Origin of the sequence: Sphingobacterium deserti, from assembly GCF_000757725.1 — a bacterium.
GTDB lineage: Bacteria > Bacteroidota > Bacteroidia > Sphingobacteriales > Sphingobacteriaceae > Sphingobacterium > Sphingobacterium deserti.
The window spans coordinates 1-45663 of record NZ_JJMU01000035.1 but is presented as its reverse complement, the minus strand read 5'-3'; the positions used below and the strand labels follow the sequence as shown (position 1 = coordinate 45663).

The 45663-nt window shown below is 42.7% G+C and carries 40 protein-coding genes; 21 read left to right on the top strand and 19 right to left on the bottom strand.

The window, feature by feature from the left end; translation table 11 throughout:
- Positions 1–888 precede the first annotated feature (888 nt).
- The 9 genes from DI53_RS11705 to DI53_RS11665 all read left to right on the top strand — a co-directional run bounded on the left by DI53_RS11705 (position 889) and on the right by DI53_RS11665 (position 10128).
- The gene (locus DI53_RS11705; protein ID WP_037499514.1) at positions 889–1737 is read left to right on the top strand and encodes a transketolase; all 849 of its coding nucleotides are present in this window, start codon (positions 889–891) and stop codon (positions 1735–1737) included.
- A 93-nt stretch (positions 1738–1830) separates the two neighbouring features.
- Positions 1831–2784, top strand: a complete 954-nt coding sequence (locus DI53_RS11700) for a transketolase family protein (RefSeq protein WP_037499511.1) — start codon at positions 1831–1833, stop codon at positions 2782–2784.
- Positions 2785–2799: 15 nt separating this feature from the next.
- The gene (locus DI53_RS11695; protein ID WP_037499508.1) at positions 2800–3345 is read left to right on the top strand and encodes an RNA polymerase sigma factor; all 546 of its coding nucleotides are present in this window, start codon (positions 2800–2802) and stop codon (positions 3343–3345) included.
- A gap of 34 nt (positions 3346–3379) precedes the next feature.
- Entirely contained in the window at positions 3380–4219 is an 840-nt protein-coding gene (locus DI53_RS11690) for a hypothetical protein (protein WP_037499505.1), read from the top strand.
- Positions 4219–4659: a hypothetical protein gene (locus DI53_RS11685; RefSeq protein WP_131555244.1), complete on the top strand. Its 441-nt coding sequence runs from the start codon at positions 4219–4221 to the stop codon at positions 4657–4659. Before DI53_RS11690 ends, DI53_RS11685 begins: the two co-directional genes overlap by 1 nt.
- 127 nt (positions 4660–4786) lie before the next feature.
- On the top strand, positions 4787–5974 hold the full coding sequence (locus DI53_RS11680) for an aspartate aminotransferase family protein (protein ID WP_037499499.1): 1188 nt from the start codon (positions 4787–4789) through the stop codon (positions 5972–5974).
- 39 nt (positions 5975–6013) lie between these two features.
- Positions 6014–6769, top strand: coding sequence for an SGNH/GDSL hydrolase family protein (locus tag DI53_RS11675; RefSeq protein WP_037499496.1), 756 nt, complete (start codon positions 6014–6016; stop codon positions 6767–6769).
- Positions 6770–6878: 109 nt separating this feature from the next.
- On the top strand, positions 6879–7874 hold the full coding sequence (locus tag DI53_RS11670; RefSeq protein WP_037499494.1) for a hypothetical protein: 996 nt from the start codon (positions 6879–6881) through the stop codon (positions 7872–7874).
- The gene (locus DI53_RS11665) at positions 7831–10128 is read left to right on the top strand and encodes a hypothetical protein (protein ID WP_037499491.1); all 2298 of its coding nucleotides are present in this window, start codon (positions 7831–7833) and stop codon (positions 10126–10128) included. The genes DI53_RS11670 and DI53_RS11665 overlap by 44 nt, the downstream gene beginning before the upstream one ends.
- Here the strand turns inward: DI53_RS11665 and DI53_RS11660 are convergent.
- The 4 genes from DI53_RS11660 to thrA are packed head-to-tail and all read right to left on the bottom strand — an operon-like array spanning position 10125 to position 16157.
- Positions 10125–11309 (bottom strand): class I SAM-dependent rRNA methyltransferase, encoded by a 1185-nt coding sequence (locus DI53_RS11660; protein WP_037499488.1) that lies wholly within the window; start codon positions 11307–11309, stop codon positions 10125–10127. The genes DI53_RS11665 and DI53_RS11660 overlap by 4 nt on opposite strands.
- A 56-nt stretch (positions 11310–11365) precedes the next feature.
- Positions 11366–12673, bottom strand: coding sequence for a threonine synthase (gene thrC, locus DI53_RS11655; protein WP_037499485.1), 1308 nt, complete (start codon positions 12671–12673; stop codon positions 11366–11368).
- A gap of 41 nt (positions 12674–12714) precedes the next feature.
- A complete protein-coding gene (locus DI53_RS11650; protein ID WP_052072356.1) occupies positions 12715–13698 on the bottom strand; it encodes a homoserine kinase in 984 nt (327 codons plus the stop codon).
- 11 nt (positions 13699–13709) lie between these two features.
- Positions 13710–16157, bottom strand: coding sequence for a bifunctional aspartate kinase/homoserine dehydrogenase I (thrA, locus tag DI53_RS11645; RefSeq protein WP_037499482.1), 2448 nt, complete (start codon positions 16155–16157; stop codon positions 13710–13712).
- Between the two features lie 454 nt (positions 16158–16611).
- On the opposite strand from thrA, the gene DI53_RS11640 reads away from it, so the two are divergent.
- Complete coding sequence (locus tag DI53_RS11640) at positions 16612–17193, top strand: C40 family peptidase (RefSeq protein WP_037499479.1); 582 nt, start codon at positions 16612–16614, stop codon at positions 17191–17193.
- A 300-nt stretch (positions 17194–17493) separates the two neighbouring features.
- Positions 17494–18009, top strand: a complete 516-nt coding sequence (locus DI53_RS11635) for a phosphoribosyltransferase family protein (RefSeq protein WP_037499476.1) — start codon at positions 17494–17496, stop codon at positions 18007–18009.
- Positions 18010–18022: 13 nt separating this feature from the next.
- On the opposite strand, the gene DI53_RS11630 is transcribed toward DI53_RS11635, so the two are convergent.
- The 5 genes from DI53_RS11630 to DI53_RS11610 form a co-directional block, all read right to left on the bottom strand.
- Positions 18023–19459, bottom strand: a complete 1437-nt coding sequence (locus DI53_RS11630) for a lytic transglycosylase domain-containing protein (protein WP_037499473.1) — start codon at positions 19457–19459, stop codon at positions 18023–18025.
- A gap of 161 nt (positions 19460–19620) precedes the next feature.
- Positions 19621–19845: a twin-arginine translocase TatA/TatE family subunit gene (locus DI53_RS11625; RefSeq protein WP_037499471.1), complete on the bottom strand. Its 225-nt coding sequence runs from the start codon at positions 19843–19845 to the stop codon at positions 19621–19623.
- Positions 19846–19920: 75 nt separating this feature from the next.
- Positions 19921–21192, bottom strand: a complete 1272-nt coding sequence (locus tag DI53_RS20690; RefSeq protein ID WP_037499468.1) for a murein hydrolase activator EnvC family protein — start codon at positions 21190–21192, stop codon at positions 19921–19923.
- Positions 21193–21290: 98 nt separating this feature from the next.
- On the bottom strand, positions 21291–22073 hold the full coding sequence (gene lolB1, locus DI53_RS11615; RefSeq protein WP_037499465.1) for a lipoprotein insertase outer membrane protein LolB1: 783 nt from the start codon (positions 22071–22073) through the stop codon (positions 21291–21293).
- Positions 22063–23781 (bottom strand): tetratricopeptide repeat protein, encoded by a 1719-nt coding sequence (locus DI53_RS11610; RefSeq protein ID WP_052072355.1) that lies wholly within the window; start codon positions 23779–23781, stop codon positions 22063–22065. Before DI53_RS11610 ends, lolB1 begins: the two co-directional genes overlap by 11 nt.
- Positions 23782–24036: 255 nt before the next feature.
- Between DI53_RS11610 and rplM the strand changes: the two genes are divergently transcribed.
- The 4 genes from rplM (at position 24037) to tsf (ending at position 26720) form a co-directional block, all read left to right on the top strand.
- Entirely contained in the window at positions 24037–24480 is a 444-nt protein-coding gene (rplM, locus tag DI53_RS11605; protein WP_037499462.1) for a 50S ribosomal protein L13, read from the top strand.
- 11 nt (positions 24481–24491) lie between these two features.
- Complete coding sequence (gene rpsI / locus DI53_RS11600) at positions 24492–24878, top strand: 30S ribosomal protein S9 (RefSeq protein ID WP_037499459.1); 387 nt, start codon at positions 24492–24494, stop codon at positions 24876–24878.
- An 18-nt stretch (positions 24879–24896) separates the two neighbouring features.
- Complete coding sequence (gene rpsB / locus DI53_RS11595; RefSeq protein ID WP_037499456.1) at positions 24897–25709, top strand: 30S ribosomal protein S2; 813 nt, start codon at positions 24897–24899, stop codon at positions 25707–25709.
- Positions 25710–25883: 174 nt separating this feature from the next.
- Entirely contained in the window at positions 25884–26720 is an 837-nt protein-coding gene (tsf, locus tag DI53_RS11590; RefSeq protein WP_037499453.1) for a translation elongation factor Ts, read from the top strand.
- Between the two features lie 135 nt (positions 26721–26855).
- Here the strand turns inward: tsf and DI53_RS11585 are convergent, their stop codons facing one another.
- Positions 26856–28691 carry a YfbK domain-containing protein gene (locus DI53_RS11585; RefSeq protein ID WP_037499451.1) on the bottom strand — a complete coding sequence of 612 codons (1836 nt, stop codon included), beginning with the start codon at positions 28689–28691 and terminating at the stop codon, positions 26856–26858.
- 82 nt (positions 28692–28773) lie between these two features.
- On the opposite strand from DI53_RS11585, the gene DI53_RS11580 reads away from it, so the two are divergent.
- The 6 genes from DI53_RS11580 to DI53_RS11555 all read left to right on the top strand — a co-directional run bounded on the left by DI53_RS11580 (position 28774) and on the right by DI53_RS11555 (position 34073).
- Positions 28774–29343 (top strand): RNA polymerase sigma factor, encoded by a 570-nt coding sequence (locus DI53_RS11580; RefSeq protein WP_052072358.1) that lies wholly within the window; start codon positions 28774–28776, stop codon positions 29341–29343.
- Positions 29333–30571 carry a carboxypeptidase-like regulatory domain-containing protein gene (locus tag DI53_RS11575; protein ID WP_037499448.1) on the top strand — a complete coding sequence of 413 codons (1239 nt, stop codon included), beginning with the start codon at positions 29333–29335 and terminating at the stop codon, positions 30569–30571. Before DI53_RS11580 ends, DI53_RS11575 begins: the two co-directional genes overlap by 11 nt.
- 25 nt (positions 30572–30596) lie before the next feature.
- The gene (locus DI53_RS11570; protein ID WP_081939440.1) at positions 30597–31691 is read left to right on the top strand and encodes an AI-2E family transporter; all 1095 of its coding nucleotides are present in this window, start codon (positions 30597–30599) and stop codon (positions 31689–31691) included.
- Between the two features lie 54 nt (positions 31692–31745).
- Positions 31746–32609 (top strand): methylated-DNA--[protein]-cysteine S-methyltransferase, encoded by an 864-nt coding sequence (locus tag DI53_RS11565; protein ID WP_037499445.1) that lies wholly within the window; start codon positions 31746–31748, stop codon positions 32607–32609.
- Positions 32590–33207 (top strand): alpha-ketoglutarate-dependent dioxygenase AlkB family protein, encoded by a 618-nt coding sequence (locus DI53_RS11560; RefSeq protein ID WP_338056442.1) that lies wholly within the window; start codon positions 32590–32592, stop codon positions 33205–33207. Before DI53_RS11565 ends, DI53_RS11560 begins: the two co-directional genes overlap by 20 nt.
- 122 nt (positions 33208–33329) lie before the next feature.
- Positions 33330–34073 carry an SDR family NAD(P)-dependent oxidoreductase gene (locus tag DI53_RS11555; RefSeq protein WP_037499440.1) on the top strand — a complete coding sequence of 248 codons (744 nt, stop codon included), beginning with the start codon at positions 33330–33332 and terminating at the stop codon, positions 34071–34073.
- Between the two features lie 49 nt (positions 34074–34122).
- Here DI53_RS11555 and DI53_RS11550 read toward each other — a convergent pair whose 3' ends face one another.
- From DI53_RS11550 to pyrR, 9 genes are all read right to left on the bottom strand, one after another.
- Positions 34123–35427 (bottom strand): bifunctional folylpolyglutamate synthase/dihydrofolate synthase, encoded by a 1305-nt coding sequence (locus DI53_RS11550; protein WP_338056441.1) that lies wholly within the window; start codon positions 35425–35427, stop codon positions 34123–34125.
- Between the two features lie 10 nt (positions 35428–35437).
- Complete coding sequence (locus DI53_RS11545; RefSeq protein WP_037499435.1) at positions 35438–36259, bottom strand: energy transducer TonB; 822 nt, start codon at positions 36257–36259, stop codon at positions 35438–35440.
- Between the two features lie 119 nt (positions 36260–36378).
- Positions 36379–36786: an ExbD/TolR family protein gene (locus DI53_RS11540; protein ID WP_037499432.1), complete on the bottom strand. Its 408-nt coding sequence runs from the start codon at positions 36784–36786 to the stop codon at positions 36379–36381.
- A gap of 111 nt (positions 36787–36897) precedes the next feature.
- The gene (locus DI53_RS11535; protein ID WP_037499428.1) at positions 36898–37599 is read right to left on the bottom strand and encodes a MotA/TolQ/ExbB proton channel family protein; all 702 of its coding nucleotides are present in this window, start codon (positions 37597–37599) and stop codon (positions 36898–36900) included.
- Between the two features lie 48 nt (positions 37600–37647).
- Entirely contained in the window at positions 37648–38694 is a 1047-nt protein-coding gene (locus DI53_RS11530; RefSeq protein ID WP_037499426.1) for an HU domain-containing protein, read from the bottom strand.
- A 40-nt stretch (positions 38695–38734) separates the two neighbouring features.
- On the bottom strand, positions 38735–40468 hold the full coding sequence (locus tag DI53_RS11525; RefSeq protein ID WP_037499423.1) for a porin family protein: 1734 nt from the start codon (positions 40466–40468) through the stop codon (positions 38735–38737).
- Positions 40469–40483: 15 nt separating this feature from the next.
- Positions 40484–43513, bottom strand: a complete 3030-nt coding sequence (locus DI53_RS11520) for a tetratricopeptide repeat protein (protein WP_037499421.1) — start codon at positions 43511–43513, stop codon at positions 40484–40486.
- 225 nt (positions 43514–43738) lie between these two features.
- Positions 43739–44677 carry an aspartate carbamoyltransferase catalytic subunit gene (locus DI53_RS11515; protein ID WP_037499420.1) on the bottom strand — a complete coding sequence of 313 codons (939 nt, stop codon included), beginning with the start codon at positions 44675–44677 and terminating at the stop codon, positions 43739–43741.
- 98 nt (positions 44678–44775) lie between these two features.
- Positions 44776–45327: a bifunctional pyr operon transcriptional regulator/uracil phosphoribosyltransferase PyrR gene (pyrR, locus tag DI53_RS11510; RefSeq protein ID WP_037499418.1), complete on the bottom strand. Its 552-nt coding sequence runs from the start codon at positions 45325–45327 to the stop codon at positions 44776–44778.
- Between the last annotated feature and the right edge of the window lie 336 nt (positions 45328–45663).

Genomic DNA, 45663 nt, shown 5'->3' with positions numbered 1-45663 from the left:
GCTTGATGAAACGTAGAATGCCGTTATCTGGTTTCGAAAAGATACGGCTGGTCTTCCGATTGATTGGTAGTGAGTAATGAGTAGTGCGAATTGAGATAGTAAGTTCGACAAAAGTGAACGTCCTTGCGAGCCAGAGGAACAATGGCGCGGCAATCTTTCGGCTAACGAAGTGATAGCGAGCTAAAATAGATTGTAGTATATAATACTCAGTATATAGAAAAGTTTTGGTTGATAAGTGATTGCAGGGGTCATTATTAAACGAAATGTCGCCTCGAAAGCGATTAGTACAGTGTATTGCGTAGAGCGTAGTGAGAAATTAGAAGAAGATACTACAATGCACCGTCCTTAATTAAACGAAATGTCGCATTTGAAGGAGTATTACGTAATGCGTATCAAGTAGTGCGAGAAGTTCAGATATTCTTTATTTTATCGCTTCTAACCATTATTAAACGAAATGTCGCCTCGAAAGCTTTGCAATATGTAATCATTTGCCCTTGCACAAACCCTCCCTGCAAAGGTTTCAAGCGACGGGGTTTTGAATACTTTTGCCCTTCAAAAGTATTTGCCTTGCCGCGGCATGCGGCGGAAAGGTTTGAGCGAAGGACAATCCGTTTGGAAACTACAATACCCTACAAAAGTATTGCCCTGTCCTGGCGAAGGACGGAAAGGTTATGGAATGGAATTGGTAGTGGGTAATCCGTAGTGCCCCATTTTTTAACTTCTCACTTTTAACTTTTCACTTCTCACTTCTGACTTTTAACTTTTCACTTTTGAATTTTGACTTCTCACTTCTCACTTTTGACTTCTCACTTTTGACTTTTTAACGCCCACTCCATTAAAAATCATTAACTTTACCAGCAAAATAAATCGAAATATCATATTTTTAAAATGAGTGCAGATATCAACAAACTTGAACAGGTCGCTTCACAGGTAAGACGCGACATCGTTCGTATGGTGCATGCTTGTCAATCTGGTCACCCCGGAGGCTCGCTCGGTTGTACAGACTACTTCGTAGCTCTTTACTTCCATGCTATGAAACACGATCCAAGCTTTAACATGAATGGTGTCAATGAAGATCTATTCTTCTTGTCTAACGGTCACATTTCGCCGGTTTTCTACAGTACTTTAGCGCGTGCCGGTTATTTCCCGGTTAGCGAACTAAGCACATTTAGAAAAATTGATTCGCGCCTTCAAGGACATCCTACTACGCACGAGCACCTACCTGGCATCCGCATTGCTTCAGGATCATTGGGTCAAGGTTTGTCTGTTGCCATTGGTGCTGCACAAGCCAAAAAATTAAACAAAGATGATAGTTTAATTTACGTGCTTATGGGTGATGGTGAATTGCAGGAAGGTCAAGTTTGGGAAGCAGCTATGTATGCACCACACAATAAGATCGACAACCTGATTGCCGCGGTTGATTACAATGGTGCACAAATCGACGGATCAACAGAGCAAGTACTATCACTAGGAAACCTTCGTGCAAAATGGGAAGCTTTCGGTTGGGATGTATTGGAAGTTGAAAAAGGAAACGACATGGCATCTGTCATTCAAGGAATCGATGAAGCAAAATCGCGCACCGGACAAGGCAAGCCTATTGTTATTTTGTTGCATACCGAAATGGGTAATGGCGTTGATTACATGATGGGATCTCACAAATGGCATGGTGTAGCGCCAAATGATGAGCAGCTTGAACTAGCGCTCAATCAATTGACAAGAACCATCGGAGATTATTAATCAGATATAAGATTTCTGCATATCGGAAGTACGCATTCCTTTTCAAAGCAAATGCGATTGATCGATCGATGTGCGCCACAATGCTAAAAAATAATGAAAAAATACACATACACAGAATCAAAAGATACACGTTCAGGCTTCGGCGCAGGATTACTGGAAGCCGGAAAGCAGAACGAAAACGTGGTAGCTTTATGTGCTGACCTCATCGGGTCACTAAAAATGAACGACTTCATCAAAGCGTTTCCTGAGCGTTTTTTCCAGATCGGTATCGCTGAGGCAAACATGATGGGTATCGCAGCAGGCCTAACTATTGGTGGTAAAATTCCATTCACAGGCACCTTTGCGAATTTCTCTACAGGCCGCGTTTACGATCAGATTCGCCAATCTATCGCATATTCGGATAAGAATGTAAAAATTTGTGCATCCCATGCCGGTCTAACGTTGGGCGAAGACGGCGCTACGCACCAAATATTGGAAGACATCGGATTAATGAAAATGCTTCCGGGCATGACAGTGATCAATCCTTGTGACTTCAACCAAACTAAAGCAGCGACAATGGCCATTGCAAACTATGAAGGCCCAGTTTATCTACGCTTTGGGCGCCCCGTGGTTCCTAACTTTACTCCTGCTGACCAGACTTTCGAAATTGGCAAAGCCGTAATGCTCAACGAAGGTACTGATGTGACAATCATCGCCACCGGCCACCTTGTATGGGAAGCCATCCAAGCAGGCGAAGAGCTGGAAAAACTAGGTATCAATGCGGAGATTATCAATATCCATACGATCAAACCTTTGGACGAAGACGCTGTTCTTAAATCAGTGACGAAGACAGGCTGTGTCGTAACTGCAGAAGAGCACAACCGTTTAGGTGGTTTGGGAGATAGCGTGGCACAGTTATTGGCTACAAAGAAACCTAGTCCACAAGAGTTTGTCGCTGTTAATGACAGCTTTGGCGAATCTGGAACCCCTGCGCAACTTATGGAAAAATATGGCTTGAATGCCAAATCTATCGTTGCTGCTGCTCGTAAAGTAATTGCTAGAAAATAATATTTTTAACGATAAATGGAAGACGCCCTAATCATATCAAAATTTGCTGATGAACGCACACGCGAGGAGGCGTTTGGCTATTTACTTCAAAAATACCAACAAAAAATATATTGGCATGTCCGCCGAATGGTGATTGACCACGACGATGCGGATGATGTGGTACAAGATGTATTCATTAAAGTATGGCGTAATCTCGAAAAATTTAGAGAAGATTCACAACTCTACACGTGGCTATACCGTATTGCGACGAATGAATGCATCACTTTTCTAAACAAGAAAAAACAAAAGCAGAGCCTGTCGTTGGATGACGACAGCTCTGCTTATTTAGCAGATACTCTTGCCGATGGCAGCTACTTTAATGGCGACAAAGCACAGATGAAACTGCAACAGGCATTATTGACGCTACCAGAAAAGCAACGCTTGGTATTTAACATGAAATATTTCGAAGACCTGAAATATGATGAGATATCAGAAATCCTCGGAACCAGTGTGGGAGCCTTAAAAGCATCATACCATCTCGCTGTAAAAAAGATAGAGAACTTTTTTTCTTCGAACGATTAAACCTTCGGGTGGATACCAAATCTAAAAATAGACTATGAAGGAAAATAACACATATCATGATGGAATGGAAGGCTTAAATCTACCCGAATCTTTACGTGTAAGTCCTTTTTCAGTTCCTACAGGCTATTTTGACGAGCTAACTTCGAAGCTCAGCGCACAGATCGGCCTTAAAGGAAAAGTGCCTCCAGAGATACAGTCTTTTTCTGTGCCAAACAACTACTTCGACGAATTGAAGTATAGCATTACCGCTCAGGTAGCCTTAGCAAATCCGGACGAAGAAGCCCAATCTTGGAGCACTCCAAGCGGATATTTTGAGACTCTTCAAGATACCATTCAGTCGCGCATCATGATTGAATCCATAGATCACACGAATGAAAGTTTCACCGTCCCTACAGGTTACTTTGACGCTTTAGCTGATCGGATACAAGCGAATATCTTCGAAAAAGATTTACATCAGGTTGCGCAAACCGATGGCTATACGACACCTCCATTGTATTTTGAAAAACTTACAGCAACTATTGTAGCGAAAGCGAAAGATACATCGCCAGTCAGTGGCAACGAAAATAAGCCTGTACGTCGCTTGAATCCTCAACGTTGGATTCAATATGCCGCTGCAGCCTGTGTAGCTGCAGTTTTGGGAACTGCATCTTACAATGCGGTGATGGATCACGGCCAAGTTAACGCTACGGAAACGCATCTTGCATCGATTCCTGAAGATGAGATTATCAACTATCTTTCCACGTCTAACAGCAGCGATGACCTGGTCTATATCATGGAATACATATCTCAACCTGTAGAAACTATCGAATCAGAGGGTGTGTGCAGCAAGATTAAAGAAAATGATATCGAAGACTACTTAAATTACATGTTATAATGTTACGTTTCAGACATTTACTATTCACGCTAGGTTTTATGCTTTCGGGCGCTTTGTGTACCAATGCGCAGCCGAGGGATTCAAAACGCTTTGAGGCGATTGAAAATGAAAAGATCGCTTATATTACAAAGGAATTGAACCTCACGCAATCGGAAGCGCAACGTTTTTTCCCGATATATAATCAGTACAACAAGGAAATGTGGACATTGAAATCCGAAAAGACTAGCGTGGCTACCAACGCCCCACGCGGCGCTAGTGCGCTTAATGGTTCCGGAAAGCGTGACGTATTGTCTTATGATGCGAAGGAACTGGAGGTAAAAAAAGAATATCGGAAAAAGTTTTCTGAAGTAATTGGAAGCTCGAGAGCCATTGAGTTTTTCGAGATAGAGCAAAACTTCCGAGAGTTATTATATAAAGAACTCCAACGACGGAATAGATAGAGAAGCTAAGATTTAGCTTCTTTTTTATTTATGGACGGCCGTCTTTTCTGGTATAGTCATCTTCAACATATACCGAACCACGTTTCTAAAAAGATTATAGTTATTTTTGCCCCTTTCGAGATACATAATGATTAGCAATAGAGAACTTTTCCTGCAAAACACAGCGCAAACGTCTAACTCACCTCGATTGGTTGAGGTGGAGAAAGCAGAAGGCATTTATCTGTATGGTCCGCAAGGCCAGCGTTACATGGATCTGGTATCGGGATTCAACGTAAGCAACATCGGCCATAGACATCCAAAAGTATTAGCGGCAATACAAGATCAACTCGATAAATACTTACATGTCACGGTATATGGTGAATTTGTACAAGCCCCCCAAGTACAGTTTGCTACCAAATTATTGGAGGTACTACCGACGAGCTTTGCCTCGGTTTACTTCACCAATAGCGGAGCGGAAGCGGTAGAAGGATCGATGAAAATCGCCAAAAAATTCACTGGCCGACGACAGATTCTCGCTGCTGAACAAGCTTACCACGGCAGCACGCAAGGTGCACTAAGCCTTATTGGCAATGATGAATACCGCAATGCTTACGCCCCCTTACTCCCGGAAATAGATTTTATACGCTTTAACGACAGCACTTCGCTCGATAAAATAACCCAGGAAACCGCATCCGTCATCATAGAAACTATTCAGGGAGAAGCAGGCGTACGGGTGCCAGACCAAGCTTTTATGCATGCGCTGCGCGCGAAATGTGATGAGACAGGTGCCCTACTGATCTTTGATGAGATACAGACTGGCTTTGGCAGAACGGGCAAGATGTTTGCCTTCGAGCACTTTGATGTTGTGCCGGATATCCTGATGTTAGCGAAAGGCATAGGCGGCGGCATGCCGCTCGGTGCTTTTGTCGCCAGAAAAGAAATTATGGATGTCATCAAAGACAATCCTATGCTTGGGCATATCACGACATTTGGGGGCCACCCGGTAAGCTGCGCCGCTGCACGAGCGTCGCTTCAAGTTATCCAAGATGAACAACTGCTGAATACGGTAGCTACCAAAGCGGCGTTATTTCGAAGGCTCCTCAATACAGCAAAGATCAAAGAGATCAGAGGCTTGGGGCTGATGATGTGCCTGCAATTGGAAACCTTTGAACAGGTTTATGCGGTAAGTAACTATTGTGCAAGCGAAGGTCTTATGATAGACTGGTATCTGCATTGCGAAACGGCTTTGCGTATTGCCCCGCCCCTCACGATAACATCGGAAGAAATCGAAAAGGCTTGTAAAATTATTCTTGATGGCATTGAAAAGTTCTGTTAAAAGAGCTAATTTTAGAACACATATAATACCTGTAAACCTATGGAATCAAGAAGAAAATTTTTAACGAAAAGCTTGCTGTCGCTGGGGGCTGCGACAATGGGAGCGAATACCCTACTGGCGGCCGACGTTGCAATTCAAAAGCCCGCTGGCAAAATAAGCATACAACAGAACGACATCATATTATTTCAGGGCGATTCCATTACAGACGCTGGTCGCAACAAGGAAAACCTTCAACCAAATGAAACCAATGCATTTGGTTCTGGCTATGCCATGATTGCCGGAGGCACCTTACTCAACAAGTTTGCGGACAAGAATATCAAAGTATACAACCGTGGCATCAGCGGTAATAGAGTTCCAGACCTGATTAAACGTTGGGACAAAGACGCTTTGGAACTAAAACCGACGATATTAAGCATATTGATTGGTGTCAACGATTTTTGGAGAACAAAAGATAGTGGAGCAAAAAATAGCCCGGCACAATATAAAGAACAGTACCAACAGTTGTTGGAAAGCACGTTAAAAGCCTTACCCAATGTAAAACTGATTATCGGTGAACCCTTTGGTGTGAAAGGCGTAAAGCATGTGAAGGACGATTGGTATCCTGACTTTTTGGGTTATCAACAAGCAGCTAGAGAGATTGCTAAAGAGTTTAATGCTATCTATTTGCCTTACCAAACTGTATTCGATAAAGCTGCAAGCCGTGGCAGTGGCAACTACTGGACCACCGATGGCGTGCATACATCTTTAGCCGGTGCAAACCTAATGGCGCAAGCTTGGCTCGATCTGATCAAATAGCCTATCAAGAAAATTTCAGCAGCAGTTTTTCCAAAGCTGCTGCAACAAATACATTCTTGATCTTAGAAAACGCAGGCTTCCAACATAAAATAGCTAGTTTTGTCGCTATATGAAAATAGGCTGGATAATACTGGTTGTCTTTTTTTGCTGCTGCGCAAGCCCCGCCGACCCTCCTGCGGTATCGTTTTACTATTGGAAAACCACCGTTCAACTCGGGGATCGAGAGGAAAGCACGTTGCAGCTCAACAGTAGCTCGCGATTGTATGTCCGTTACTTTGATGTAGGCCTGCAGAACGGACAGCCCTTCCCTATCAGTGCCGTCCTATTTAAGACAATCCCAAAACAACATATTATACCGGTCGTCTACATCAAGAACGAAGTGGTACTGAGCAAAAGCATAGACATTCCGGCTCTGGCACAACGAATTGTCGCTTACTTGGAACAAATTAATGCGCATTATGGCATAGAAACCGAAGAGCTACAGCTGGATTGCGATTGGAGTTTAGGAAGTAAAGCTAATTTCTTTGAACTGCTGCATGCCTTGAGGCAGCAGCGCCCTTGGCGCTTGTCGTGTACGATACGTTTGCACCAAGTAAAATATTTCGAGAAAACCGGCATTCCAGATGTAGACTACGGCGTGCTCATGTATTACAATATGGGTACGATATCTGCCAACCAAACAAATTCCATCTATGATAGACAGACCGCTGCAACTTACATTAAACGCCTCGGCAAATATCCGTTAAAACTAAAAGTTGCACTGCCCATATTTTCATGGGGCATCCATCTCCGGCAAGGAAAAGTAATCAATCTTTTAAACAAATTGCAAGAGGCTGATGTATACAACCATTCCGATTTGAAACAATCGGAGAATGGAAAATTCAAAATATTACGGGAAGGTGTTTATTTTGGTCAACTATTTGCTGCTGATGATGAAATTAAACTTGAGAATGTTAGCGCCGAAACGTTACTGGAGATGGCGACAGATCTAGGGCAGCATCTAAGAGAAAAACCGGATGAAATCATTTTTTACGACTTAGACTCCACAAATGTCAACCACTATGAAAAGGAAATTTTTCAAAAGACTGCTCGTCTCTTTCGCTAGTCTATTTGCGCTTGCTACCAGCGTGTATGTCTATGGATGCGCTGATGGTTGGTGGGGTTATTCATACGTATCATCCTTTACACCAGAAGCATTTACAGACGACTCTTACAAACCCTTTTTTTATGCGCCTGAAGAGAAGTTTTACGACTATACCCAGCTGGAGTATATTGAAAAGTACAATGAAGATATTGTGACCGAGTGGCAGGCATACCTCAGGGACAAACCTAAAAAATCTGATCTTGCTTTCTACCTTTTAAACGACTCCGCTAAAAGCGATATCGAAAGCCTGTACAATCAGTTGGATAATCCAGTAGCAAAACACCCGTGGTTAGCTGATGAAAAAGGAAAAAAATTCATCACTTTCTTGCACTTCGCAAAGGCTATAGAAATCTCGTCCACCAATACATTTTCTTCTTGGGATTACGAAGATCGGATTGTCGTTCAAACTGCTGCTTCTTTGGTCGATGAGGTAGAGGACTTTTATAATAAAATAGAAAAAAAAGATACATTTTTTAAAAATAGGATGTGGTTTCAAGTGCTCAAAGCGAAGTTCTACGGCCCGGATCGTGCAAGCGTCATCCCTTTCTTCGAAGCGACATCTTCTGCGCAACCTAAAAATGGTTTGTACTACCGTGCCGTAGGTTACGTAGCAGGCGCCTACTACCAACAGGAAAGGTATGAAAAGTCTAATGCGCTTTTTGCACTACTGTTTAATAATGCATCAGACAAAAGACACGAGGCGCTTTACAATTTCCGCCCGCTTTCGGCTGATTCGCTGGAATTGACATTGCAACAGATCGAAGAGAAGCAAGTAAAAGCAAGTGTGTGGGCCATGAACGGCTACTACCACGACGCAGCGACAGCGATGGCAAAGATATATGCGCTTCAACCCAATAGTCCACATTTAGACTTTTTATTGACCCGCTGGGTAAACGAACAAGAATCGACGGTAAATGAATACTATAACCTGCAATCGTCAACTTATCCTTGGGATGGTAGCAAGATCGATCGTAAAACGCTAAGCTGGTTAGCGGAGATATTGAAACAACCAAAGAAGTTGCACAATCCAGCCCTGGTTTATCTTGCCTATGGCTATGTCAATATGTTTATTAATGAACATGAGCTTTCCAAACAAACTTTCGTGAAGGCCGAAAAATATAGCAAAGGGAAACCACTCATGATGGCACAAATCAGACTTTTCAAGATCCTGAATGAGGTTGCGCAATTAAAGACTATTCAAACAAAGGATGAGGAACAGCTATTACCAGAGCTCGTATGGTTATATCAAGAAGTACCGCAAGACTCGGCTCTCGTACTAACCTTCCGACATGATTATGCAGCCAATTGGATAAAGACTGCCCTATCATCTATCTATAACAAAGACAATAATAGCCTGATGGCTGAACTCTGGAATAGTGAACCTGGCTTTTTTGACAATAGCGAGCAAGGGGCTGCTATGGAGAAATTCCTATTGCAGGAACCTAAAAATGGCTGGAACAAATTGGCTTCAGATTTATACCCTTATAGCCTGAGTGATATCTATGAAAGCCGTTCCATCTACGCATATTATCAGCAGCACATCGAGGAGGCTATCGATCTTATGAAGCGTGCTACGCCACAGGAGGCACGTATAGATCGTGGATATGACGGCATTTACTATCAAGCAGCCGAGTTGCGCGGAAATCCGTTCAACGGAAAAATTAAGGATTGCAATGATTGTGACCATGCAGCTCCTCAAAAAGTCAAATACACAAAACTTGATTTCCTGGTAAAAGTTGGCGAGTTAAGAAAAAACATTGACCAAGGTATTGACGTGTACACCAACGCCCTACTTTTGGGAAATGCCTACTACAACAGCTCCTATTTTGGTAATGCAAGGGTGTTCTACTACAACACGATTATAGGGGAATATGGAAACTATATCGGCACTAAAAACCAGCCCTATATTCTAGGGATGAGCAATGCTAGAAAATATTACGAAATGGCACTGAAAGCAGCGCAAAACAAGGAACAGCGCGCGAAGGTAACCTATTTATTAGCTAAGGTCGATAGAAATGAATTTTATACGAGTAATTATTTATCAAGGGAAGACTACTACTGGGCGGATCCTACGCAAACCATGTTTAAAGCCTGGGCAGGATTCAAGACATTAAAGAACGAGTATTCCGATACCAAGTATTATCAAGAAGTCATACGTGAATGCGGATATTTCCGTTCCTATATAGCACAGGAGGATAGTAAGGGTCGTAACTAAACGACTCTTACTAGCAAACCTTTTAAATATTCTCCTTCTGGGAAAGAGGCACGCACCGGGTGATCTTCCGGTTGTATAAATTGCCGAATAAACTGGATTTCCTTTCCTGCATCCAGAGCAGCCCATGCAATGACCTGCTTAAAGGTGTCGATATCCATAGCACCAGAGCAGGAGAATGTAGCCAGTAACCCTCCACTTTCTAACAACATTAATCCTCTTCGATTTAAATCCTTATAAGCTCGCGAAGCTTTATCCAGCGCAGAACGAGATGGAGCATATTTAGGCGGATCCAACACAATGATATCAAACCTTTCACCATCCTCACCAAGCTTACGCAGATATTTGTTCACATCCGACTGTACCGAAATATGCTTATCGCCATCAAACCCGTTGTTTACTACGTTACGTTTCAACGTTTCCATAGCCAGCGCCGAGCTATCAACGGAAACCACCTCTGCAGCTCCTTGCTTAAAAGCATTTAATGTAAATCCGCCGGAATAGCAGAAACAATCAAGCACGCGCTTCCCCTTAGCATACTGTGCGGTGAGCCATCTATTATCGCGCTGGTCACAATAGAATCCTGACTTTTGTCCTTCAACAATATTAATCTTATACTGGATGCCGTTTTCGACCACATCGACAAATTCAGGTGGTGTTTCACCATATAGCAATCCATTAGCATCTGGAAGTCCTTCATGCTCCCGCGACTTGAGATCACTGCGTTCATAGATGCCCCGCGGATCAAGCTGAGCAACAAGTTCATCAACGATAGTTGCTTTTACGAGCTCAGCGCCAGAGGAATGCACTTGAATCGATATGAAATCCCCGTATTTATCTACGATAAGGCCCGGCAAAAAATCAGCTTCAGCAAAAACAAGTCTAACAGTGGTGTTATCTGCCGTTAATAAATGCTTGCGTAGGCCTATCGACCGTTTGAGACGGTCTCGCCACCAGTCGCCATCAACGGTTCGCTCAGGATTCCACTCCAATAAACGAACCGCAACCCGAGAAAACGCGTTGTATACGCCAAACGCAATAAATTCATCAGCGGCATTAAAAACTCGCACAACGGTTCCGTTTGCAGGTTTATTATCCATTTTTGCTATTGCTCCGGAGAACACCCAAGGATGCAGCTGCCAAGCAGCCTTATCTTTTCCCTGGTGAAGGGTGATTTTAGTCATGGCTACAAAAGTAAAGTTAAACTTCTGTAGTTACATCAAAAAAAGCACGGAAGTTCCTATTTATTCATTAGCAAATACGACTTAAAACCATCATAATCTACATCAATTTTGCTAACGAGGCGTTCCTTTTGTGCTAAAGCGATAGCCTCTGCCGGAAGCTCGATAGCTTGAAAAGCTTCAGCGGTAATAGCATCAGGAAATTTACAAGGATGTGCCGTAGACAAAAATACGGAGGCATAGTTCCCCTCATGTTCTTTACGGTATTGCTTCGCTGCTAAATAAGCAATGGCGGTGTGCGGACATGCGACGTAGTTGTAGCGTGCATACATCTCTTCCATACCAAGTTTTGTCTCTTCATCGGTGTAAGTATAGGATGATACTACCGCACGAATGGCATCAAGATCCTGACCGAATAAATCTTGTATGCGGACCCAATTACTTGGATTGCCTACATCCATGGCATTGGCTAGGGTTTGTGTGGAAGGCTTAGGAGCATATTTCCCGTTTTGCAAGAAACGTGGAACGGTATCATTGATGTTTGTCCCTGCCACGAAATGCTTCACGGGCAGCCCCATTTTATAGGCTAAAAGACCGGCGCCAATATTACCAAAATTACCGCTAGGAACAGTAAAGACCACGTCTTGTGCGCCTTGCGAACGCAACTGTGCATAGGCCCAAAAGTAGTAGAACGTCTGCGGTATCAGCCTGGCGATATTGATCGAGTTTGCCGATGTCAAGCGAAGTTCTTTATTCAAGGTTTCATCATTAAATGCAGTCTTCACTAATGTCTGGCAGTCATCAAAGGTGCCATCAACCTCCAGGGCACGAATGTTTTTACCATTGGTGGTAAGTTGATCTTCTTGCACTTTGGAAACCTTACCTTTTGGATAAAGAATAGTAACACGGGTGCCTTCTACACCTAAAAAGCCCAACGCCACCGCACCTCCAGTATCACCTGAAGTGGCCACCAAGACATCTAACAGCTGATCGCCCTGCTTTGAAAAATAGCCCATTACGCGGCTCATAAAACGCGCCCCAAAATCTTTGAAGGCGAAGGATGGACCGTGGAAGAGTTCGAGCACAGCCTGCTCGGCATCTAGAAATTTCACAGGCGCATCGAAATTGATCGCCTCAGCAATAATCGCCTTCAGATCAGCCGCCGGAATATCGTCCCCGATTAATGCGGAGGCTACATGGAACGCGATGTCTTGCAGCGAATACTGCTGTATATTTCGAATGAATGCCGGATCCAAAACGGGGATCACTTCTGGCATGTAAAGCCCTCCATCTTGTGGCAAGGAAGTAAACACCGCATCTTGAAAAGACACGCGTAAATCTTTATTGTTGGTGCTATATAATTTCATTATTGTCTATTTATTTTACTACTTAAAACGTCAGCGCTGAATTACCCAAGGATTTTTGGACCATGTACATTAACAGCCGAGACGTACTTAAAACTATCAATATCATGAGCTGTTAAATGCTGTTGAATTTCGGTTGCAGCCTGCATAGCAACGGCTTCTCCTTTTGCGATAGCCACGACGGATGGTCCTGAGCCCGAAATTCCAAAACTTAAAGCGCCAGCTGCCAATGCAATGCTTTTCATCTCATAAAACTCGGGAATTAAGATGGCACGTGTTGGTTCGATTAATACGTCGTGCATGCTCCGGCTAATGAGGTCGTAGTCACTTTCGTATAGACCAGCGACTAGCCCTGCAATATTTCCCCATTGGGTCACCGCATCTTTTAATAAGACTTTCTCTTTGATGAGCTGTCTAGCATCTCGTGTAGGTACATCGACCTGTGGAAAAACAATACCAGCATATAACTCCGTCGGTACAGGTAAACTGATTACATCCAAATGGTTATGACCGCGAATCAACGTGATACCGCCCATCAACGCAGGTGCAACGTTATCTGCATGGCCGTGCCCACAGGCTAAGCGTTCGCCTTCTACGCAGAACGGCATGAGCGCTGTCTTAGAAAGCGGGTTTCCCAACAACGTATTAATAGCAAACAGCCCAGCCACGGTACTCGCAGAACTTGACCCAAGACCACTCCCTATCGGCATATGCTTCGTCAATTCGATTTCAACACCCAGTTCATCTTGAAGACCCAAATGCGTAAGTAACATTTTAACACAAGCGCTCACCGTATTTTTGTCCGCATCCAACGGCAATCTTCCATCGTCCCCGGCGATGGAACGAATTCTGACGCCAGGTTGCGCAACGCGGTACATAGCCACCTCGTCTCCGGGATGGTCAACGGCAAAGCCCAACACGTCGAAACCGCAGATCATGTTTGCAACCGTTGCAGGTGCAAAAACACGAACATGATCTAAGATGTTATTAAAGTCTATTTGATATTGTTTTTTTTCCAATGATTCCATAACTACATGTTTTAAGCGCCCACATTTACTAGATCTGCAAACACACCGGCCGCGGTCACCTCAGCACCAGCACCAGGGCCTTTCACCACCAATGGGCGATCTTTGTACCGTTCTGTCGTAAAAGAAATAATGTTATCACTTCCAGACAAAGCATAAAAAGGATGATTTTCATCGACCATCTCTAAGGCGATAGAGACCTTTCCTTCTTCCAACTTGCCAATATAACGGATCACTTTATTTTCGCTATTTGCTTTCTCTTTCAACGCATTGAAGTATTGATCAGCCTTTAGCAATTCAGCATAAAAATCGTCTACCGATGATGCTTCCAAACAAGCCTGTGGCAAGATCGCTCCTAAATCAACATCCGCAGCTTCCAGGGCATAACCTGCATCACGTGCTAGAATTAGCATCTTTCGCATAAAATCAACACCTCCTAGGTCATCGCGCGGATCGGGCTCTGTATAACCGAGCTCTTGTGCTTGTTTGACCGTTTCGTAGAACGAAGAGTCGCCAACAAAATTATTAAATATATAGGAGATCGTTCCAGATAGTATAGCTTCAATCTTAACAATACGGTCGCCACTTAGCATCAGATCTTTCAATACACGCACAATAGGCAACCCAGCACCTACATTCGTTTCGTAAAAGAAATCCACGCCATGTTTGCGAGCTGTCTCATGCAATTTTTGATATTGGGCATATTCACCAGAGTTGGCAATCTTATTACAGGTAACGATGGAGATATTAGCCTTAAAAATTTCCTCATAGTATGTTGAAGGAAGTTTACTAGCCGTATTATCGATGAATACGCAGTTTGGCAGGTTCATGGCCCGCATGCGATCGATAAAAGAAGCTAAATCAGACAATTCTCCTTTTTCTTCCAATTCGTCAGCCCAGCTTGTTAAGTCAATACCATCGCTATTGAAAAGCATCTTCCGTGAATTAGAAACGCCCACTACATTGATCTCAATATCACTATTCTCCACCAAGAAGTTGTGCTGTTCGTGAATTTGACGGAAAAGCGTAGACCCTATATTTCCTGTACCTACGTTAAACACATGCAGTGTTTTTTTCAATTGCGCGAAGAAAGCATCGTGCACAGCATTAAGCGCTTTGGCTAGGTTTTCCTTGCCGATGATAACAGATATATTAAGTTCTGATGAGCCTTGTGCGATAGCCCGAACATTGATTCCGTTTCGTCCCAGTGCATAGAACAATCGGCCAGACATGCCTGGCGTCCTTTTCATATTTTCGCCTACAATGGCCAGCACAGACAGATTTTCCTCCACCACGGGAACTTGAAGCTTATTGGCTTCCAGCTCGAGTTCGAACTCCGCCTCGATCAATTTTACTGCCTTTGACGCATCATCTGGATTGACAGCGAAGGTAATGCTATGTTCTGAGGACGATTGCGTTATTAGTACCACATTAATCTGCTCACGCGCCAATAAGGTAAACAACCGACCGCTGAAGCCCGACTTGCCAATCATGCCGCTGCCCGATAGATTGATAACAGATATATCGGAGATGGAAGAAATTCCTTTTATTGGGAAACTCGACTTTCCACTTTCATATTGTATGGTAGTCCCTGGAAAACCAGGTTCAAAGGTGTTGCGGATAACAATGGGAATCTTCTTGAGAAATGCAGGAATCATCGTCGGCGGATAGATCACCTTTGCGCCGAAGTATGACAGTTCCATGGCCTCGGTATAGGAAAGAATCGGCTGCGAGAACGCCTTCTTCACAATGCGTGGGTCGGCTGTCAGCATACCATTCACATCAGTCCATATTTCTATTGCCGATGCTTCTAACACCGAGCCAAATATGGCTGCGGTATAATCCGACCCGCCACGTCCGAGCGTGGTCACGCGACCTTTGTCATTGGTACCGATGAATCCAGTTACAAACATCAGCTTTTCAGCATGTGTGTACCCTAGAGACTGGATAAGTTGATGGGTGAGTTCTTCGTTCACCTGTGCATTACCAAAGTTGGAGTTTGTTTTTACGTAGTGCGATGCATCAATGAATTCAGTTTGCGGGATCTGCTGTTCTATGATTTTGGCAACCATATAGTTTGATAAGCGTTCGCCGAACGATACAATCAGGTCTTTACTTTGTAAACTCAATTCTTTCAACGCACTGACACCCTGAAGAATTTCTTCAAGATCGTTCAACATCAATTTAAGTTTTGTGAATACCGGATTTTGAAACTTTACAGCGATCAGCTTTTTAACAACTTCAAAATGCTTTTCTTCCAAAAATTTCAGATCATCTTCAAAAGGAATGCGGTCTGCCGCATTCTCCGCCATCTTCGTCAGCAAATTAGTGACCCCAGACATAGCAGATAAAACAATCAGAGGTTTTTCGCCATTATCAAAGGAGTGTTTAACAATATCAAGTACCGCTTCTATGCTCGCTACTGAACCTACGGATGTCCCTCCGAACTTTAATACTTTCATTTTTGTCTGTTTATAAAATTAAATTCCTGTTTATCAATAAAAAAGCCTTCCCGGTGGAGGAAGGCTCTATATTTTGTGTACACTTATATATACAATAGAATTACTTCCTCCGAGGTTTGTGGCCGGTGGTAATAATAATGGATGTAATAATAGTGTGTCTGTACATAATCTTTTAAAAACTTGTTAAATATAGGAGTAAATATTTGAACATATCAAATTTATTTTAATTTTTTTTGTGAAAATCGTAACCGACCTTTCCTAGCTCCGCGACAATTTACGATTTTATGACTCGGGTATTTATACCCCAATTCGAAAAATAAAAAGTTAAAATACGTTAAAACTACGTTAAAAAAGGTGAAAAATGCTTGGATCAATACGTATTATGTATTAGTTTTGCTTCAGTCCTGTAGAAAATACAAGACAGCGTATAGAAGTTGTATATTAAAGCGAACAAATGAATACAAAGAAACTAGTAGCAGGAATGCTCTTCATAGGCTTATGTCTAGTGTCGCAGGCACAAACAACCAAATCAAAAAACACCTCCGCTGATCCGGATAACCTTGCTAAAGAATACTTTTCACAGATAATGGGTGTCGCGTCAAACGCAATGGCGAACACAAAGCTTTATCAATTTGTCTATGAATGGTTGGGTACCCCCTACAGGTTGGGAGGAGACTCCAAAAATGGTATCGATTGTTCTAAATTTTCCCTAGCGGTTTATGAAAACGTATTTAACACGACTATTGGCTACAATAGCCGGAACCAATACGCCAACGTAAAACAAATCCGTAAAAACGATTTGCAGCCAGGCGACTTGGTTTTCTTTAAAATACGTAGCAGACAAATTACCCATGTAGGTGTGTATTTAGGAGATGATAAGTTTGCTCATGCTTCTTCAAGCAGAGGCGTTATGGTCAGCAATTTGAATGAAGCTTATTGGAAGCGCTACTACTATAACGGCGGAAGACCTATCGAAGAGCCTGGAATAATGACTGCTAATTCCCACCTTGACGACGACAACAAGAATTTAAATTAATTCCCATAAAATAATAAAAAAGGCCTAGCATGTTATTTCTAGGCCTTTTTTGTACCTTCCTATTCGGGCATCTCGCCTTATTCAGCTATGCTACAAAAAGCTAAAGGATAAAAATACCCGTCCGTTGAAACAAATCTAGAAAGACTTCACTTATCAAGGCGGAAAGACCGCCCTCTACCTATAGAAGTATCAAGTTTATATCGGGAAGATGACGGCTATACGCACGCTCCTTTACCGGTTTAGTGCGATTTTATTTAAAAGATTTAGTACTTTTACCTTGTTATAAACAAAGAATAAAACATGTCTACGAAAAGAACCCTTATTTTAGATAAAGAACAAATTCGTCAAAAATCTATCCGGATTGCTTACCAGATTTTGGAAGATAATTTTGAGGAGACATCCATCGTTTTAGCAGGTATTGCCGACCGTGGCTATGTATTTGCAAAACGCCTACAACAGATATTAGCAGAGATCGCCCCCGAAAAAAAATTCGAGCTACTGAAAATCAGCATTGCAAAGACTAAACGTAGTTTAGATGCAACAGCTGATGAGCCGTTAGAAATAGCGAAAGATAAAGTTATTATACTTATTGACGATGTATTGAACAGCGGGCGTACATTGGCCTACGGATTAGGATTATTCCTTGACATTCCTCTCAAAAAGATGCGCACGGCTGTCTTGATCGATCGATCGCATCACCAGTTCCCCTTATTCAGCGACTACTACGGCCTAAAACTATCAACCATTTTGAAGGAGCACGTAGATGTTGTACTGGAAGAATCTGACGGTACAGAAGATGCGGCTTGGTTATCCTAACCGCATCCCTATTTTATTTCTTAATCTTGATTTTCTGACCTATTCGTAAGCTGCTTCCCCGCAAATTATTGTCTGATTTGATTTGCGATATGCTGCTGCCCTTGTGCTTGTTTGCGATATGCGAAAGTGTATCTCCTTTACGCACGGTATACGTGACGTACGCTGTCGTTGTGGAAGATTTAGTGGCTGTTGTATGCTTAGCTTTGGCCAAACGCGTGTTTTCTTCTTTTTCCAAAATAAGCGTGCGGCCAGCGATACGACTATTTAATGATAAGCCATTCCAAGCTTTTAGATCTTGCACGGTAACGCCAAATTTGCGCGCTACGGAAGCTAAAGACTCCCCCTGCTTGGCAGTATACTTAGCAGGTGCGGAAGGCGATGATGCAAGTATCATCGCATTCTCCTTCGTAGATCCGGGAAATGCTGTATTACTCAGCGCAGCGTATAGCAAGCTATCATTCGACGAACTGGTTTGCGGTAATATCAATCGTTTAGGCTTATCGCTACTGGCTACAACGATGGTACGTTTAAAAGACGGATTAAATTTCTTTAAGGTTTCCAATGGCAGATTAATTGCCGTTGCAACACGTGCCAGATCTACATTATTCTCCACCATAATCGGTTTTGCGGCAAACACAAAATCCGTTGCTGCATTTTCTATTCCGTATTCTTGCGCATGTTTCAACGTATAGGTCATGGCAATGAATTTAGGAATGTAATTTTGTGTTTCTTCCGGTAAAAACGGCGACAATTGCCAAAAGTCGGGATGGTCTAGGCCAGAGCGTTCTATTGCTCTCCTTACCGCGCCACGACCGCAGTTGTAGGAGGCGAGTGCCAATAACCAATCATTAAACTCATCGTAAGCATCTTTGAAATATCGGCTTGCTGCATGACAGGCCGCATAAGGATCTTTACGCTCATCGATGTAGCTATCCATCGTTAAATCGTAGCCCTTGGCAGTAGCATACATAAATTGCCATAAACCTACCGCTCCAGATCTGGACACCAGGTGAGGATCCAACGATGATTCTACGACAGAAATGTACTTTATTTCATCGGGAATGCCCGTCCCCTCAAATATCTCCTCATAAATAGGGAAATAATGTTGTGCCAGCCCCTGCAGTTTGCACATGTAGGGGTTATAATTTCGGGACACGTATTTATCGATATAAGATTTAATTTTCTCGTTATAAGCCAGCGGAACCGCCTTCTGAATTTTACGCATCCGCTGGAAGATCAAAGAATCTTCGGCATTTAGGATAGGATCGGCGTAGGAAAGCTTTTTTAGGGAATCGATGCCTGAAAAAATTGCATCGCGTTGATGACTGACTAACTCTTTTAAATGCAAAGTATATTCTTCATTCTCTATACTTGCCATGTCTTGAGCAATTGCTGGCTGTGTTATGCTTAGGGCACAAAACGGCAATACCCATAAATGGATTTTCTTCATAAGTTTTTATTTCATGAATAATTCACGGTTTAAGGCGTATGATCTTCAATAGTCTAAACTTTCATGTAAAAACGCTAAAAATACGTGGTTAGTATGATCGGTAAAAAATAAAAGAGTTTCTTGGTTTTGCCCATGAAACTCTTTTATTTTAAATCCACAGATTATGGATTCTGTGTGTTATTTGTATTTGTTGTGTTCGTGGTGTTCGTCGTGCTATTCTTATTAGCAGTATCTTCTTCACGTTGACCGTCTTTGAACTCTTTGACACCACGCCCAAGACCACGCATCAATTCTGGAATCTTTTTACCACCAAAAAGTAACAATACTAACACCACTATGATGATGATCTCCTGCGTCCCGATAAATAATAATCCCGATGTATACATAGTTTTAATTTCTTAACGTTGCTTTCATTATCAACGTCTTACAAATATATAATTTAATTTTCTAAATCCCTGTAACTATTTCGCTAACCACGAAGATGGGTTCATAGCTGTCTGCCCTTGAAAAACTCCGAAGTTGACAACCGAATATCCAGCATCGGCATCTTCGTCTGCTGATCCAATCTGCTGCCCACGACTGACCTTTTGCCCTTTCCGCACGGAAACACTTTTCAGGTTAGCATAGGAGGTGAAATATTCACCATGCTTGATCACAACAAAGCTTCCAATTACTTGAACGACCTCGCCCTCGAACACCGCTTTGACAGCTGCGTTCGTAGCTGTACGAATGGCCACATCTGAATTGTCAATACGCACATTTCGTTCCACGGTCTCAAAGCCGAAATTCCGCACGATGTTGCCTTGTGCTACTGGCCATGGCAAACGACCTCTGTTTGATTTGAAATCTGCAGAAAGCTTAGCAGCCTCTGGTGTAGACCGTAATATCTCACTGTCGGATTTCCGTGGCGTTTTCTTCTCCACTTCTTCCACCGTTTTACCAGTCCTTTTAGCTTCTGCTTCTGCTGCTTTCTTACGCGCTTCTTCTGCACGTCTACGCTCCTCTGCGATCTCCCGACGGATGGCCTGCTGGATCATAGCATCTATACGTTTCTTTTCTTGTTGTTTCTTGCTTAACTGTCCTTTGAAAGTCGACTCTTCCCGTCTTAACTGACTGAGTTCAGTAGCATGTGCAGACCTATCTTTCGCGATAATCGAACGCTCGGCTTGCTGCTCTTTTAACAATTGATTTTGCGTTTGCTTGTCGCGCTCTAACTGCGCGATCTTAAGCTCAATTTCTTTTTTTGTCGCCTCAATTTCCGCAGCCTTAATTTTGCGGGCATCATTAAATTGCTGCAAATACTTTACACGTTTGAAAGCCTGGTTAAAGTCTTTGGACGCAAAAATAAACATCAATTTATTGTAGCCATTTTTATTTCGAAAAGCAAAGAGGATCATTTTTTCGTAATCCTTTCGCATTTTTTCGAGTTCGGCTTTCAGCGCATTCACCTTCCCCGTATTTACCCGAATGTTGTTATTGATGATGCGCAGCTCCGCGTTGATGGTACTTATCTTGCTTTCTCGCAAATCAAGCTGCCTGCTAAGTGCATTTACCTCGCGCTGCGAAAGGATTTTTTCCTGTGTTTTAGCCCGCAAAATTTTCGTCAGCTCCGCAATCTCTACATCTATTTTTTCACGCTGTTTTTTTAGTTCTGCACTGCTCTGGGCAGATACAAAGCCAATAGTTAGACAACAGGAAAATATGAAACTAAATACAATCTTTTTTAAATCCATGAACCGTCTTTACCTTATATCGGTTTAAATTAAGCTTACAAAAATAAGGATATAGCACTTAAGCGCACAATTATTTTACGCTTTTATGTAATACGCCGTTAATTTATCACTTTGTATCTCCCTGAAACAGTGAAAGGCATCTCCACTTGTTCATTAAATGCTACTCTATTGTAAGAAACATTCGCTTTTAGCGATACATTATCACCTACGATATTCAACGCTAGATTGTTTGGAAAATTATATCCTGCATTCTTCGCATAGTCACTATAAAATGCTTCCAGGTTTTGATTGGCGCCAACCTCTTGCAAAAGAAAATTGAATGGCCTGTTTTCTTTATTGATACGATATTGATAAGAAAGTTGGTCTTTCAGGCCAACGACAATAAATTCGTCTGTGGCGCTTGCTACTTGCACATTGGATGTACGCAACAGGCTGGAAGAAACATTCGCTAGCAATAAATCTTGCAAAGTCGCAAAATTAACCCCATTGCTCGTGTAGTTATAGATGTAATGGAAAGGCTTGGCAATATATTCCCCTTGCAACTTGTTTAAGATTTTGACGCTATCGGGCGTGATCAGTACACGAGCCACTTCTATCCCGAGTGTCGCGGTCACCGAAAGCCAAATGGCTTTGTCACGTTCAATGCGAATATTTAACGTAACATCATGCACCTGTTTGTTCAGTTCGACCTTTGTCTTGGCACGGCCAGAGAATGTTCTGAAATCCAGATTACTCAATTCAAAGCTTTTGATACTGGCCGCATGCTCCTTGCTCACTTCCTTCGGTGCATCATGGCTCGGTAAATTCACGCGTTTACGCGTTTTACAACCGGAGAGCAATAATGAAGCAGCAATAACAATGACAATCCCTTTATTCCACATAACTTTTCTTCTCCACTTTTGATTTCAATTTTTCTAAATCTAGGCTACTGCCCGCGTCTTGCATAGACAGTGCTTTTTGCCATTGCTTTACCGCTTCCTTTGTATTGCCGTTTTTATATAAAATATCGCCATAATGATCGTACAATACTGCCGATGGCGACGATCCGCGAACGGCCTTCTCAATCCACTTCAAAGACTCCTTGTATTTCTCTTGTTTAAATAATACCCAGGCATAGGTGTCTTGAAAAGTCGCAGACGACGGCTCCAGCTCATTGGATTGCTTTGAAAATTTCTCCGCAACATCGAGCTTTTCATTTCGTTCAGAGAGGTAGTAAGCATAATTATTCATCGCTGTAGCATTGGTGCTATCCAACTTAATAGCCTCTTCATATGCTACGTCAGACACTTCCGCCATTTTTAGCTTATGGTACAGATCGCCAAGCCCCGCATAAATCAAAGACTGCAAATACGTATTCTCTTGCCCACTGTTATCTAATGCTGATTCCATCATTTTCCGGGCATTATCCGTGTCATCCTTAACCATGTAGGCCAGTCCAGTGAAATAAAGTAACATTGGATTATTCGGATTAGACTCCAACGCCTCAAAACCATGCGCTATAGCGTGGTCAGCTTCGTTAAGTGCTAACTCTACGTTCATCAACATGCGCCATGCGTCGATGTGTCCTCTATTAATACCTATTGCCGTAAGAAATAGAGATCGTGCTTCCTGCAGCTTCCCCCGCCGCCAAAGAATATCGCCCTTGGCCACATGACTGTCCGCTACACGCGGATATTTAAGAACCAGGATATTAGCGAGTTCTTGTATTTGCTCCAGCTCTAGGTTACTCTTACCGCTCAGCATAGTAAACATCGCGCGATATTTGTCGGCGTAATCCACATTCGCGGATTCAAATGCTTGTTTCAAGGCGTCAAAAGCAGGTTTGGATTTCCCTTCGCCGGTATAGGCATCGGCCAAATCAAGGTACAAGAGATCATCCTTCGAATTGTTCAGGCCTTTGTTTAAGATCTCTACAGCCTTTTTTGGCTGCTTTTTATCTAAATAAATAAACGCGAGTGTGCTATACACCTGACGAATACTTGAGCTTTTGTCTACCCAAGGGTTCAATAGCGTAACGGCTTCATCTTGCCTTTTCGTGTCAACCAAGATTTCGGCCTTAATTACATCCAGGCTGTCAGACTTTCCGAATCTCTTTACCGCTTCGTCGTAGGACGCTAAAGCACCATCGGTCTGTTTTGTTGCGTGTAACAACATGATTTTCTCTCTGTATAGCGATGCATTATCCGGATAAACCGAAATAACACGATCCACCACCGGTATAGCGGCACTGAGATTCGCACTGCTTTTGTGTAATTCGACGAGATAATTCGCAAACAAAAGATTTTTAGGCTCAATTTCAAACGCCTTTTCGGCTAAAGGAATAGCGACTTCAAGATTTCTTGCTTGACCAAACAGCAAAGCTTTGGCATAATAAACCTCGGCAGCATCCGGATAATTGGCAATGATGGTATCGAGCGTTGCTATCGCTCCCGGCAAATCACCGATGCGAAGCTTGCTTTCTACAAGTGTTAAATCATTCTTATACGGTTTATCACCAACGACGACTTGCTGGCCCTTCACTTCTACCCCTAGGCTTAAGCCTATAAAAATCGCAATACCGAAACAGACAAACCTTTTGTTGATTTTCATTAATATCTTTTTTAAATATAAAATAGTGCTCTACTTTATAAAGATGACAAAAAAAAGCAAAAGTTTACTTATGTAATCTTAAAACATGTTAAATATTGTAAAGCTGATATGTCGAGCGATCAAATACGAGGTTTGACTATGCAAACCAAAAATCAAATTCTTTTTATAATGATAAAATAATATCGTACCTTTGCAGACCTCATTGTAGGGATTACAGGAGGATTGAAGATTTATTAATTAATTAAATAGAAGCAAGTGAATACGTTAAGTTACAAAACTGTCTCTACCAACAAGAACACCGTTAACAAAGAGTGGATTGTTGTTGACGCTGAAGGAGAGATTTTGGGGCGCTTGGCAAGCGAAATTGCGAAAGTAATTCGCGGGAAGCACAAGCCTACGTTCACCCCACACGTAGACTGTGGAGATAACGTGATTGTTATCAACGCAGACAAAGTTAGATTGACAGGAAACAAATTAGGCGACAAAGTTTATGTTCGCTACACAGGCTACCCAGGTGGTCAGCGTTTTGTTTCTCCAAAAGAGTTGTTGGCAAAACACCCTGAGCGCATTATTGAGAAAGCAGTACGTGGTATGCTTCCTAAAAACCGTTTAGGCCGTGAGCTATTCAGAAACCTTTTTGTTTATGCAGGTTCAGAGCACAAACATGAGGCACAGAATCCAAAACCAGTTAAATTTTAAGGAGAGCAATTATGTCAATAACTAACACTTCAGGAAGAAGAAAAACTGCTGTTGCCCGCATCTACTTAGCTGCTGGTAGCGGAAACATTACCGTAAACGGTAAAGATTTCAAGGAATACTTTCCAACATTGCCATTGCAATATATCGTTACGCAATCTACAGAGGTAGCGGGTGTTGCTGGAAATTTTGATGTAAAAGTTAACGTTCAAGGTGGTGGTGTCAAAGGACAAGCAGAAGCAGTGCGCTTAGCGATTGCAAAAGCTTTAGTCGAGCTTGACCCAGAAGCAAAACCAGCTTTACGTGCGAAAGGTCTTGTTACTCGTGATGACCGTATGGTTGAGCGTAAGAAACCAGGACGCCGCAAAGCACGTAGAAGATTCCAATTCAGTAAACGTTAATCAAAGGAGGATCAAAAAATGGCAAGAACAACTTATCAAGAATTATTGGATGCAGGTGTGCACTTTGGTCACCTTACACGTAAATGGGATCCGAAAATGGCGAAGTACATTTTCATGGAACGCAACGGTATCCACATTATCGACTTGAACAAAACACTTACGAAATTGGAAGAAGCTGCTTCAGCGATCAAACAAATCGTAAAATCAGGTCGTAAAGTTTTATTCGTAGCTACGAAAAAACAAGCAAAAGAAATCATCGCTCAACAAGCGAAAGACGTGAATATGCCTTTCGTAACTGAAAGATGGCTAGGTGGTATGCTTACAAACTTTCAAACAGTACGTAAGTCTATCAAGAAGATGTCTAACATCGACAAAATGCAAAAAGATGGTACGTATGACGTATTATCTAAAAAAGAAAAATTGATGATTCAACGTGAACGTATTAAGTTAGAAAACCTTTTAGGTGGTATCGCTGACTTAAACCGTTTACCGGCTGCTTTATTCATCATCGATGTGAAAAAAGAGCACATCGCTGTTGCGGAAGCAATCAAGTTGAACATCCCTACTTTTGCAATGGTGGATACAAACTCTGACCCTTCAAATATCGACTTCCCTATTCCTGCTAACGATGACGCTACAAAATCTATTAGCTTAATCGCTGGAATTATTGGGAAAGCTATTCAAGAAGGCCTTGATGAGCGTAAACGCGATAAAGAAGAGGATGCAGAAAAAGAAGCTGCTGCTGCAAAAGCTGCCGTAGATAATGGCGCAGAGGCTGATGCAGATGCTAACGCTGGAAAACGCCCTCGTAAAGCAAAAGACGGGGAATAATATCCTATAATAAGCCGGATAAACAGGTGTTAGCCTTTTGAAGTATAGCTTTAAAACGTCTACATGTGTTTGTCCGGTTTTTTGTTATTTAACAAAAGTTTAATGCCCAGGTTGCATAATATCAGTATACTTGAGGGGCATTTAGATTGTAAAATTTATTAAAGAAATAAAAACATGTCAGTACAAATTTCTGCATCAGATGTAAACAAATTGCGTCAACAAACGGGCGCTGGTATGATGGATTGTAAAAAAGCATTAGTCGAGGCAAATGGCGATTTCGAAGCTGCTGTTGACTACCTTCGTAAGAAAGGTGCTAAAGTTGCTGCTAGCCGTCAAGATCGTGATTCTAACGAAGGCGTGATTATCGCGAAAGCAACTGCAGATGGAAAAGCAGGTATCGTAGTAGAAGTAAACTGTGAGACTGACTTCGTCGCTAAAAATGCTGACTTCGTTGCTTTTGCTGATAAAATTGCAGACATCGCATTGAATAACAAACCAGCTTCTTTAGACGAGTTGAAAGCGTTGGAGATCGATGGTAAGAAAATTGCAGATGCATTGATCGAGCAAACAGGTGTTATCGGTGAAAAAATCGACGTTTCTAAATTCGAGACAATCTCTGGTGACAAAGTTGTTGCTTATATCCACGGTAACTACCGCTTAGGTGTATTGGTAGGTCTTTCTGCTGATGCTGCAGGTGCTGAAGAAGCTGGTAAAGATGTGGCTATGCAAATCGCGGCAATGAATCCTGTTGCTATCGATAAAGATGGTGTTGATTCACACACGATCGAGCGTGAGCTTGAAATCGCTAAAGAGCAAATCCGCGCGGAAGGTAAACCAGAAGAAATGGTTGAAAAAATCGCAGCTGGTAAATTGAACAAATTCTACAAAGAAAACACGTTGTTGAACCAAGAATTCGTTAAAGATTCTTCGAAAAACATCGCACAATTCTTAGATTCAGTAGAAAAAGGCTTGACAGTTACTGCTTTCAAACGTGTGCAATTAGGCGCATAGTTGGAAAAGTAGCATACTATAAAAGTTAATTTTTATGCAAAGCCCATGTTCATCATGGGCTTTGCTATTTTGGGGGTGTCACATTTATCAGGTTACGTTAGTGTCACCAAAGGGTGAGGCCTACGCGTACACAAATTATTCCCCTCGCTGTGCCTTCCACAACGCTTCGGCATCTTCTGCCAAACGCACGAATTCCATCCGATATCCTTCCTTATCTTCGCCCCTAGCCGCCCGCGCACGAGCGATAAGTGACGGGAAGCTCGCTTGCTGTTTAAACGCCGAATTGCGCAACAACATCCCAAATTCGGCCACCGCGGAAGCAAATCTAAGATCAGTTGACACCTTTTCAAATTCTTTTACTTGATCATTGACCAACGCCTGTTTTAGTTTCGATTTTTCCGTGTTTGCATCCTTATAGCGAAATTTAATCGTTGCGATCTCGCCTGAAAGTTGTCCAGCTTCCGGCGTCGGCGTTTTTTGATATTTAAGTGGATCTATCGATCCGATAACTGCGGAACGTGTTCCAGTCGGTACAATCTCGTAGAGTGCGGTTACAGCATGCCCCACACCCATATCGCCCCCAACTTTTGCATCGTTATTAAAATCTTCGGCGGCGAGCAATCTGTTTTCATATCCAACCAATCGGTAAGCTTGTACATAAGCCGGATTGAACTCCACCTGTATCTTCACATCTTTGGCTACGGTGAATAAGGTTCCGCCAAACTCATTGATAATGGCTTTGCGCGCTTCCGATATATTATCGATGTAGGCATAGTTACCACGCCCTTTGTCGGCAAGGATTTCCATTTTACTATCTTTATAATTTCCCATACCATAGCCCAGCATAGAGATATTGATACCGCTCTCGCGCTGCTTCTCAATGAGGGTTTCCATATCTTCATCGCTTGATGCCCCCACATTAAAGTCACCATCTGTTGCCATGATAATCCTGTTGTTACCATTTTTTATGAAATGCTCACGTGCTATCTGATAAGCTTTTATAATACCTGCTGCTCCGGCCGTAGAGCCGCCTGCTCCCAATTCGTCAATGGCATCCTTGATCTTCATCTTTTCGTCGCCGGATGTACTTTGCAATTTCACACCTGCCGAGCCCGCGTAGGTTACAATAGCTACCCGATCATTCGGCCGGAGCTGATCGACCAACATCTTTAGTGATGATTTAACCAACGGCAGCTTATTCTCATCGGACATCGATCCTGATACATCTATTAGAAATACAAAGTTTGATGCTGGCAATTTCTCCTTTGGAATATCCTTCGCTTTTAATGCTATCCGTAAAAGGCGATGCTCGGTATTCCAGGGTGCGCGCGTATATTCCGAACTGATCGCAACGGGATCGCCGTTGGTTGGTGATTTTAAATCGTATTGGAAATAGTTAATCATTTCCTCCACACGTACTGCGTCTGGGTTTGGTATGGAGCCTGCTTTCAACATCCGACGCACATTGCTATACGAGGCTGCATCCACGTCTGCTGCAAAGGTAGACAAGGGTTCTTTCAAAGGACTTTGAAAGGTGTTTTCGCTTATTTTGGCGTAGCTTTCCTGGCTGACCTGCCGTCTGGTGCGAACCATCCCACGTACCATTATATTGCTGCTCGACATTTTCAGATGAACCGGACTTGCGTTAGCAGCAACAACGACCTCCTCTAAAAGCATCTCATCTAGCTCTAGCGATATCTTCAATAGCTTTTCCTTTTTTAATTTCACTTCTTTCGCCTTGTAGCCTATCATCGATATCAATAATATATCGCCTATTTCGCCTTCTATCGTAAACTGGCCGTTTTTGTCGGTATGCTTTGATACAGCTGTCCGCTTGTTGAGCACAGCGGCACCAACAACTGCTTGATTCGACCCGGATTCAAAGACCTGACCTTTGATCTCTCCCGCAAAGCTGCTCCCAAATCCAACCAGGATGGTACACGGCGTGATTAGTATGATTATCTTTTTCATCGTTACGTATATTTTTGGTAACGGATGCAGAAAAATTATAATTTCCATAAGCAAGAAAAAAAAATTATTTTACCTCGGAAATATGAAGCGCTACACTTTGCCAGAACGAACAATGTCCGATGACGAATTGCTATCCCGATACAAAGCGGAGAGCGAGTTGACGATATTGGGAGAGCTGTACAACAGGCATAGCGAGATGGTGTATTATGTGTGCTTGCGCTACTTCAAAGATGCGGAGCGGAGTAAGGACGCCGTCATGCAGCTCTTTGAAGAGCTAATCCAAAAAGTAAAAAAGCAGGAGATTAAGGACTTTCCTAAATGGCTGTATGTGGTCAGTAAAAACCATTGTTTAATGGCACTACGCAGCAATAAGCAGCAATTCATAGTTCCCGTCGACGATTTTGTGGAATTCGCTGCTAATCTGCATCAAGAAGAAAACTATGCGGAAAAAGAGGAACGGTTATCGCTACTAGAAAGCTGCATAGAGAAACTTCCGGCGAAGCAAAAAATTACGGTCGATCTATTTTTTCTGCAAGAGAAATGCTACAAGGAAGTTGCGGAACTGAGTGGATACAACTTAAATGAAGTAAAGAGCTTTATCCAGAATGGAAAAAGAAACTTGAAAATTTGTATGGAGAGCAATGCAGGATAAAAAATTTGATATCGCATATATACGTCGCTACGTGCGGGGGGAGTTGTCTCCTAAAGAGATGCATGAATTGGAACGTGCTGCCGAGGCGGACGAGATGCTTATGGATCTCATTCTGGGCGTCGAAACGGAACACACACAACAGCTGCCGTCTCAAAAAGAAATGATCGAACGGGAGATTGCAGCACGGGTGTCACCAAGTAGAGGAAAAACTCGGGTGTTGCCTTGGCGATCGTTAAGCGTTGCCGCTTCGCTGCTTGCGGTATTAGGTATCTCCGCTTACATCTTTTTACGGTCGCCGCAGCCGCAAGAACACAACATAGCGGTCGAGAAAGCGGATCGTCCGGCCAGTCAGGAGCACACTCCTTCTCCACCATATAAAGCCGACAGCGTCGATCCATCAAACGAGCAGCCGAAGGAAACTCCACCCCAGCAAATTGCAGCGAGGAAGCCTAGCATAAAGCGAAATATTGAACCAACATCGCCCGACATCCGGCGCGATAGCAATAGCACAGGCGACGACCTTGCCAAAGACAGCGATGCGCTGCTTGTCGCGCTGGCGCCGAGCAATGCACTCGACGCCGTAGAGGTGACAGCAATGCGACCCGCCAGAAAGCAATCGGTAGCGAGCAATGCAAAGCGTATCCCAATCCGTAAGAGCAGCGTCAGCTTCATTCCCGAAAATACAGCTCAAGCTGTCGTATCTGGAAAGGTATTGGATGCCGAGACAAGCAGCCCACTCCCTCATGTGGTTATCAAGGACCTTATATCGAACAAAACCACATCAGCAGATAGCCTCGGTAGATTTACCCTGGTATCCGACTCGAACCAAGTCAACTTGGCGCTAAACTACGTGGGTTACGAACCTAAACAACTTCTTGTCGGAACATCAGCATTGGAAATCAGACTAAACCGCGAGAACAACAGCTTGGAGGAAGTCGCTGTATTACGTATCAAAAGAAGTAGCGCTAAGGGTGACAAACCCACGCCCATCGGTGGCTGGCGTAATTTTAGAAACTATATAAAGAAGGCGGTAAACCCGATGGGCTTATCCGCGGGAACTGTTTTACTCCGATTCGAGCTGGATAGCCAAGGCAATCCTATCAACATACAGGTAGAGCAATCTGTAAGTGCTACACATGATAAAAAGGCTATCCAACTTTTAAAAGATGGGCCTAAATGGGAAAAGGCTTTAGAAAGCCAAACCGCAAAAGTAAAAATAGAATTCTGATAAAAGTGCCCTTTAGCCAAGCGCCATGAAATACAAACAAATAAACAATAACTCGATCAATCAGATCATGTTGATCATTATTATTATTCTGATCTCGATCCTGGTTTTTAAAAACCTCTCCTATTACTTGCCTGGGTTCCTCGGCGCTATCACATTGTATATACTCTTCCGTAGACCATATTTCAGACTGACGGAGCATTACCGTTGGAAAAAATCGCTAACGAGCGTACTGTTTATCTTATTATCCATCATCTTTATTATTTTACCTATCTGGGCGCTCGTCGATTATATGGTTCCGCAGGTGAACCATTTTTTCAGCAACCAACAACAGATTATAGACAAATTCAATACCCTTAAAGTATATATGAGCGATAAGCCGTTTTTGAAGGATATAGACATGTCGGACACTGCGTTGCTCAACTTTTTACAACGGTTAACGCGGTACGTTCCAAACATCTTAAATTCTGTCGCGGAAGTGGCTGTCAATATTATCGTGACTTTTTTCGTGCTGTACTTTATGCAAGTACATGCTAAGCACATGGAATCGGTTTTATATAGGGCGATCCCTTTCAGCCCGGAAAGCAAACGCGATATATGGAATGAAGTCAATGTCATGGTGCGCTCTAACGCTATAGGTATTCCGATTTTAGGATTTTGCCAGGGTGTGGTGGCCATGATTGGTTATTGGATTTTTGGGATTGATAATTTCGTCTTACTGGGACTGCTTACTGGCATTTCATCTATTGTCCCTATTCTAGGTACAATGACCATCTATATCCCTATTAGTGCCATAACGCTAGCATCAGGCGAAACGGCCAATGCAATAGGACTTTTCATTTACTGTTTTATTTTAGTTGGTGGGATCGATAATGTATTGCGATTTACCATTTTAAAAACCATTGGTGATGTGCCGCCGATGATAACGGTATTTGGGGTATTGTTAGGGCTTAATTTATTTGGTATGCTAGGCTTGATTTTCGGTCCGCTGATTTTATCCTCCATAGGTGTGTTGATCAAAGTCTACAGCCATGAATATGGAAAGGGCGCACCACACAAGCCCCCACTTCTGCAGGAACACAATGACCGATTAAATGACGAATCAGAAAATAATACCGTGTAAACAACATCGCAAGAAACGGATTTTTTTTGCTTGTAAAAAAGCTGAAATTAGGATATGGAAAAGCAACAAGACATCTTAAACTTTAACCGAATAGCGGAAGCAATCGCTTTCGTGCAGGCGAACTATAAAAGCCAACCTTCCCTATCGGCTATTGCAAACCATGTGCATGTCAGCCCAGAGCATTTTCAAAGAATATTTCAGGAATGGGCAGGTGTGAGTCCGAAAAAGTTCTTGCAATATACCAGCATACAACATGCGAAACGCCTTTTAATTCAGGAACAGAGCAATTTGTTTGAAACCGCTTATCACACGGGCCTTTCGAGCACCAGCCGACTCCATGATCTTTTCGTCAAGATAGAAGGCATGACACCTGCAGAATATCAACTGGGCGGCAAGCAACTTCTTATCCACTATGCATCTTATCCTTCACTATTTGGGAATGTACTCATTGCATCAACGCCCAAGGGCGTTTGCTATGTGGCTTTTGAAAGTTCAGATGAAGATGTAAGACAATCACTGTTCAATCTGTATCCGCTTGCGACTTTTGTAGCGGAGGCGTCGGTTATCCACGGCGGTGTTTTGGCATTCTTTAACCGAGATTGGTCCGATTTGAAGGAGGTGAAACTTCATTTGCGAGGCACGCCATTCCAACTAAATGTTTGGGAGGCTTTGCTGAAAATACCTGCCGGTCAACTTTTGAGTTACCAACAAATAGCAAAAAACATTGGTAGAGGCACGGCGTCGCGTGCCGTGGGTACCGCAATTGGTAGTAACCCGGTCGCCTACTTAATCCCCTGCCACCGCGTCATACAAACCTCGGGGTTGTTGGGAGGATACCGCTGGGGCTTAGTGCGAAAGCGAGCACTTATTGCTTGGGAAAGTGCACGAATATTAAAAAATGAAGATGAAACTGTTTGAAGACCCCATCACTCCGGAAAAGAATCTGTTGCCTTATGACGGTGAGGTAAACTATTTCGGCAAAATATTTACAGCAAAAGATGCGGACAAGCATCTGCATCAATTACTCGAGGATCTAGATTGGCAACATGATCAGGCAGTGATTTTTGGCAAAATTGTAACAACGAAACGTAAGGTTGCCTGGTATGGCGATCATGCTTTTGAATATACATATTCCGGTATCTTAAAGCGTGCCTCGCCATGGCCGGTAGCACTACTTGCGATCAAAAATAAAGTCGAAGCGCATTGCGGGGCTCATTTCAACTCCTGCCTGTGTAACCTGTATAACGATGGCTCCGAAGGGATGGCTTGGCACAGTGATGGAGAAAAGGATTTGGAAAAACATGGAGCGATAGCTTCGGTCACTTTCGGTGCAGAAAGGAAGTTTGGCTTTAAACATAAGCGGGATAAAACACCGATTTATGTCCAACTGGAGCATGGAAGCTTATTAGTCATGAAAGGTGAAACGCAAGATCACTGGCTGCACCGACTGCCGCCGACGGTAAAAGTAAAAACACCTCGTGTGAACCTTACCTTCCGAACCATAACAAACTTCTGATCATCAACGCAGTGTCACAACGCTAAACTTTTGTTGTTTTATAATCATCTTCACTATGCGCAGATAATCTGCTGACATAATCTGTTTTCATTTTATGTAAATTGTTTCATAAAAATTTTGATATGAAACAGTTAGAAAATAAAGTGGCTATCGTAACGGGTGGCGCTTCTGGAATTGGCAAAGCGATCGTAGAAACGTTTTTAAAGGCTGGTGCGAAGGTAGTTGTGTCTGATCTGAATGAAACACTCGGCCATGAGCTAGTCAATGCCGATAAAGATGGACGGATTGTTTTTATCAAAGCTGATTCCTCATCGCCGGAAGACAATGAAAAAATCGTTAACGCCGCCATAGAAAATTTTGGAGCCTTGCACATTGCTGTTAATAATGCGGGTGTTGGCGGTGCTTCGGCAATTGTAGGCGAATATCCGCTGGATTCTTGGAACAAGGTTATTGACATTAATCTAAACGGCGTGTTTTATGGCATGCACTATCAACTTCCGGAGATAGAAAAAGTGGGTGGATCTATTATTAATGTAGCATCTATATTAGGAAGCGTAGGTTTTGCACAATCCTCAGCATATGTGGCTGCGAAACATGGTGTAGTCGGTCTCACGAAATCTGCCGCCTGGGAATATGGAACACGCAACGTACGTATCAATGCAATCGGGCCTGGCTTTATTTCGACTCCTTTAATTGATGATCATCTCGACAAAGAAACGATTGATTATTTAGCCTCGCAACATGCGATGCAGCGCTTGGGTAAACCAGAAGAAGTTGCTGAATTAGCATTGTGGCTGGCATCTGATAAATCCAGCTTTGTCACAGGTAGCTATTATCCGGTGGATGGAGGGTATCTTGCTAAGTAAGGAGAAGCCTTTGCTGTTCGTTGTATAGAGTTGTAATTACAACTCTATACTATTCATTATTCGCCAGTACTTCGGCAACCACAAAATTGCTGCCGCCAATAAATATAAGATCACCTTCTTGGTAATTATCTTTAGCAGCCTGCACAGCCTGGCTCACGGAATCAAATGCGAGGCCTATAAAACTGTACTTTGCTGCAGCAGCTTTAAGCTCTCTTGCAGGAAGCGCCCTCGGCATAGCTGGGCTAGTAAAATAATAGATCGCATCAGTAGGGAGCAACGGCAGCATATGATGGAGGTCTTTATCGCGCATGGCACCGATAACGATATGGAGCCGACTATAGTCCACCTGCTTAATATTGGACACGACAGCCCGAATGCCATCTTCATTATGCCCGGTGTCACAAATAATATGCGGCTGCGACGATAACGTCTGCCAACGGCCTTGTAAACCCGTGTTTTCTTGTACATGCAAAAGGCCATTAAGGACATCGGAATCGTTGATAGCCCATCCTTGAAACCGCAATTGATCGACAGCGGTTAATACGCCTAGCAAATTCCTTTGTTGGTATAATCCGGATAATTGCATAGTCCATGATTGTTTTATACCGGTTTTATTTTCCAGTACGTCGACCAATAAGCCTTCCTTCCCTTGCTTTGTGTTGACCACATTAAGCTCTTCCGATGCGAACCTCAGGGGTGCACCTAAGGATGATGCTCGCTGCTCAAATACACGCGCAATTTCTTCGTTCCGTTCCGAAACGATCACTGGTATTGCAGGCTTTATGATACCCGCTTTTTCAAATGCAATTTCTTCTATGGTATCACCTAATAGATTCATGTGGTCTAAACCTATGTTGGTGATAATGCACAGCTCAGGCGTGATCACATTCGTACTATCTAGCCGCCCCCCTAGCCCTACCTCAATAATGGCAATATCCACCTGCTCTTTGGCAAAATAATCAAAAGCTAAAGCAACAGTGACTTCGAAAAAAGATGGTTTGATTGTCTCGATGAGGGAAAGGTTCTTGCTAACAAAGGCTAAGACTTCATCTTTGGGGATCATTTGTCCGTTGACACGTATGCGCTCGCGAAAATCTACCAAATGGGGCGATGTATATAAGCCGGTTTTATAGCCTGCACAGGCAAAAATAGAGGCGAGCATATGCGAGGTAGATCCTTTGCCGTTTGTGCCCGCGACATGAACAGATTTGAATTGCTGTTGTGGGTTACCTAGTTCCGAACAAAAACGAAGCGTATTGTCTACATCTTTCTTTATTGCGCTTGCGCCATCACGTGTAAACATGGGCAATCGAGCATATAAATACTCGATTGCCTCATCGTATGTCTTCATCATGAAATTTAAACTATCTCAACTTGAAATTGAACAAAATAACACCGGTTTGTGAATCTGGGGCATTAGGGAGTTGATTTAACCTAGCGCCCATCACGGCCCTTTCACATTTCTCAAGGAGGCTACGACTGGAGATTGTCGTACCACGTACACCAGCGCGAGCATACGTTACTGTGCCGCTTTTGTTCACTTTAAATTCTACCGCAACGCGTCCTGCTTGTTGCCCATCATCCTGAATTCTTGGTGGAACCTCAAAACGGCGATTAGCGATTGTGAGCATCATATTGCCATCGCCAGATCCTCCTTCGCCGTAATTGCTCGCCAAAGGATCGCCAAGGTTACTACCTTGGTTTCCCGCTGTCGAACCTGTACCATCGCCAGTACCCGTTGCGTTGTTCTTTTTGCCTTTATACAGTGCATTTGGATTAACCGCGGGCTTTGCATCTTTCTTCGCTACGGTCGCTACATCAGCATTTGCTTTTACGGGCTTTTCATTTTTTGGAACAGCCGGCGCATCTTCAACATCCTGCGTGGCCACCACTTTATCGGCTACCTGTTGTGAGGGTGTAGGAACCGGCGTGGCAACTGGATCGATTTTATCAGGCTTTACATTGTTCGCATTTTCGTCCATCGAAGGCTCGTCAACACTCATGTAATCATCCCCCATGCCTTCTTCTGAAGTACCGTAATTGACAACGATACCGCCCATACCATAACGCGGCACATCCCCTCCAAAGACTACAAAAAATGCAATCAACACCAATATCCCCATTACGGCCGTAGATAATCCTATGGCCTTTGGTAGATTATTTTCCTCTTGCGATTGGTAATACATGCTTTTTTAAATTAAAAAGTCAAAATTAAAAAGTCAAAAGTTAGAAGTCAAAATTAAAAAGCGAAAAGTCAATAACGTATTGCGACGCTCACTACGCATTACTCATTACTCAATACCCTCTAATCTTTCTTTGGCTCTGTCGCTAAAACCAACTTCACCTTGTTTCTATTTGCTACATCCATTACAGATATGACATTCTGAATAGGCACCGAGCTATCTGCGTAAAGCATGATAGTTAATTCTTCGCCGTTTACAATCTGGCTTTGGATTAATGGTTCCAGCTGGTCTAAACCGACGGTTTGTTTATCAACATGGTAATTTAAATCCGCTGTTATAGAGACCGTCATCGTCTTCTTTGCCACAGACTGCTCGCCAGCGCTAGACTTTGGTAAAAGAAGCTTTACCACCTGTGGGTTTGCTACTGCAGACGCTAGTAGAAAGAACAACATCAAGAAGAACATGATGTCGTTCAACGCTGCTGTGTGAACTTCCGCCGTAGGCTTATGTCTTCTATTTCTTAAATTCATCGTTCAAATTGAAAATTAAAAAGTCAAAATTAAAAAGTAAAAAAGTCAAAAGTGATAAATCACAGGCTTAAACTCAACAAGTTATAACCGACTTTGACTACTTATTTCCTGCTATACGCCTGGCTCGTCCAAAAGATCGATAAATTCTACAGAATCTGTTTCCATACGTAAGATCACGCGCTCCACCATCATGTTGAGGACGTGATAACCGATATAGGCTAAGATACCAACAGTAAGCCCGCTGGCCGAAGCAATCATCTTTACATAAAGACCTCCAGATACCGATCCAATATCAATACCGCCCGCTACTTCCACATCGCGGAAAATTTGGATTACTCCGAATATCGTTCCCACGAATCCTAGCATGGGTGCAATACCGGCAACAATACCGAGTATATTGATGTTTTTCTCTAGTTTTGACACTTCCAATTTACCCGCGTTTTCTATCGCGCCTTCGATATCTTTTATCGGGCGACCAACTCTAGCAAGCCCCTTCTGAAGCATGCGTGCTAATGCGGAGTTGCTGGAACGACAAACAGCAATAGCCGCGTCCAATCGTCCAGACATCACATTACTTTTAATTTGAGACATCAAACCCGAGTCAGTTTTTGAAGCTTTGCGAATGGTAATGTAGCGTTCAAAAAAGATAACCAAGGCTAAAAACAAAAGGAAAATAATTGGAATCATAATCCAACCTCCCTTCATCAACAACTCAATAAGGTTTAGATTTTCATCTGTTGTTGCTAATGCTACCGCCTGCTGTTGAACCGAGTTCACAGAATCCACCGTTAAATTCTCTTGTATTAATGACATAGTCTTGTTGCGTATATTTTTGTTATCAGGTTTATGTTATTTCTATTATCAATTTATTTTGTCTGGCCATGCATCTTTTTCGATGTTTTTTCGAACATACTGAAGCGCCGTCTCCATTTCTTGTTTCGTTTCATAGGAATCCCAGATCACTTTTTTCTTATTTTTCGCCATATTACTCGGTATTACCCGAACCTTATCATAGCCTTTATTGTGCATTGCCGCGGCGTGTTCCTCCGCTTGATCAATTGTGCGGTGTGTGCCGATCACAATTTGCCAATTATGCTTTTTATTTATCACTTTTTGGGGAACCTCAGCTACGGGAGTTGTATTTATTACAGTGTCCTCCAAAGTTCTAGCGAGCGAATCCTCACGCATAGTGCTATCTACATTCACCATAGCGGGAGCAGCTGACTTTACAGTATCTTCTGGCGCTTCTACGACAATAACGGCATTTTCCGAGGTTGATACCGTACGGTTAAAATAATACAATGCAGCTATGATGCCTAATGCCAAGACAGCGATCACAATATACCAAAGCGCATTGCCACCTGTCCGTTTAGCACTAAACCTGTCGTTCTCAAAAAACGGTTGCAGGATCTCTTCAGGGACAGGTTGTTGTTTTGGAACGGCAGCTTGCTCTATTGGAACTGTTGTTTCCGACAATCGCTCCGTCTCGACATCTTGCAAAAGAGGATTACCAGCGGGTTTTATCCCTTCCACAGGTTCGTAATTAAATCCTGAAAGATCAAGTGCTTTAAATACGTAGCCTCCACCATAGCTAACTAAATAACCTAAATCATCTAATTTCGCCTGCCCCTCTTCTTGGATACTATGCAATAGCGATTTAACGGCTAAGGAAACCTGATGCTCTGCCGACTGCAGGTCTATCGACTCCAATTGGGCAAAATATGCGATAAAGTCATGCCCGCGTGTACTAGCTTGGTCAAAATCTATATAACTGATTGGAGGAAGATAGATATCACGCTTTTCATCATACGCTGCGGGCGTATGGTTCCGCTTAAAAGCGCCCAAGCCTTTGATAAAGACTTCTGGCTGTCGTTTTAACAGATTATGTACGTTCTTTCCTAAATTCATCCTACGTTATACTTGACTGCAAAGTTATGATCTTCCGGCCTTAAAATGAAAAATTTAAGCCTCCAAGGATGTTAAAACCTAATCTTGGGTAGTACAAATACGTTTGATACTCGGTATTCAAGATATTATTAGCCTTTACAAACAGTCCTAATTGCTTCGTTGCTTTGTATTCAGCGCCCGCGCTTAAATCGAAAAATGACGGTACTTCCGCTCTCACGTATGGGATAGACGTAATCACATCGCCTGTTGCAGCATCATAATCATACGCTCTTGAATAGGATACACCATGAAACAGCGCTTCCGCATCGATATATAGTTTTTCAGAAATATTGAAGCGTGCATTAGCTGCCAACCGCATTTTAGGCGTGTGCCATACTTCATCCTGCTGTGCCGCGGTATATTGATCGATGTTCAATCGACCGCCTAAATTAACGAGCTTCGATAGTCGAACGTTAATTTCACCCTCTATTCCAACGTGCTTAACGGATTCATCGCCGTTTCCATCGTAAACAAGGTCAAACTGAAATGGCGTTTGCATATTGTTAACAAACAATGGTAAGCCCTCCAGCTGGCGATAAATGGCTTTAACCTTATAGCCAAATGTTGCACCAGCATTACCTTTGATCCCGCCAAAGAAATTTAAGCGCTCGACCATATTCTGAATACCCAGGTTGGGGCCGATGAAAGGATTCTGACGAGCAAAATCGCGATAGGAGGCTTTCTTAACGCCCCCGTTCACGCCCCCGAAAATATGGAAATATTCCGGAGCCAGAGCAAAGTCGATTTCCGCTGAAGGAAAAATATTGAAACTAGTACTATCCCCAAATTCAGGAACAAAGTTAGCGCCTAATGTAATAGCGTAGTTATCTCCTTTAAAACGGATATACGGGTTCAACGTCGCCAATGAGTTTTTCGTTTGTCCGTTGACACCACTATTGGGTGTCCCGTCTACATTGTTCACATCTACACTTAGATTGGCACCGATGTTGAATGTGCGGACGCGTTTGTTGAAATAAGCGGATACAGCAAAGGAGGTTTCCTTCGCATCAAACCTATCGCTGAACGAATAAGCATCTAGTTTTGCCGAATAGCTGAAAGCATCTTCATTTTCTGGATCGTAGTTGCTCGTTAGCTCGCCCGTAAAGTAGATATCATTAAAGACCTGCTTTTCTGGCGTTGGATTTAAGGAGGTAACGCGATCATTCGCAAGCGGAATACCGTAAAAGTTTGTTCCGTAGCGATTGTACCCTATCGTTCCATCAACCGTAAACATAGGAAGGATACGGCGACCGAACACACCAACTTCTTGCCGTGAGAAGCGTTGCCCTTCAAGACTACCTTTTTGGCTCAAATGTTTAACAAAACCACCTACACGTAAATCTTCATACTCATCATAAGAAAAATAGCCCTCGCCTAAGATGCTGTTAAAATTTCCTAAACCAAATTTCACATAATTGCTACTCTGGTCTTGCGCCTGCGAGAATGGCGTCTCCTGCACATCAAGCTCCTTTAACCCCGTGTTGATGTCTAATTTTTTGTCTGGAACATTCCCGTAGGTGAGTTTAGGCATATAACTACGCTTATTTGTCATATCAGGGCTCCGACGTATTTTAACAGCATCTGCAAGAATAGGTTTATAATCACGGACGACGTCAAAGGAATCGATAGTAACAGGTTTTTGAGGATCGGTTTGCGCATATCCCTCAACACCTAAACCAAGCAAAAACGCAACGACTGCGTAATTCTTAAATACTGTTTTATGCAATTTCATCATGCTATCCTATTCTTGTTATTTCAATTTTCCTAAACGAGACTTCGCCTCTTTTAATACATCATCTTTATCGTTATCGTAATTTTCGATCACGCTTTCTAATGTTGATTTTGCTTGGAACTTATCCCCTTTACCCACGTAGGCATCAGACATCAAGATAAAACCCTTCGCCACCCAATAATCATACGAAGAGAATGTGTTTGAGATATCAAACGCGGACTCGATCGCCTTATCGTATTGCTTTGCTTTCAACTGCTGCTCTCCAACTCGGTAACGTGCTTCCGCTCCTGTTACCGTTTTACTTTTAAGCGCAGCAAGATTGAATTCCTTCAAGGCATCAGCGGCCTTACTGGTAGCGGCATATGCTTTCCCGGAATACAGGTGTGCCAGCGCAATATCTTCTTCCGACGACTTTTCATAGTTCTTAACTAACTTCGCATAGTTTTGCGTTTCGACGTAATCTCCGATATTGAAGAAGCTGATCAATAGATTGTTGATAGCAAAACCGTAATTTGCTTTGTATTCCGATGTCAACTCTAATTTGCGTAGCACCTGAACCGCCTCATTGTATGCTTTATTGCGCAAATGTAATCTCGCAACACTCATTAACGTTTGCTCCGTGTAAGCGCTCGTCCAGTCATTCATGATAATATTGAAATCATGAATCGCTTCTTTATCCTTCTTAAGCTGCGCGTAGCTTTCGCCACGTATAAAACGCGCATGTTTCTCCTGTATTGGTTTCGGAAACTTATCGAAATAAGCATTGATAGCCTCCACCGCACCTTGGTAATTTCCCCGGTCGAACAACGTTTTTGCAACGCCAAAGGTGTGCGCATCTTGTTGTGCAGTACTTAAATCGCCAATATTTGTGCTTGTTGCATAACGGATGTAACCTGTTGCATCGCCTTTATCCAGGTAGATGTTTTCGATAGATAATAAAGCCTGCTTTGCTTCGTCGGTTGTAGCGTATTGATCAACGACGCGCTGAAACGTTGCTAAGGCAGCATCGTTATCGTCTTTATTGTACTGCACCAGACCGATGGTTACAAGCGCACGTGGCACATAGCTGCTTCGTGGATATTCCTCGACCATCGCTTGCAAACCGGATATAGCGGTATTGTAATCACCCATCAAGAAGTACGTATAAGGCACTTCAAAGGCCACGTCATCGGCATAGTTGGACTTTGGAAATTGCTTCACTACGGAATTTAGTGTAGCAATTTTACCATTGTTGTCACCCTGCAATCCCTGAATAATACCTCGTTGGAATAAAGCGTAATCCTGACTTGGTGCTTTCGAGCTAATCAGTCTATTGTAATACTCTAAAGCGCGTCCGTAATTTTTCATTCCAAAGTAGGAATCCGCCAAACGGGCTACAGCATCATTACGCGTATTGATTTCGATGCCATCCTTACCACCTGTAGACAGGAAGCGTTCGAAGTAATTTGCCGCGGTATTGTAGCGATCATTACGGAATGCCGCATAGGCCAAAGCGTAATTCGCATAGCTATAGACATCTGTATTCCGCGCTGCTGGCAACTGCAGGAATTTGTTAAAGTTCGTTACGGCTTCGCCATACTTACGAACCTCATACATCGCTTCTGCCTTCCAATAGGTCGATAGCGCATAAATTTCCTCGTCGTATCTATTTCCTTCCGAGCGGATGAACATGGAGATCGCATTTTCAAATGCGCGTTCATTGTAAAATTCTAAACCCCGGTAGTAAGTAACCTTTTGGTATGCAGCATTAGCGTCACGGCCACGTTTGCTGATACCTTCCAAAATATCAACGGCTGCGCGATAATTCTTGGTACTTAATAGCACCTCTGCCAATAACGTTTTTGCGTCTTCAAGACGCGCAGAGCGTGGATAGGTTTCCAGATACTCTTGGGTTGCGTCCAATGCCACTTGATGAAACTCCAGTTCGTAGGATAGTTTCGCATAATTAAATAGACCGTCCTCTTTCAACTCTGGATCAAAATCAAGTTTCGAAGCCCTGAAAAATGCATTTCTTGCGCTCTGCTTATTGCCCGTTTTCAGGAAGGAGTCACCTAGCGTAATCATTGCACTTTGGTAATACGCATCCGGCTCATTCAGCTTTTCCAGTTCCTGAATTGCCTTTTGGTAATCGCCTAATTTGTAGGCTATGTAACCTATTTGGTAACTATCTTGGTTGTTTTGCGTCTTCCCCTGATCTTGCGCCTGAAATTTGTCGTAATAATTTTTGGATTTTTTAAGATCACCTTGGATAAAGTACGTCGCTGCAACAATACGGAACATCTCCGTTTCATGTTCTTGCTTAGTGCGATCGAGTATCGGCAATGCATAACTTAATACATCATCATAGCGTTTATCTAAAAAGTAAAGCGCTGTGATATAGTAAGGATAGCTATTTTCGTAAGTCTTGGAACCTTCTAAACGTTCAAACTCGTTTAATGCGGTTTTATATTCTGCGTCTAGATAAGAAAGGTATGCGTAATAGTAGATTGATGCCTCTTGATATTGACCTTTCTCGTCTTTAAGTTTTTCAAAAACAGGTTTCGCCGATGCATAGTCATTTGTCATAAACTGCGCGTAAGCCAATTTAAAACGGTATTCGATATTTTCTGCGCCTGCAAGGTTTTTGCTATCAATTTTTTGAAACCACTCTATTGCTTTTACGTAATCTTTTTTTGCATAATATGACTTACCAATCTGAAAATAGGCGGCTTTTGAATTTGCGCTCGCGGGGTAATCTTTGATATATTTCAAAAAACGAGATTCCGCATCAGAATCGCCCAATTCTAAGGCGCAAATTGCCTGATAAAAACGGACGTTCTCTTTTAATAGCGTCAACTCTTCTGTTTCATCCAACTGAAGTGTAGACTTTGTACGGATGTCTTCAACCCGATCAAATTGCTTAGCAGCCGAGCTATACTTACCTCGCTCAAACAACTCCATTCCAGATTTGTAAGCATTGTTTACTTGTTGCCAGGCTGTCTGCTGTGCAAACGAAACCGAGCCCATTAAACTCAATGCTACACCTACACCATAAATTTTCTTATTCATACTGATGAATTATTCAACAACTTATCTTCACGTAAAAAAATGAAATAGCACACCAAAAAAGGCGGACAAATTCAGGAGACTAAATTAAAACTAATGTTTCACGTTTTCCTCAAAAGTTCTTAACACCTGTTAGTAACTGTCCTATATAACGTATATATCACCAAAAAAATATGCCCAACTTCAGAAAGTCGGGCATATTTTTTTTGCACACTGACAGTGAGTTTGTTACCCTCGTTGCCCGGCCAATAAATAGAGTACGGCCATACGAACGGCGACCCCGTTTTCCACTTGATCGAGTATGATGGAATGCTTACTATCTGCTACGTCAGAGGTGATTTCGACACCGCGGTTAATCGGGCCGGGATGCATAATGGTTATTTCTTTATCGAGCGAATCCAAAATCTCTTTATTTAATCCATACAACATAGAGTACTCTCGAAGCGATGGGAAATAAGCGATGTCTTGTCGTTCCAGCTGTATACGTAACATATTGGCCACATCGCACCAATTTAGCGCTTTGCGCAAATCATGTTCTACCTTAACACCCAAAGAACCGATGTATTTAGGAATAAGCGTGGTAGGTCCGCATACCATGACTTCTGCCCCTTGTTTTTGTAGACACAAGATATTTGACAAGGCCACACGAGAATGCAGAATATCACCGATAATAGCCACTTTCCGCCCGGCCATATCACCATGCCGCTCCCGGATAGAGAAGGAGTCTAGCAACGCTTGAGTGGGATGTTCGTGAGCGCCGTCACCCGCATTAATGATCTGTGCGTTTACGTGCTTGCTCAAAAAGACGCCTGCACCGGCGTAAGGGTGCCGCATAACGATCATATCCACTTTCATCGCTAAAATGTTGTTCACTGTATCGATCAAGGTTTCGCCCTTACTTACTGAAGACGACGATGCAGCAAAATTGACAATATCTGCAGAAAGACGCTTTTCAGCAAGCTCGAACGAAAGGCGAGTTCGCGTAGAATTCTCGAAAAATACATTCGCAATGGTGATATCTCGAAGGGAAGGCACCTTTTTTATGGGCCGATTTAACACTTCCTTGAAATTTGCCGCCGTATCTAAAATAAGCTGAATATCGTTTTCTTTCAGGTCTTTTATTCCTAAAAGATGTCTTGTGCTAAGCTGCTCAGTGGTTGTTGACATGTTATGTAGGTTTTCTAGCGCTTTATTCTTTCTCTAAAAAGATCTGTTATATTTTTGAAACACATGGAAGACGTCGAGATTGATCCGGTCGATGACTGTTATAACGTTTTCTTCTCTGTTACCAGGACAATACTGTCACTGCTATCGACTTCCTCCCAATTGACAATCACTTTTTGTGAATCAATGGAATCCACCTGAATACCAATATAGTCCGGCTGAATGGGTATTTGACGTGAGAAACGACGATCGACCAATACCAAAAGCTCCATTTTTCCAGAACGGCCAAACGTTTGTATAGCATCCATTGCAGAACGGATAGTACGGCCCGTCCATAGCACATCATCGATAAGCACGACCTCTTTTCCATCGACAATAAAGTCAATTACCGTACTATTAGCAGCAAGCGGACTTGCCCCTTTCATTCTAAAGTCGTCTCGGTAAAATGTGATATCCAATACCCCAAGCTGCACATCACGGCCCGTCATATTGAACAACTCTTTCTGTATTCGCTTTGCTAAAAAAGTACCTCGAGGCTGAATTCCGATTAATACGGCATTGGAGAAATCGCCATGATTCTCAATCAATTGTTGACACAGTCGTTTGATTGTAATCTGAAATTTGGCTCCTTCCAATAAAATCGATTGTTTCATTATGGGAATGTTTAGGCAAACTTACGTTATTTTTTTCAATAACGCCACTTTTTGGGGGAAAATGGGTAGTGCGTAATGGGTATTGAATAGTGCGTAATGCGTATTGAGTAGTGCGTAATGCGTATTGCGTATTGCGAAAAGTTCAGGTATTTTATAGTTTATCGCTTCTTTCCATTATTAAACGAAATGTCGCTTTTGAAGGAGTATTGCGTAATGCGTATCGCGTAGTGCGAGAGGTTTAAGTTTCCCATACTTTATCGCTTCCAACCAATGTTAAACGAAATGTCGCATCGAAAGCTTTGCAATATGTAATCATCTGCCACAGCACAAACCCTG

Coding starts and splice junctions, on each gene's coding strand:
- DI53_RS11580 (WP_052072358.1), top strand. CDS start 28,774: ATGAAGCGCTACACTTTGCCAGAACGAACAATGTCCGATGACGAATTG.
- DI53_RS11630 (WP_037499473.1), bottom strand. CDS start 19,459: ATGAAGAAAATCCATTTATGGGTATTGCCGTTTTGTGCCCTAAGCATA.
- DI53_RS11565 (WP_037499445.1), top strand. CDS start 31,746: ATGGAAAAGCAACAAGACATCTTAAACTTTAACCGAATAGCGGAAGCA.
- DI53_RS11555 (WP_037499440.1), top strand. CDS start 33,330: ATGAAACAGTTAGAAAATAAAGTGGCTATCGTAACGGGTGGCGCTTCT.
- DI53_RS11670 (WP_037499494.1), top strand. CDS start 6,879: ATGAAAATAGGCTGGATAATACTGGTTGTCTTTTTTTGCTGCTGCGCA.
- rpsI (WP_037499459.1), top strand. CDS start 24,492: ATGTCAATAACTAACACTTCAGGAAGAAGAAAAACTGCTGTTGCCCGC.
- DI53_RS11570 (WP_081939440.1), top strand. CDS start 30,597: ATGAAATACAAACAAATAAACAATAACTCGATCAATCAGATCATGTTG.
- DI53_RS11520 (WP_037499421.1), bottom strand. CDS start 43,513: ATGAATAAGAAAATTTATGGTGTAGGTGTAGCATTGAGTTTAATGGGC.
- DI53_RS11545 (WP_037499435.1), bottom strand. CDS start 36,259: ATGTATTACCAATCGCAAGAGGAAAATAATCTACCAAAGGCCATAGGA.
- DI53_RS11515 (WP_037499420.1), bottom strand. CDS start 44,677: ATGTCAACAACCACTGAGCAGCTTAGCACAAGACATCTTTTAGGAATA.
- DI53_RS11625 (WP_037499471.1), bottom strand. CDS start 19,845: ATGTATACATCGGGATTATTATTTATCGGGACGCAGGAGATCATCATC.
- DI53_RS11525 (WP_037499423.1), bottom strand. CDS start 40,468: ATGATGAAATTGCATAAAACAGTATTTAAGAATTACGCAGTCGTTGCG.
- tsf (WP_037499453.1), top strand. CDS start 25,884: ATGTCAGTACAAATTTCTGCATCAGATGTAAACAAATTGCGTCAACAA.
- DI53_RS11705 (WP_037499514.1), top strand. CDS start 889: ATGAGTGCAGATATCAACAAACTTGAACAGGTCGCTTCACAGGTAAGA.
- DI53_RS20690 (WP_037499468.1), bottom strand. CDS start 21,192: ATGGATTTAAAAAAGATTGTATTTAGTTTCATATTTTCCTGTTGTCTA.
- thrA (WP_037499482.1), bottom strand. CDS start 16,157: ATGAAAGTATTAAAGTTCGGAGGGACATCCGTAGGTTCAGTAGCGAGC.
- DI53_RS11690 (WP_037499505.1), top strand. CDS start 3,380: ATGAAGGAAAATAACACATATCATGATGGAATGGAAGGCTTAAATCTA.
- DI53_RS11550 (WP_338056441.1), bottom strand. CDS start 35,427: ATGATGAAGACATACGATGAGGCAATCGAGTATTTATATGCTCGATTG.
- DI53_RS11635 (WP_037499476.1), top strand. CDS start 17,494: ATGTCTACGAAAAGAACCCTTATTTTAGATAAAGAACAAATTCGTCAA.
- DI53_RS11585 (WP_037499451.1), bottom strand. CDS start 28,691: ATGAAAAAGATAATCATACTAATCACGCCGTGTACCATCCTGGTTGGA.
- DI53_RS11530 (WP_037499426.1), bottom strand. CDS start 38,694: ATGAATTTAGGAAAGAACGTACATAATCTGTTAAAACGACAGCCAGAA.
- DI53_RS11560 (WP_338056442.1), top strand. CDS start 32,590: ATGAAGATGAAACTGTTTGAAGACCCCATCACTCCGGAAAAGAATCTG.
- DI53_RS11700 (WP_037499511.1), top strand. CDS start 1,831: ATGAAAAAATACACATACACAGAATCAAAAGATACACGTTCAGGCTTC.
- DI53_RS11695 (WP_037499508.1), top strand. CDS start 2,800: ATGGAAGACGCCCTAATCATATCAAAATTTGCTGATGAACGCACACGC.
- DI53_RS11640 (WP_037499479.1), top strand. CDS start 16,612: ATGAATACAAAGAAACTAGTAGCAGGAATGCTCTTCATAGGCTTATGT.
- rpsB (WP_037499456.1), top strand. CDS start 24,897: ATGGCAAGAACAACTTATCAAGAATTATTGGATGCAGGTGTGCACTTT.
- DI53_RS11680 (WP_037499499.1), top strand. CDS start 4,787: ATGATTAGCAATAGAGAACTTTTCCTGCAAAACACAGCGCAAACGTCT.
- pyrR (WP_037499418.1), bottom strand. CDS start 45,327: ATGAAACAATCGATTTTATTGGAAGGAGCCAAATTTCAGATTACAATC.
- DI53_RS11675 (WP_037499496.1), top strand. CDS start 6,014: ATGGAATCAAGAAGAAAATTTTTAACGAAAAGCTTGCTGTCGCTGGGG.
- DI53_RS11665 (WP_037499491.1), top strand. CDS start 7,831: ATGAAAAGGAAATTTTTCAAAAGACTGCTCGTCTCTTTCGCTAGTCTA.
- DI53_RS11660 (WP_037499488.1), bottom strand. CDS start 11,309: ATGACTAAAATCACCCTTCACCAGGGAAAAGATAAGGCTGCTTGGCAG.
- DI53_RS11610 (WP_052072355.1), bottom strand. CDS start 23,781: ATGAAAATCAACAAAAGGTTTGTCTGTTTCGGTATTGCGATTTTTATA.
- DI53_RS11685 (WP_131555244.1), top strand. CDS start 4,219: ATGTTACGTTTCAGACATTTACTATTCACGCTAGGTTTTATGCTTTCG.
- DI53_RS11575 (WP_037499448.1), top strand. CDS start 29,333: ATGCAGGATAAAAAATTTGATATCGCATATATACGTCGCTACGTGCGG.
- DI53_RS11535 (WP_037499428.1), bottom strand. CDS start 37,599: ATGTCATTAATACAAGAGAATTTAACGGTGGATTCTGTGAACTCGGTT.
- DI53_RS11540 (WP_037499432.1), bottom strand. CDS start 36,786: ATGAATTTAAGAAATAGAAGACATAAGCCTACGGCGGAAGTTCACACA.
- thrC (WP_037499485.1), bottom strand. CDS start 12,673: ATGAAATTATATAGCACCAACAATAAAGATTTACGCGTGTCTTTTCAA.
- lolB1 (WP_037499465.1), bottom strand. CDS start 22,073: ATGTGGAATAAAGGGATTGTCATTGTTATTGCTGCTTCATTATTGCTC.
- DI53_RS11650 (WP_052072356.1), bottom strand. CDS start 13,698: ATGGAATCATTGGAAAAAAAACAATATCAAATAGACTTTAATAACATC.